A 56,383-nucleotide genomic window follows, 5' to 3' on the forward strand; every position below is an offset into this window, starting at 1 on the left:
ATCAAGACGGGCTCGGCCGCGTCGGCGTTCGGCTCCTACGATCCTTACGGCGATTTCAGCAATGACAAGACGGCCAGCATCGAGGAACTGTTCCTGCCTTGGGAAGACGTCGACCTGTCGACGCTGCCTCTGGCCGATGCCTACGCGCTGCAACGCGGCCGCTCGCTCTTGATCACCATCGAGCCTTGGACATGGTCGAAGGACTGGCGCATCACGCCGCCGGAGCTGAAGAACGGCATATTGAGCGGCAAGTATGACGCCAACATGCAGGCGATCTGCAACCTCGTCGGGCAGATGAAGAGCCCGGTCACCATCCGCTGGGCGCAGGAAATGGAAGACACCAACGGCCGCTTCACCTGGGCCAATTGGGCGCCGAAGGACTGGATCGCCGCCTACAAGCGCGAGGTGGATGTCTGCCGCAAGGCCGCGCCGGCGGCAAAATACATGTGGTCGCCCAAGGGTATGGACGGCCTGGAAAAATACTATCCCGGCGACAACTATGTCGACGTCGTCGGCCTGTCGGTGTTCGGCCTGCAGAAGAAGGACAATGACGAGGTCGGCCGCGACCGGACCTTCGAAGAGACGCTGAAGCCAGGTTATGACCGTGTCGCGAAATTCAACAAGCCGATCGTCATCGCCGAATTGGGCTATGTCGGAAAGCAGGACTACGTGTCCAAATGGTCCGACGATTCGCGCAAGTCCTATGCGGAGTTTCCGGCGCTGACTTCGGTCGTCTACTTCAACCAGAAGGAAGTCTGGCCATGGCTGGGCGGCTATGGCCTGCCCGACTGGCGAGTGACCCAGCACGTCCTGCCGTAAGAGACGTGATCATGCTCGTCCCGGCCAGACCGGGACGGGCTCCGGCTAAAGATGTTAAGTGGGGTTGCCGCGGGGCTGGCTCGAAGCTTTAGTCGCTGTGCGCAGGCAAAGCGGGCTTGGCGTGAACAGCGCAATTGCCTGGCACCGCGATTTCGCGCAACGGTTTTTCGCGACGGGAAAGACCGCGAATGACCGATGCCGAGGCCTGACAGATCCATCCTGATTACGGGAGCGCGCGCGCCGGTGGCGCTGCATCTGGCGCGTCTTCTCCACGGCGCCGGGCGCAGAGTGATCCTGGCCGACACTCCGGCGCGGCCGATCGCGGCAGCGAGCAAGGCCTGCGCGCGCTATCATCGCCTGCCGCCGCCGCGCTTCGAACCGCAAGCCTATGCCGAGGCGGTGGAAGCCCTGATCCGAAGGGAAGGCGTCGAACTGGTCATCCCGACTTGCGAGGAAGTCTTTCACCTTGCGCTGGCCTGGCGCGGCAGGACCATGCCGGCGAAAGTGTTCGCCCCCGACATCGGGTTGCTGGCAGAGGTTCACAACAAGCATAGTTTCATTCACCTTGCCGAACGGCTTGGCCTCGCGGTGCCGGAGACCATGCTTATCAATTCCCGAGATGATCTGGAGTCGGTGCGCAGCCACTCGCGCGACCTGGTATTGAAACCGGTCTGGTCGCGCTTCGCCAGCCATGTTCTGCTGCGACCGACACCGGATTTCCTCGATGCGATCGCGCCCTCGCCTGCCATGCCCTGGGTGGCGCAGCGTTTCGTCGACGGCGACGAGATCAGCGCCTTTGCGGTGGCGCGCGAAGGCAGACTCAAGGCGCTGGCGCTCTACCGTTCGCTCTATCGTGCCGGCAAGGGCGCCGGCATCTTCTTCGAGCGGGTCGAGGACGATGCGGCGCGCGCGCTGGTCGAGCGAATCGTTGCCGGCACTGCGTGGACCGGGCAGATCTCCTTCGACCTGATGCGCGAGCCGAGCGGCCGCGTGCTGCCGCTCGAATGCAATCCGCGTGCGGTCAGCGGTCTGCATTTCTTCCGCGATCCGGCGCGGTTCGCCTCTGCTGTGCTTGGCGACGGTCCGGAAGTCGGACCGGACGTCACAGTGCCGCAAACGGTGCGGCTCGCGATGTGGATCTACGGGCTGCCGGCGGCGCTGCGTTCGCGAGCGCTCGCCCGCTTTCGCGAGGCGATGCGCGAGGGCGAGGAACTGCTCGATTGGCCGGGCGATTCAGCCCCGGTGAGGGCGCAATGGCCTGCGCTGGCGGAGATTGCGCGCGTGGCATTGCGCGAACGCATCAGCCTGCAGGCGGCGTCGACGCGGGATATCGAGTGGAATGGGCCGGGTTCGGGCTAGGCAGACTGTAAAAGTCGGCGGGACAGCGCCCCCCTCTGTCCTGCCGGACATCTCCCCCACTTGGGGGGAGATCAGCAGCTCGTGCGCCTCGCTCCTTCTGCCACGCAGGCGATCGGCGAAAGCCGGCGTGACAGCCAATCTCCCCACCTGTGGGGGAGATGTCCGGCAGGACAGAGGGGGGCGCGAAGGAATGCGACATCGCCATTCTTAGCCTGTGGGGCGAAGCCGTCACTATCCGTTCAGCGATTGCTGATCTATCCGCTTCACCAAAAGCTGCAGGTCTAACGCCTTGAGCACAGCCAGCAGCATACTCAGCGGCGGATCCCCTTCGCTCAATACCTCAACAAATGTGTCCAAAGTCATCCCGGCCTTCTTCGCTACAACATTCATGCCGATGGACTGCGCTACACTGCTCATAGTGCGAGCGATAATCGTGGCCTCACCGTCTTCAAATGCGGCCTCGATAAAGGCTAATCGGTCCTCAGGGGTTTTAAGATAATCAAGAACGTCGAAACGCGTCGTATTAAGAGGCATCGCTCTAACTCCTTAAAATCGAGCTTACACCTAAAGCTCAATCTCATGCACTTTCGGCCCGCTCGCCGCCGGCGGCATCTTCCCCTCCATGATCGTCGCAATATCGCGGCGCAGAAAATCGAGCGGGCCGATAACCGGCGAGGCTTGTGGAGCGAAACGGGCATTGTCGCTTGCAGACTTCAGCACTCGGCGGTCCTGGTGCAGCGCGATGGTGAAGAGTGGCTTGAAGGCCAGCGCCTTCAGCTCGCCAAGCAGGCCCTGGCGCCGGCCGATCAGCCAGCCGACACCCTCGACGGTGCGCTCGTCGGCCTGGCGCAGATGAAAGGTGGTGGCCAAAACCAGCCCGTCCTTGCCCCAATATTCCAGCTCGGCGATGCCGGGATGGCGAAAGCGACCGATGGTTTTCGCGCGGTCGCCCTCCAGCAGCCGGCTGATCAGGCCCTGCTGGCGGTCCTCGCCGGTGTAGCTCGCCTCGACCCAGCCCTCGCCGCCCGTCACCTCGACCCGCACCAGATGGCGCTTGGAGGTCAGGCCGCGCAGCAGGCCCTTATGGGTGAAATGGGTATGGGTGGCGTCGAGGATGTTTTCCGCCGCGTCGATCACCGTCGACTGGGTCGATGAACGCACCCGCCGGACGATGACGTCCTTGCCCTGCATGCAGTGCAGGTAGGGCTCGCCCCTGGGCGTGCCGGACGAGATGAAGACGACGCCGTCGCGCTCGATCGCGGCGTAGCGGCGGACCCGGTAATGCGGCATGGCGCCGACATGGCCGGGGATCGCCGTGCAGCGTCCCTCGCCGTCATAGCGCCAGCCGTGATAGGGGCATTCGATCTCGCCGCCGACCACCTTGCCGGTCGACAGCTCGACCAGCCGGTGCGGGCAGCGATCAAACAACGCGGCGATGCCTTTCGCCGAACGGAACAGCACCACGGGCTCGCCGTCGAGCAGGATTCGCTTCGGCCGCCTGTCGATATCGGCGGACAGCGCCACCGCCTGCCAATAGGCTTCGCCACGGCGCTCGCTCACAGTTCGAACCTCCTGAGCAAGGGAATTCCGACCAGCGCCAGCACGGCCTCCATGACACGGATCGCCATGCGCCGGCGAAGCGGAAGATGTCCGGCATAGACGGCGTTGTATTCGATCGCGGCGACCGCGCCGCGCCGCCTTTTGAAACCGGCGGCGCCAGCGCTCATGTTGAAGAACAGGCCGCGCGCCGTGGCGTGATCTTGCGCCACCGCCATCATCATGCGGTAGAGCCCGTCGGCGACCGGCAGGCCAGTGTCGTAGCCGACGATGGGCTGGGTCAGCGTGCCGCCGTTTTCAAACAGGCCGGTGACGGCGACCAGCTCGCCGCCGGGCCGGCGCAATCCCGCCAGGCTGATGATGCCGCGCCGGTGCATCTCGGCGATATAGCGGGCCGTGTAGTGCGGATTGAGCGGCGTGTATTTATCGAGATAGAGCATATCGTAGAGCTGCTCGGCGCGGGCATAGTCGGCTTCGGTGAAATCGCCATTCCCGACCCGCTCGAACGGTGTTTCGCGGAGGCGAGCGCGATCGCGCTTCATGTCGCGCGTCATGGCGGGCGCGGCGCTGCGGTCGGCGAAGATGTAGATCTGACGCGCCGCCAGCATGCGGAACCCCTCCGCCTTCAAGGCGGCAATAGTTGCCGGATCGGCGATGTCGTTCAACGAGCGGATGACGATGGCGCGATTGGGGAAACGCGCGGTCAGGGCTGCCCGCAGCGACGCCACCGTCGGCCGGTCGAGCAGCGGCACCGGATTGGTCGAATAGAGCCAGTTGTTGACCTGCGCCTGACGGTCGAGGCCGCTTGCCCTGACCAAAGGCGCGCAGGCCAGGATCAGGGCGCTGAGCGCGCGCTTGAGCAGCGGATGGGCAGCGAAGTTGCGCGTCTCGTCCATCGCATAGTCGATATAGGCGCTGGTCGGGCAGCAGATGTAGCAATTGGGCGCATCATCGGCGTCGTTCAACGTCAGCGGAAAAACGCGGCCGGCAATTTCGAAGGCCCCGACCTTCGTCTTGAGGTTGGCGATGAGATCGCGCACCGACACCTCGTTGAAAAGACTTACGAAAGCCTCGACATTTGCCGGCTTGTTCTCGACGCGGTCGGCCTGCTGCACGGGTCTCTCCATCATCGCCGCGCCGCTCATCGCGCCGGCCCCAGGCGGCATTCGACGCGGCGCAGCTTGCGGCCTGTTTCCAACGGCAGCGGCGCTCGGACGAGTTTTACGGTGGCGACCGCCTTTCGCATTTCCAGGAGCGCACGCGCAGCTTGATGCGCAGCCACGGCCGCATCGTCCGGGAGCGTCGGCGCAAGGCTCAGCTCGATGCTCTCCGGCCCGGTCTGGACGAGGCGGAAATCGTCGATGCGGCGGTCTGCCTTGAGCACGGCGTTGCGCAGCACGTCCGGCGTGATGAGGATCTGGCCATCCTGGGACATGAGACGGAAAACATCGTCCATGCGGCCGACGATTTCGTCGACGCAGCGCATCGGCGAACCACAGCGGCAAGGTTCTTTGGACAAGCGCAACAGGTCGTTCATCCTGTAGCGCGCCATGATCTGGGTTTGGCGGCGAAAGGCGGTCACCAGCGGCGTCACCAGCCCATCGCCCGCCGGCTCGAATTCGAAGAAGACGGAGTCTTCGGCAAGATGCAGGCCGCCCTGCCGGCAGGTCACGGCAAACAGGCCCTCCGTCGCCATGTAGATCTGGTCGAGCGGCAATTGGAAGAAGTTCTCGATCACCGGGCGATCGACCGGGTCGAGCGTCTCGGCTGCGGAAAAAACGCGCGTCGGCCGGAGCCGGAAGTTCTCGGCCGCGAAATGCCGCAGGATCTTTGGCGGCGCGATGACGACCGTCGGGTCGAAGGCTTCCAATTCCTCGCGCCAGCTTTCCGGCCCCGCCGTCAGATCGAAGAAGGCAAGCTTGATCAGCCGAGATTTGCGGGCGCTGTCATAGAGCCCGGTGTTCTGCGGCAGGATGACGGCGACGCGCATGCCGCGCCAGAGAAGATCGGCCGCCGCCTTGGCGAGGATCGCTCCCAGCCATCGGTATTTCTCCGCTTCCGAAATCACGAACAGGCCGCGATTGCCGGAGGTGCCTGTGCTGGCGCCGACGGTGAGCGCGCCGGCGCGGCCGTCACGCGCCAGGGCCGCCCAGGCTTGCGTGGCGGTGAGACCGTGGATGTTGAACTCGTCGAAGCGCGCCATCAGCAGCGCCTTGTCGGTGACCGGCAAGTCGGTGAGGCGAGCCGGCGCGTGGCGATAGAAAGGCGCGCGCGGCAGGTCGCGGTCGAGGAAGCGCCGCAAGGCAGTCGCCTGCCAGCGCTCGAAGTCGACGCGGCTTTTGCGGGAGACCAAGCGCGTCAGGGCAAAGGAGCCGACCGCTTCCGTCAGGCCGTTCATCCGGCCTCCGGATCATCTGCAGCGAGATCGTAGGACGTCGGCGCGGGATCGTGGCAGAGCATCACCTGGCCGCCCGACCTGAGGAAGCGGCGCAGCATTGCGCTGGTCGGCTCGATCGCCGCCGCATCCTCTGCGATCAGCGTCGCCGGGAAGCCCGGCGTGCGGTCCTGGGTCAAGGCAGTGAGCAGCCATTGCGCATCGACGGCATAGAGCAGCGGGCGGTCGAGGCCATTGAACAGCAGGCCGAACTGGCCATCGGCATGTCCGGGAAGATCGACCGCGATCACGCTGCCGTCGCCGAAGAGATCGGCGCCGCCGGGCACGTCTTCGCGCGTCTCGACCCGCCGCTTTGCGGACAATCCCTCCAGCCGCGCCTCGAAATCCGGAGGAAACAGTTCGGTGAAGACGCCATGGCGCAGATTCTGGCGCGGCGTGCGCGCCTTGACCCGCGCCCATGCGGCGTCGCTGGCGATGAAGCGCGCCTTGCGGAACAGCGACAGGCCCGAAATGTGGTCGGCGTGGAAATGGGTGACGATGACGGCGCGGATGTCATCGGGCGACAGGCCGAAACGCCGCAGCACCGGCAGAACCTGCTCCGCCGCATTGAGATCGGGCCTCAGCAGCGCATCGTAGAGCCGCAGCATGCGGCCGCTCCGGTCGCCGCTCAGCGCTTCCGGCGTGTAGCCGGTATCGACCAGCACCGGTCCGGCGGCGGGGTGAAAGAACAGCCCATAGCGGACACGCAGCCTGACGCTCTGCCAGGTGCCGCCGCGCAGGATCAGCCGCTCGGCGGCGTTGACCCAGGCGCTGTTGGCGAAGACGATCCTCATGGCCTGGCCCCGCCGGAAAAGGCGCGGTCGAGCCCTTTTTCGAACGAGATCTTCGGCGCCCAGCCGAGAACGCGTTTCGCCTTGGAAAGATCGAGGCTTTGCGCATAGGCGAAGAGGCCGAGCCCATAGCGGGTGACCGGCGGCTCGGGCCGGCCGGGCAACCGCAGCGCCACCGCTTCCACCAGGCCCGCCACCAGCATCGCCGGCATGAGCGGCATCGGCCGCCAGCGCGCCTTGAGACCGGCGCGGATGCAGGCCTCGTCGGCGATGCGGCGGACCGGCAGCACCTCGCCACCGGATATATTGAATATCCGCTGCTCTGCCTCCTTGGGCGCCTCGAGCGCCGCCATCACCGCGTCGACGACATCGTCGACATAAGTGAGGTCGATGGCCCCCCGGCCGTCGCGAAACAGCGGCAGTGGCCGGCTTTTCGCCGCCTTGATCAGGCGCGGCAACAGCGCGCGATCGCCCTTGCCGTAGATGCCGCGCGGCCGCAGCACCACCGGATGGATATCGGGCCGGCCGAGCACGATCTTTTCCGCCTCGCGCTTGGTGCGGGCATAGTGATTGACCGGCTCCGGCAAGGCCGCATCCTCGGTAAGGCCGAGCTGGTCGCGGAAGGCGAAGCAGACGGACGGGCTGGAGATGTGAACGAAACGGCTGACGCCTTGCCGCCTGGCGAATCCGACAAGATTGCGAGTTGCCGTGACATTGGCCGCCTCGAAATCAGCGAGGCGTCCGAAGGGCGAGGAAAGCGCCGCGCAGTGGATGATCCGTTCGACCCTGCCCAGCCTGGGGTCAAGGGCGGCATCGAACGGCTGCGCGAGATCGTGACGGATGATGCGATGGCCGGCCGCTTCGAGCGCGGCGCAGCGCGTTTCATCGCGGCCGAGCCCGAGCGCCAGCGTGCCGGAGGCGGCCAGCCGCTCGAGCACATGGGCGCCGAGAAAGCCGCTTGCGCCGGTGACGAGGACGGCCATGCTCAGACCTCCAGCGCCATGCCGCCGAAGGAGACGCCGGCGGAAGTGCCGAGGAAGAGCAGCTTCATGCCGGACACCACGCGGCCCTCGCGGCGCGCAACGTCCAGCGCGAAGGGCATGGAGGCGGCGATCTGGTTGCCGAAGCGGGCGGAGATATCGACCAGCTTTTGCGGCGCAAAGCCGGTCTGGCGCGCCATATGCGCAAGCGCGAACGGGCTCGCCTGATGCGGCACGACGAGATCGACATCCTCCCGCCGCCAGCCGGCGCGCTCGAGCAGAATGTCGACGAAGCCATTGAAGTGGCGCGCGGTGAGCCGGAACAGTTCCCTGCCATCCATGTGGAACAGGCTGTGCGCGGCGAACGCCTCCGGTTCCTTGCGGAAATCGAAGCGCGTACCGCCCGAACCGATGCCGCAGGCTTCCCAGCTGGAAGGATAAGTGCGCATCAGGCTCGCCGCCACCTTGCCCTCGCCGGGCCTGGCCTTGCGCAGCACGGCCGCCGCCGCGCCATCGCCGAAAAGTGCTGCGATCTCCGGCGCGTCCTGCCACGGCAGCGCGCGCGAAGCGACTTCGGAGGAGAACACCAGGGCCGTCTCGCATTGCCCGGCTTCGATCATCCGGCCGGCGGTCTCGAAGGCGGTGAGGAAGCCGAGGCAGGTGCTGTTGACGTCGAAGGCGGCGGCCGAGCCGTCCGCCAGCCCGAGGCGCTGCATGACCAGCGGCGCGGTCGCCGGCAGCGGCTGGTAGGGCACTCCGCAGCCGCCGATGATCAGGTCGACAGCGCCGGGATGGAGGCCGGCATCGGCAAGCGCAAGTGTGGCCGCGGCGCAGGCGAGATCGATCTGCGATTCGGCATTGCAGATATAGCGCTCGACCACACCGGTTGCGGCTTCCAGCGCGCCTTGGCCAAGGCCGAGCCGCTCTTCCAGCGTCCGCGTGGTAACCCGCTCAGCCGGTACCGCCCTGCCGGTTCCGACGATCCTGATCCGCATTCCCCCCTCGCCGCATGAGCTTGCGTCTATCTAACCCAAAAAGCGGTTCGAGGCGACGACCATGACGGCGCCAGTGCGACCACGTTTGATCGCCGAGCATTCTGCGATAAGTATGCGACGTTGCAGGGGGTGAGGCATGGCTAATTCTTTTTCTCGCTTTATTTCTTCTGTCTTTGGGAATTCGGTTTCGAAGCCAAATGCGGACATTGTCAGAAGGCCATGGCCAGACAGTCTCCAGCATCTGTTTATCGAGCCGCCAAAGAAGGATGTCTGGGAAGCGCTGGACGGCTGGAAGTGGATTGGGCTTGATGGCTTGGAGCCCGCCGCAGTCTCCGCATTCGGCGACATTTTCTTCCGTGCTCCCGATGGTTCCGTCAAATTGCTGGATATGATCGGAGGCCGATTGACCCAGGTGTCGAAAACGTGGCTGGAGCTTACAACCCAGTTCAACGATCCTGATCGTTGCGACGAACTGTTGCTGGCTGGATTAGCGGCGGCGGCACGAAAGAAGGGATTGGTCTTGGCGGACGGCGAATGTTACGACTTCGAAACGCCACCAGTACTCGGTGGCGAAATGTCCGCTAAGCAAATCGACAAGACTCTCTTCGTGGTCAAAGTGCACATAGCCGGCCAGATTCACCGGCAAGTAAAAGACCTTCCGCACGGTACGAAGATCAACAAAGTGACGATCGGCGATCGCTGACGGCTCTAAGCCTTCCGTTCCCACCGCCGATCCGGCGTCTGCTGCCAGTAGGTCACGGCGTGGCCGGCTTCCTTCATCGTCTTCCAATGGCCGCGAGCGGCTTCGAGCTGTGCCGCGTCATGGCCGTCGAAGAGGAAGACGGCACGCTCATAGCCGGAAAGCTCGGGCGGGCTTGCGCCATCGACCAGGAAGCGGATCTGCGCGGCGTTCTGGTTGCCCTCGCCCGTGGTGAGCAGGACCGGCTGCTCGGCCGGATAGGCCTCGCGGTCGGTGGCATGAGCCAGGAAGGAATCGTCGCGGAAAATCCACAGATGCTGGTCGAGCGCGTCGCGGCGCTCTTCCGTGCCGGTCTGCACCACCGCGCGCCAGCCGCGCTCGACGCTGCGCTCGAGCAGGCCCGGCAGCGCCTCCTCGAGCGTCGATTCGGTCAAATGATAGAACAGGATGTCGGCCATCCCTTACCCTTCGTAGTGATCGCGCACCAGCCTATCGAGCAGGCGCACGCCAAAACCCGATCCCCAGGACTGGTTGATCTCGCTGGACGGCGCGCCCATCGCGGTGCCGGCGATGTCGAGATGCGCCCAGGGCGTGTCCTTGACGAAACGCTGCAGGAACTGCGCCGCGATGATGGCGCCGCCATAGCGGCCGCCGATGTTCTTCATGTCGGCATTCTTGGAATCGATCAGCTTGTCGTATTCGGCGCCGAGCGGCATGCGCCACAGCCGTTCCTGTGATGCCTGGCCGGCGCCGAAAAGGCGGCCGGCAAGCTCGTCATTGTTGGAGAACAGGCCGGCATAATGCTGGCCGAGCGCGACCATGATGGCGCCGGTCAGCGTCGCCAGGTTCACCATGAATTTCGGCTTGAAGCGGTCATTGGCGTACCAGAGCGCGTCGGCCAGCACGAGACGGCCTTCGGCGTCAGTGTTGAGCACCTCAATCGTCTGGCCCGACATCGAGGTGACGATGTCGCCGGGGCGCTGGGCGTGGCCGTCGACGGCGTTCTCGACAAGGCCGATGACACCGACCACATTGGCCTTTGCCTTGCGCGCGGCGAGCGCATGGATCAGCCCGGTGACGGCGGCCGCACCGCCCATGTCGCCCTTCATGTCTTCCATGCCGGAGGCCGGCTTCATCGAATTGCCGCCGGTGTCGAAGGTGACACCCTTGCCGATGAAGGCAAGCGGCGCGTCCTTGGCCTTGCCGCCGTTCCAGCGCATCACCACCAGGCGGGCGCCGCGCGGCGAGCCTTGCGCCACGCCGAGCAGCGAGCCCATGCCGAGCTTCTTCATCTCCTTTTCGGTGAGGATCTCGACCTCGACGCCGAGGGCTTCGAGCGCCTTGACGCGCTCGGCGAAGTCGACAGGCCCCAGCGCATTGGCCGGCTCGTTGACGAGGTCGCGCGCCAGCAGCACGCCGTCGACCACCGCCTCCTCGCCGGCAAACACCTTCTTCGCGGCGGCCGGATCGGCGCAGTAGATCGTGACCTTGGCGGGCTTCGCCGCCTTCGCGTCGGATTGGCCGTCGTCCTTGTCCTTCCTAGTCTTGTATTTATCGAAGGCGTAGCTGCGCAGCAGGATGCCGGCGGCAAGGCTCGCCGCCTGGCGGCCGTCAGCCTGCAGTTCCGGCAGATCGAGGATGACGGCCACCTCGGTCGCCTTGCGCAGCGATGCGGTGACAGCGCCGCCGAGCTTCAGCCAGGCGTTGTCGTCGAGAGCCGACACCTTGCCGGCGCCGATCGCCACCAGCCGGTCGACGGACGTTCCTTCCGGCGCCAGCACCTCGACCGAGCTTGCGAACTTGCCGGAGAAATCGGCGACCGGAAACGCGCGAGCCAGCGCGCCGGCCGGATCGCAGGCCTTCGCCGCCTCGCCGAGCCCGCCGCCGTCGGCCGCGAGCACGAAGACGCTGCCCTTTTTCGGCGTGGCGAATTTGGCGAAAGAAATGGTAGGTCTCGACGTCATCAGGTCCTGCTTTCGGGGATGGCCGTAAGGTGCCGGCAAAGTTAAATCTTGGCGAGCAAGGGGGTTGGCAAGCGTGCGCGACATTTGGTCGTTTTCAGCCATTTGGCAAGACTTTGGCCGAAATCGCTGCCTATATCAGCGCCACCATAGACAAAGGATTCGCCTCGGATTCGCCTCGGCGCAATCTTAACTTGCTGCCGTAACCTGCTGTTAACCATCGATGTTTTGCATTTCTTATCCATTGGCGCGGACACTCCGTCGTGCCGGGGCACGCGGCGTGGGGCGACAAACCGGAGCGAGCCGCCTATGACCCAGTTGTGCGGGCGATGCCGGATGACTACCTTGTCGGCGGGCATGATGCCGTTCGGCAAAATCGAGAAAAGCCTTTCATGAAGGTCGTTGAACGCTACATCATGCGCCGCGCGCTGACGATGTTCCTCGCCGCGCTGGTCTGGACGCTGGCGATCGTGTGGACGACGCAGGTGCTGGCCAAGATCGACCTCGTCACCGACAACGGCCAGTCGGCGCTGACCTTCTTCGAGGTCGCGGCACTGATCATTCCCTCGATCATCCCGATCGTGGTGCCTTTCGCCCTGGTGGTGGCGGTGGCGCAGACGCTGAGCGCCATGAACACCGATTCGGAGCTCGCCGTGCTCAGCGCCGCGGGCGCCTCGCGCTGGACCATCGCGCGGCCGATCCTGCTGCTGGCAATCGCGGCTTGCGCCTTTTCCTTCATCGTCGACAACGCCATCGACCCTTATGCCCGGCAGAAGAACCGCCAGCTGGTGGCGGCTTCGCGCGCCGACCTCGTGTCGCTGATCATCCAGGAAGGCACGTTCCGCAAGATCGACGAGGGCCTCTACCTGCAGGTCGGCGAGCGGCTTCCCGGCAACCGGCTCGGCGGCATCTTCGTCGCCGATTCACGCGAGGAAGGCGCCAGCCTCACCTATTATGCCAAGAGCGGCAGCATCGTCGAAAAAGGCGACGAGAAGGTGCTGATGATGAATGACGGCGTCATCAACCGCAAATCGGTCACCGGCGACCTCTCTGTCATCCGCTTCACCTCCTACGCCTTCGACATGTCCGCCTTCATGTCGGCGGCGAACGACATCACGCTTTTGCCCAAGGACCGCACGACGGCGTATCTGCTCAACCCGGATCCCAATGACAGGATGTTCCAGCGCGAACCGGGCAGCTACCGGGCGGAGCTCAACCAGCGCTTTGCCGAGTGGTCCTATTCGCTGGTGTTCGCGCTGATCGCGCTGGCCGTCGCGGGCGATGCGCGCTCGCATCGCGAAGCGCGCATCAACCCGTTGATCACGGCGATCGCGATAGCGCTTTTCGTGCGATGGCTGGGCTTCTTCGCCGCCGGCAAGGCGGACAGGGTCTCGTACTATATTTATCTGCTCTACGGCATTCCGCTGATTGCGTCCGCGATTTCGATCTGGTTCATCGTCTCGTCGCGCACCATGGAATTGCCGGTCAGCTGGGCGGACTGGCTGACCAACCTCGCCAAGCGCACCAGCGACAACTGGACGGCATTCAAGCTGTGGCTTGCCCGGCGCACTTCCGGCCAGGGAGCCTGACCATGGGCTGGACGCTGGGCCGCTATTTCTTCTTCCGCTACGTCTCGATCACCTTCTGGTTCTTCCTGGGCCTGCTGGCGCTGGTGTTCCTGATCGATTTCACCGAACTTTCCGGCCGCACGACCGGGCTGCCGGGCTTCACCTATGGCACGGCCTTCGCCATTTCGGCGCTCAGGATGCCGATGATCATGCTGCAGACGGTGCCGTTCGTCGGGCTGTTCTCGGCAATGGCGACGCTTGTGTCGCTCAACCGCCGCTACGAGCTGGTGATCGCGCGCTCGGCCGGCGTTTCGGCCTGGCAGTTCCTGTTTCCGTGCTGCGTCGGCGCGCTGATGTTCGGCGTGCTGTCGGTGGCCGTGATGAACCCCATCGCCGCGCATGGCTTTTCCTGGTCCGAGCAGATGGAGAACGACCTCAGGGCCGGCAAATCGAATGCGGTCACCACCAACGTCACGCCTTGGCTCAGGCAGAAAACCGAATCAGGCGACACCATCATCGGCGCCCGCGCCATCCTCAATCAGGGCATGGAGATGGCGGACGCGGTGTTTTTCATCCTCGACCCGCAGGGCAACATCGCCGAGCGCAAGGACGCGGCCAGGGCCATCCTGCGCGACGGTTACTGGGAATTGCAGGACGTCAAGGTCTTCAAGGCGGGCAACATCCAGACGCTGGCGACCGACAAGGTGCCGACCAACCTCAAGCCGGAATTCGTTCAGGAACGCCTGGCGCGCCCGGAAACCATCCCTTTCTACGAGCTGCCGCGCAAGATCGAGGTTGCCCGTTCCTTCGGGCTCAAGGCCAACGCCTTCGCCATGCAATTTGATTCGCTGGTGGCGCTGCCGTTCCTTCTCGTCGCCATGACGCTGATTGCTGCAACAGTTTCAATGCGATTTGCGCGAATGGGGCAGTCGGCAACGATGATTCTGGGTGGCGTCTTGGCCGGCTTTCTGCTTTATGTCGTTTCGGTACTGGTCAAGGCATTCGGTGTAGCCGGATTCGTGCCTACGGTGGTGGCTGCATGGGTTCCGGTTGTCGTGGCTATGTTCTTTGGGGTGACCTTTCTGCTATACAAGGAAGACGGCTAGTGAGGGAGGCTGGATTGCGCAGCCATAGGCAGGCCGGTTTGGCACGCCTCTATGGGGCGACAGCCTTGGCATGTCTGTTCGCTTTCGCGGTGCCGACGGCACCTGCGCTGGCGCAGACTATCGCTGCCAAGCCCGTCCCGTCCGACACGCAGATGCTGCTAGCCGCCGATACGCTTGTCTATGACAACGACAAGCATACGGTGACGGCCGTCGGCGGCGTGCAGATCGACTATGGCGGCAACAAGCTGGTCGCCCAGCGCGTGGTGTACAACCGCGACACCAAGCGCCTCGTCGCCAGCGGCGCCGTCGAGATCATCAACAGCGACGGCACCAAGATCAATTCCGACCATATCGACATTACCGACGACTTCGCCGACGGGTTCACCAACGCGTTGCGCGTCGAGACGATCGACAAGGCCTATTTCGCCGCCGAGAGCGCCGAGCGCATGGGCGGCGTGCTGACCACCTTCCACAATGGCGTCTACACCGCCTGCGAGCCTTGCGAGGACCAGCCGGACAAAGCGCCGACCTGGCGCGTCAAGGCGCGCAAGATCATCTGGAACGGCGAGAAGAAGACGGTCCGCTTCGAAAATTCGAATTTCGAATTCTTCGGCTTCCCGCTTGCCTATCTACCCGCCTTCGAGATCGCCGACCCGACCGTGAAGCACAAGAGCGGCTTCCTGATCCCCGGCATCGTCTACAACGACCATCTCGGCGTCGGCGTCAAAGTCCCCTATTATCTCGCCCTGTCCCCGACCTATGATCTCACCGTCACCGGCAGCGGCTTTACCAAGCAGGGTTTCCTCGGCGAGGCCGAGTGGCGCCAGCGCTTCAACAACGGCGAATACACGCTGAAGATCGCGGGCATCAACCAGCAGGACCCGAACGCGTTTATCGGCACGGGCAACCGCTATGTCGTCGATTCGGGCGAACCGGGCGATCCGAACAAATTCCGCGGCATGATGGGCACCAAGGGCCAATTCGCCATCAACGAGCGCTGGGATTTCGGCTGGGACGTGCTGCTGCAGACCGACAAGGACTTCTCGCGCACCTACAACATCGACGGTTTCAACGATCTCGCCCACCAGTCGTCGATCTATCTGACCGGCTTGAGCGACCGCAATTATTTCGACGTCCGCGCCATGCGCTTCGAGGTGCAGGAAGAAACGCTCTCCAGCGATCCGACGGCCCGCGCGGCCAAGCAGCCCTGGGTGCTGCCGTCGCTCGACTATGCCTATATCCCCGACACGCCGTTGGCCGGCGGCCAGCTGTCGCTCAACGTCAACGCACGCGTGATCAGCCGCAACCGGCTGGATGCGGTGCTGGCTGATCCGCTCGTCAGCACGTCCGTCAACAACGTGCGCGGCATCGAAGGCGAATCGAGCCGGCTCACCGCCGAGGCCGAATGGAAGCGCACCTTCACCACCGACGGCGGCCTGCAGCTGACGCCGTTGCTCGCCTTCCGCGGCGACGCCGGCTATGTCAACGCCAATCAGGCTTCGCTCGATGCGGTCAACCAGATGGGCGCGAATCTCGGCGAGGACGTCGACATGCGTTCCTCGCTTGCCCGCTATATGGCGACCCTCGGCCTCGAGGCGCGGTGGCCGCTGCTGTTCTCGATGACCAGTTCCAGCCATATCCTGGAACCGACTGCGCAAGTCTTCGTGCGTCCGAACGAACAATATGTCGGCGGCCTGGCCGTCCCCAATGAAGACGCGCAGAGCTTCGTCTTCGACGCCACCACGCTGTTCGAGCGCGACAAATTCTCGGGCTATGACCGCATAGAAGGCGGCACGCGCGCCAATGTCGGCTTCCGGTATTCAGGCGCCTATGACAATGGCTGGGGGACGAACGCCATCTTCGGCCAGTCCTACCAGCTCGCGGGCGAGAACTCCTTCGCCGCGCCCGATCTCGTCAATGCCGGGGCCGAGTCCGGCCTGGACCAGCGGACCTCGGATTATGTCGGCCTTGTCGGCTTCAACAGCCCGAGCGGTTTCTCCGGTTCGGTGAGCGGGCGTTTCGACGAGCAGACACTCGAGGTCCGGCGCGCCGAAGTGAAGGCTGCCTATTCCAGCCTGCCGATATCGCTCAGCGCCAAATATGCCTTCATCGAGGCGCAGCCGCTCTATGGCTTCACCACCGACCGCCATGAAGTCACGCTCGGCGCCTCGACGCATCTGGCGCAGAACTGGCGGCTGTTCGGCACCGGCACCTACGACATCCAGAGCAACGTGCTGGTCAAGGACGGAGTCGGTTTCGCCTACAACGATTCCTGCTTCACCTACATCATGACCTATTCGCAGACACGCGACACCATCACCAGGGAAGTGTCGCAGAATATCGGCTTCAACCTGTCGTTCCGCACGCTGGGCGATTTCGGGTCGTCGACAAGCGCTGTCGATACCATCCAGTAACCGAAGCCGGCGCGCGGCCTGCGAGCCGGGCGCCGATGGTGCTTCGGTGTTGATTTGAAGCGTGAACCCCCGAAAATGCGATGATTCTCGGGGCCATGCGCTGGCGACATCGTTTCGCCGCATAGGAGAGGCATGGGGTCGGCTGTATCGCGCAGGCGTTCGGAGGACGCGCGGCGCTGTCGCGCCGACAAATTGGGGCGGGGAAATTGGAAGGTAAGATGAGGAAATACCTGTTTTCGGCAGGATTGGCGCTTCTGGTGGCGGCGACCTCGATTTCGGTCACGGCTGTTGTACAGCCAGCTTTCGCCGCCGAGATCAAATATGTCGTCAACGGCATACCGATCACCACCGGCGACATCGCGCACCGCGCCGCCTTCTTCAAGCTCCAGCACAAGAAAGGCGATGCCGGGCAGGAGATGATCGACCAGACGCTGCGGCTGGCCGAGGCCAAGCGGCTCGGCATCCGCATCACCGATGAGCAGGTCGACGCCGCCTACCAGCGCTTCGCCTCAAGCAACAAGATGCCGCTGGCCAAGCTCGACGCGATCATGAGCCAGTCGGGCGTCACCAAGGAACACTTCAAGGAATTCATCCGCGCCCAGATGGCCTGGAACCAGGCGCTCAGCGCGCGCTACCGCTCCGGCGAGGGCGGCTCGGTGACCGAGCAGGACGCCGTGCGGCGCATGCTCGACAAGGGCGGCAGCAAGCCGACGGCGACGGAGTACATGCTCCAGCAGGTGATCTTCGTGGTGCCGGCATCGGAGCGTGCCGCCACGCTCGCCAAGCGCAAGCGCGAGGCCGACGCCATGCGTGCCCGCTTCAGCGGCTGCAACACCACGCGCGAATTCGCCAAGGGTCTGATCGACGTCACCGTGCGCGATCTCGGCCGGGTGCTGGCGCCGCAATTGCCGACCGACTGGGCCGAGCAGATCAAGGCCACCAAGGTCGGCGGCGCGACACCGACCCGCGAGACCGAACGCGGCGTGGAATTCATCGGCATCTGCTCCTCGCGCGAGGTTTCCGACGACAAGGCCGCGCAGATGGTGTTCCAGGCCGAGGGCGGCAACGACAAGGACGCCGACGAGCTCAGCAAGAAATATGTCGCCGAGTTGCGCCAAAAGGCCAAGATCGTCGAACGCTAGAGCCGGAGACAAGGCCGGACCGACCTGAATCCGTCTCCCAGATCCGAGAAATGGAGCATGATGTCGTCCGAAAACCGCAGCACACTTTTCGGCGTCATGCTCTGAGCGACAAGCATGCGATACCGCAGTCAGCCCACCCAATGAGCGCGCGCAAGACCGATGCGCCGCTGGCGCTCAGTGTCGGCGACCCTTCGGGTGTCGGACCCGAGATCGCCATCGCCGCCTGGCAGGCGGGCGACAGCGCCGGGGTGCCACCCTTCTATCTCATCGCCGACCCCGCCCTGATCGAAGCCCGCGCCCGCCTTGTCGGCGCAAATGTGACGGTTGCCGAGACGTTGCCCGGACAGGCCGCGCATCATTTCGCCCGCGTGCTCCCCGTCGTGCCGCTTCATGCGCGCCATGTCGACAGCCCCGGAGAGCCGGATCCGGCCAATGCCGCCGGCACCATCGAAGCCATCGATCGTGCCGTCGCCGACTGTCTCGCCGGCAGCGCCGCCGCGGTGGTCACCTGTCCGATCGCCAAGAAGCCGCTTTACGATGCGGGATTCGGCTTTCCCGGCCACACTGAATATCTGGCGCATCTGGCTTCGCGCCACACCGGCAAGGAGGTCACGCCGGTGATGCTGCTGGCCGGACCCGATCTGCGCACCGTTCCGGTGACCATCCATATCCCCCTGGCCGAAGTGCCGAAAGTGCTCACCACGGAGCTGATCGTCGCCGTCGCGCGCATCACCGCCGCCGATCTCAAGAGCCGCTTCGGCATCGCGCGGCCGAGGCTTGCCATCGCCGGGCTCAACCCGCATGCCGGCGAAGGCGGCGCCATGGGCCAGGAGGATGCGGCAATCGTCGCCCCGGCTGTCGAGATGCTAAAGGCGGAAGGCATCGACGCAGTCGGACCGCTGCCGGCCGACACGATGTTTCATCCACGCGCGCGCGCCTTCTATGACGCGGCGCTGTGCATGTATCACGACCAGGCGCTAATCCCGGCCAAGACCTTGGCCTTCGACGAGGCGGTCAATGTGACGCTGGGCCTGCCCTTCATCCGCACCTCGCCGGACCACGGCACCGCCTTCGATATCGCCGGCAGGGGCATTGCCCGCGCCGACAGCCTGATCGCGGCGCTCAGGCTGGCACGCCGGCTGGCCGACAGCGGCCGGCAGGCCGCAGCCGCGTGAGGACCCGTTGAACGGGCGAACCACGATCGACGGGTTGCCGCCGTTGCGTGCGGTGATCGAGCGCCACGGCCTGCAGGCCAAGAAGACGCTCGGGCAGAATTTCCTGCTCGACCTCAACCTGACAGGCAAGATCGCCCGCGCCGCCGGCGATCTCGGCGAGGCCACCGTGATCGAGGTCGGCCCAGGCCCGGGCGGGCTGACGCGGGCGCTGCTGTTCAACGGCGCGCGACGCGTGATCGCCATCGAGCGCGACGAGCGCTGCCTCGAAGCGCTGGCCGAGGTTTCCAGCCACTATCCCGGTCGCCTGGAGGTCATTCCCGGCGATGCGCTGAAAACGGATTTTGCCGCGCTTGCCGGCACGGCGAATGGCGGGCCGGTGAAGATCGCGGCCAACCTGCCCTACAATATCGGCACCGAGCTTCTAATCCGCTGGCTGACAGTGGCCGAGTGGCCGCCGTTCTACCAGTCGATGACGCTGATGTTCCAGCGCGAGGTGGCGGAGCGCATCACGGCGGGTCCGGGCAGCGACGCCTATGGCCGGCTCGGCGTGCTGGCCGGCTGGCGCACCGAGGCGAAAATCGCCTTCGACGTGCCGCCGCAGGCTTTCACACCGCCGCCCAAGGTCACCTCCTCCGTCGTGCATCTGGTGCCGCGCTCGTCGCCCCTGCCCGTCGACGGCAAAAAGCTCGGCCGCGTCACCGAGGCGGCCTTCGGCCAGCGCCGCAAGATGCTCAGGCAAAGCGTGAAAAGCCTGGGCGGCGAGGCGCTCCTCACCCGCGCCGGCATCGACCCGACGCGGCGGGCGGAAACGCTCAGCGTGGAAGAGTTTGTACGGCTGACCATCGCGGTGTAGCCGTTAGCGCGCAAGCGGGAGGAAAGGCTGGGAGGCCCTCGCGCCCGCGCTTCAGCTTCTGCATCAAGCCCACTGATCCGATATAGCAGCTGGCATTTGTCATTCAAATGCATTACATTGACGACCAAGGAGATTGCCAATGCCAGCGAATGCACTCGTTCAGACGCGGATCGATTCCGATATCCGGGATCGGGCTTCGGCGGTGCTCGAAAGTATGGGACTTACGGTTTCAGATGCTGTCCGGATACTTCTTACCCGAACCGCCAACGAGGGTGTGCTGCCCATCGATCTGCTCGCAAACAGCGAGGCGTACGATGCGTGGTTTCGTACCAAAGTGCGCGAGGCGCTGGACGACACCAGACCCGACATCCCTGACGAACAAGTCGAGGCGCATTTCTCTGAACGACGCGCTGCAGCGCGTCGCAAGCTCAATGAGCCTAAATCTTGAAGATCGTCTGGTCGGCATTCGCTCTTTCTGATCGCGACGGGATATTCACGCATATTGAGACTGACAACCCTGCCGCCGCGATCACGATCGATGAGCGGATTGTAACCGCGACAGGTCGTCTCCGTGACTTTCCCGAGAGCGGCAGGACCGGCAGGCTTGCAGGAACAAGGGAGCTTGTCATCGTCGGCACGCCATATGTCGCGGTCTACCAGGTAGCCGAGGGCAGGATTCGAATCCTGCGTGTGCTTCACGGGGCGCAGAGTTGGCCGGACGATCCCACAGACAGTTGACGCTATTCCGCTTGTCCGGCCTGCCTCACCCCGTCTTCTCGTCCAGCAATCCTGAAATGAAGTCGAACAGGCCAGGCCGCCTGTCGCGCCGAAGTCGCTCCGCCGCGACGATGGCGCGGACCTCGGCGAAGGCACGGTCGAGATCGTCGTTGACGATGACGAAGTCGTATTCCTTCCAATGCTCGATCTCGAGGCGAGCGTTCTTCAGCCGGGTCTCGATGACGGATTCCTGGTCCTCGGCGCGGCGCTTCAGGCGCGCCTTCAATTCCTTCATCGACGGCGGCAGGATGAAGATCGAGACGATGTCGGCGCGCATCTTTTCCTTGAGCTGCTGGGCGCCTTGCCAGTCGATGTCGAACAGCATGTCGCGGCCTTCGGCCAGCGCGATTTCCGCCGGCTCGCGCGGCGTCGCATAGCAATTGCCGTGCACCTCCGCCCATTCGAGCAGCGCGTCGGAATCGCGCAGCCGCTCGAACTCGCGCATGGAGCGGAAATGATAGTGGACGCCTTCGATCTCCGAACCGCGGCGCGGCCTTGTCGTGACGGAGACCGAAAGCTCAAGGCTTGGATCGCTCTCCAGAAGGTTGCGCGCGATCGTCGACTTGCCGGCGCCCGACGGCGACGACAGCACCAGCATCAGTCCGCGGCGGCGGATGCGGGACCCCAGATCCCTGGCGGCCGTCGGCTCCTTGGCAACCATTCCCGTCACTCCAGATTCTGGACCTGTTCGCGAAACTGGTCGACCACCGCCTTGAGCTCCAGACCGATCGCGGTGACTGCGGCGGCGTTCGACTTGGAGCACAAGGTATTCGATTCGCGATTGAATTCCTGCGCCAGAAAATCGAGCTTGCGACCAATGGCGCCGCCGCCCTTGAGCAGCGTCCGCGCCGAAGCGACATGCGTCGTCAGCCGGTCGATCTCCTCGCGGATGTCGGCCTTGGTGGCGAGGAAGGCTGCCTCCTGGTGCAGCCGGACGGCATCGAGATTGGCCGAGGCATCCATCAACAGGCGTACCTGCTCCGTGATGCGCTCGCGGATGGCCGCCGGCTCGCGCGACGGGTCGGCTTCGGCCTTCAACGTCAGCGCCTCGATCGCGTCGATATGGCCGGAAAGCAGCGCGCCAAGTGCTGCGCCCTCGCCTTGCCGCGCCTGCTCCAGCCCGGCGAGCGCTGCCTCGAGCGCCGACAGGATCGCGGCATCAAGAGCCGCGCGCTCCTCCTCGGTCTCCATCGTCTCGGGAATGTCGAGCACGCCGCGAAGCGAGAGCAGCCCGTCGGCGGTGGCGGGCTCGGTGCCGAACTGCTCCTGCAAGCGCTTCGCCAGCCCCGCCAGGTCCTTGAGGAACGCCTCGTTGACCACCGGCTGGGCCTGCCTGGCCGCGGCGCGGCCGACAGTCAATGTCGCCTGGAAATTGCCGCGCGCGAAACGCTTCTGAACGGTCTGCCGGACGGCGGTCTCCAGCCGGTCGAAACCCTGCGGCAACCTCAGCCGAACCTCGGCGCTCTTGCCGTTCACCGATTTCACCTCCCAGGCGATCGACGTGCCATCGCTTTCGGCGGCGGATCGCGCGAAACCGGTCATGCTTTGCAGGTTCATTGTGCCTGTCATCCCCTGTCGCAGGCCAACGCACGCGGCCCGGCGCTACACGCCCCAAAAAATCGCCGGACGATCGGCCGGCGCTCCCTCAAAACATGAATATGGCGTCGCGTCAAAGGACGCGTGCGGCACGCTTATTGAGCCGCGTCGCCGCCCGCATCGCCGTTTTCGCCGCTGGCGCCATTGTCGCCGGCGTCGCCACTGTCGGTATTGCCGTCGGGAGCGGCCGGGGCCGTCGTCTGGCCGGAAGCCTTGGCGGCGTCATCCGCCTGCTTCTTCTGCAGCGCCCGATAGCGGGCGACATTCTGGTTGTGCTCTTCCAGCGTCGCGGCAAAGACGTGGCCGCCATTGCCGTCGGCGACGAAATAAAGATCGTCGGTCTTCGACGGATTGGCGACCGCTTCGAGCGCCGCGCGGCCCGGATTGGCGATCGGCGTCGGCGGCAGGCCCTTGATCAGATAGGTGTTGTAAGGCGTCTGCTTGTCGATGTCGGACTGATAGATCGGCCGGTCGGTGGGTTTGCCCTTGCCGCCGAACAGGCCGTAGATGATGGTTGGATCGGATTGCAGCCGCATGCCCTTGGCCAGCCGGTTGAGGAAGACAGCGGCAACGCGCGAGCGTTCGTCGCTCCTGCCCGTTTCCTTCTCCACGATCGAGGCCAGCGTGACGAAATCATCGATGTTGGCGATCGGCAGGTCGGGCGCGCGATGCGACCAGACATCCTCGACCAGCTTCTTCTGATCGGCGACAAGCTTGTCGATCATCTGCTGGCGGGTGGCGCCGCGGGTGAAGCGCATCGTGTCGGTCGCGATGCTTCCCTCGGGCGGCAAGGTCGCCGGCATGTCGCCGGTGAGCGCTTCCTGATCGGCCACGCGCTGCAACGCCTGCTCGACCGTCAGCCCCTCGGGGATGGTGAGCGAGTACATCACCGACTTGCCGCTCTTGAAGAGCTCCATGATGTCGCGCATCGAGGCGCGCGGCTTGATGGCGTATTCACCGGCCTTCAGGGCCGATTCATTGCCGGTGGCGCGCACGCCGAGGCGGAAGATGCGGGCATCGCTGATCAGGCTGCGGCGTTCCAGCTGATCGGCGATCTCCTGCACACCGGTGTTCGGCTTGATCATGAAGGTGTCGCCATTGGCGGACGGACCGGGCTCGACAAATGCCTGCATGCCGAAATAAAGCGCGGCCCCCGAGGCGAGCACGAGAAGGATCGCCACGGACAGGAAGAAATTCAGGAACACCACGACCTGGCTGCGCGAGGCGCGCGAGCGCTTCGACGGCGGCGGCGTGCCTGCTTCCGGGCGCAATGCCTCGGCCGCCGTCTTGGGCACGATCGGGCCCTTCGTGCCTTGCCGTCCGAATTCCCCGTCGCTCGGATTAGTGTTCATGACGCCCTGCCGTCTGATCTTGCAACGAATCCCTCGCCGAAAAGCTAGGGGCGAATTTGGCAAAAATGACGGCAGTTGGCGGACTGCCGATTAGTCTGTCTCTGAGCAAACCGTGAGGGGAAGCCACGCACTCCGCGTGGGACTGCTCCGGTTGCTACTCAGCCATTGTAGCGCTGGAACACGAGCGAGGCGTTGGTGCCGCCGAAACCGAAGGAATTCGACAGCGCGACATCGATCTGGCGCTGGCGCGGCTTGTTCGGCACGAGATCGATCGCCGTCTCGCGTTCCGGATTGTCGAGGTTGATCGTGGCGGGGGCGATGTTATCGCGGATGGCGAGGATCGAGAAGATCGCTTCCGCGGCACCTGCGGCGCCCAGCAGATGGCCGACTGACGACTTTGTCGACGACATCGAGATCTTCGAGGCGGCATTGCCGACCAGGCGCTCGACCGCGCCAAGCTCGATCGTGTCGGCCATGGTCGAGGTGCCATGGGCATTGATGTAATCGACATCGGCCGGCGAAAGCTTCGCCCGGTTCAGCGCCGCCGTCATGCAGCGGAAAGCGCCGTCGCCGTCCTCGGCGGGAGCGGTAATGTGGTAGGCGTCGCCCGTCAGCCCGTAGCCGGTGACTTCGGCGTAGATCTTGGCGCCGCGCGCCTTGGCGTGCTCGAGCTCTTCCAGCACGACGACTCCGGCGCCCTCGCCCATGACGAAGCCGTCGCGGTCGCGATCATAGGGACGCGAAGCGGTCTCCGGCGCATCGTTGCGGTCGGTGGAGAGCGCGCGACAGGCGGCGAAACCGGCAATCGACAGCCGGGTGACCGGCGCCTCGGCGCCGCCCGCCACCATGACGTCGGCATCGCCCCACATGATCAGCCGGGCCGCGTCGCCAATGGCGTGCGCGCCGGTCGAGCAGGCGGTGACGACCGCGTGGTTCGGGCCTTTCAGGCCGTGACGGATAGAGACCTGGCCCGAGACCAGGTTGATGATCTGCCCGGGGATGAAGAAGGGGCTGATGCGGCGCGGGCCGCGATCCTTGAGGATCATCGCGTTTTCGGCGATGCCGTCGATGCCGCCGATGCCGGAGCCGATCAGCACGCCGGTGGCGCACTGATCCACATGCGTCTCAGGCTTCCAGCCGGAATCGGCCAGCGCCTCGTCGGCGGCCGCGATGCCGTAAAGGATGAAGTCGCCGATCTTGCGCAGTTCCTTCGGCTCGAGCACGGCCTCCGGATTGAAGGTGCCGTTCGAGCCGTCGCCGCGCGGGATGATGTGGGCGATCTTGCAGGCAAGATCGTCCACCTCGAACTCGGTGACGCGCCGGCAGGCGCTGCGGCCGGAAAGCAATTCCCGCCAGCTGTGCTCGACGCCCATGCCGAAAGGCGAAAGCAGGCCAAGGCCCGTGACGACGACACGCCTCATCGCAGGTCCTCCCCGGTTATGCCTGCGAAAGAGCTCAGGCCGAGGCCTTGTCGATATACTTCACGGCGTCGCCGACGGTGAGGATGGTCTCGGCGGCATCATCGGGAATCTCGACGCCGAACTCTTCTTCGAACGCCATGACGAGTTCGACCGTGTCGAGGCTGTCCGCGCCCAGGTCGTCGATGAAGCTCGCCTGCTCCGTCACCTTGTCGGCATCGACGCCGAGATGCTCGATGACGATCTTCTTGACGCGCTCTGCGGTGTCACTCATTTGGGCAATCCTCGTCTTATGTTGTCTATCTTCGTTAGCGGGCGGAATGCCGCTAATCAAGCTGAAAGATGGTCTTGCGGGCAACGCAACGCCACAGGACCGGTTTTTGCCCGAACCGCCGGGATGCGGGCCGCATTACACGAAAAATGACGGGCGTCCAAGCCGAAATGGCTGTTTTCACAGGCGTCCGGGGCTTGGCCGCCGGGGTGTGTCGAGATTCAGGTCAGGCCGAGCCGAAAATGGTGGCTTTCGAGAACCGGAGCGGAGCGGACATCGAGTCCGTGAGCACCGGAAGCGCAGAAAGCCACCGTTTGCAGGCCGGCATCACCTGAATATCGACATGCCCTAGATCATCGCCATGCCGCCATTCACATGAATGGTCTGGCCGGTGACGTAAGCCGCCTCGTTGGAAGCAAGGTAGGCGACGGCGGACGCGACCTCGGCGCTGGTGCCCATGCGCCTTGTCGGGATGGCGGCCATGATCGTCTCTTTCTGCTTGTCGTTGAGCTTGTCGGTCATGGCCGATTCGATGAAGCCCGGGGCGACGCAGTTGACGGTGATGTTGCGGGTGGCGATCTCCTGCGCCAGCGACTTGGAAAAGCCGATCATGCCGGCCTTGGAGGCGCAGTAATTGGTCTGGCCGGGATTGCCGGTGACGCCGACCACCGAGGTGATGTTGATGATGCGGCCATGGCGGCGGCGCATCATCGGATGGGTCAACTCGCGTGTCAGCCGGAACACGGCGGTCAGGTTGACCTCGATCACGCTGTCCCAATCGGCATCCGACATGCGCACGAAGAGACCGTCCTTGGTGATGCCGGCATTGTTGACCAGGATATCGACGCCTTCGAGATCCGCCTCCGCCTTCTGTCCCAGCGCCTTGACCGCGTCGCGGTCGGTCAAATCAGCCGGAAACAGCTTTACGCGGTCGCCAAGCTCGCCTGCCAACGCTTCCAGCTTCTCCACGCGCGTGCCATGCAGGCCGACGATGGCGCCCTGGCTGTGCAGCACCCTGGCGATCGCCTCGCCGATGCCTCCCGATGCGCCGGTGACGAGCGCCTTGCGGCCGGTCAGTTCGAACATTTTTCTCTCCTGATCTCAGAGAGGCACCCTTGGCACAGGTGCCGTCAAATCGCCAGCCTGTCAGGCAAACGCCGCCAGCGCCGCCTCGACGTCCGCCGCCGTGCCGAGGGCACCGGTGGCGATGTCGCGGTTGATGCGGCGGGCGAGGCCCGACAGCACCTTGCCGGCGCCGACCTCGTAGAGCGTGGTGACACCATTGGCGCCGAACCACTCCACCGTCTCGCGCCAGCGCACGCGGGCGACCACCTGCTCGACCAGGCGGCGGGCGATCTCGTCCGGGTCGCTGGTCGGGGTCACGGTGACGTTGGAGACGATCGGAACCACCGGCGCGGATTTCGCGACACCGGCGAGCGCTTCGCGCATGATGTCGGCCGCCGGCGTCATCAGCGCCGAGTGGAAGGGAGCGGACACCTGCAGCATCAGCGCCCGCTTGGCGCCCTTGTCGATGCACAGCTTCGCCGCCAGCTCGACCGCCGCCTTGGCGCCGGAAATCACCAGCTGGCCGCCGCCATTGTCATTGGCGACCTGGCAGACCGATCCCTTGGCGGCTTCGGCGCAGGCGGCTTCCACATCGGCCTGCTCCAGCCCGATGATCGCGGCCATGGCGCCCTCTCCGGCGGGTACCGCCGCCTGCATGGCGTTGCCACGGGTGCGCAGCAGCTTCGCAGCATCGCCGATCGAAACGAAGCCGGCCGCGGCAAGCGCGGAATATTCGCCCAGCGAATGGCCGGCCACATAGGCCACCTTGTCCTTCAGTGAGAAGCCCCGCGCTTCGAGCGCCCGCATCGCCGCCAGCGACACCGCCATCAGCGCCGGCTGGGCGTTGGAGGTCAGCGTCAGCGTCTCTTCCGGGCCTTCCCAGATCAGCTTCGACAGGTTTTCGCCGAGCGCGGCGTCCACTTCCTCGAAGACGCGGCGCGCTTCCGGGAATTGATCCGCGAGGTCCTTGCCCATGCCGACGGCTTGGCTGCCCTGTCCCGGAAAGGTGAATGCGACGGCCATTTTTGGTCTCTCCAGAGCCTGGTTTTTCCCTGCCTCTGGCGCAAGGCGCACAGCCAAGTCAAGCCCGTGGGTATCCCTTTAAGCCCTATTTCGGCCGGAAAACCGGGCTGACTCCCTGTTCCGAAAGGCTTTTTGGCGATCACACCTGATGAAAACCGCTCACGTTTACTTTGCTAGCTCTTCTTATTTCCGCCACAGGCGCTAGCTTTGCGTGACATTTTGATGACAGAGCCGTGACGTGCGTGGAAGGCGTGTTGCGTGGGCCGGGGGAAGTAGAGTGGCAAGGATCAGGAAAGGCGCGGCCAAGCCCGTGCCTCAATTTTTGGAAGACGATCCGTCCACCGGCTACCTGCCGGGACGACCCTGGCCGACCGTACGCTACGGCCTTGCGACGCTTCTCGTCTCCGCCCTGCTCGTCTTCGCGATCGAGTGGATCGTGCGGGGCGATTTCTTCGGCACGGTCGATTTCTTCCTGCAGCCCTTCAAGCCCGGTTGGACGACCATCATCGTCTTCGCGCTGGTGCTGGTCGGGCTGGACGCCGTGATCGGCCGCAGCCACCAGAGCCTGATGATCGTGGCGCCGCTGACACTGGCGCTCGCCTTTGTCGGACACCAGAAATCGCACTATCTCGGCGACCCGCTCTATCCGACCGATTTCCTCTATGCCCGCCAGATCATGGCGCTGATGCCGCTTCTGGTGCGCGAACGCCCATGGACAGCCCTCATGCTGGCCGCGGCAATCGTCGGCAGCCTGGCGCTGCTGGTCTATGGCTGGCGGACCTGGCGCCGGCGGGTGCCGATCCTCAGCCGCAAGGGCCGCCTGGCGCGGCTGGCGCTTGCCGTGCCGCTGCTGGCCTTCTTCGTCTCTATCATGGACTACGCCACCTTCTCGTGGACGCGCGACCGGCTGCAGATCATCCCGATCATGTGGGACCAGAAGGAAAACTACGCCTCGAACGGTTTTGCGCTGGCCTTCGCGATGAACGTGCCGATGGCGCATGTCTCGGCGCCGCCCGGCTATTCCGAAAAGGCGATGGCCGCGATCCAGCGCTCCGACGTCGCCGCTTCAGTGCCGGATGAGAAGCCGGATATCGTGGTGGTGATGAGCGAATCCTTCTGGGATTCGACCCAACTCCCCGGCGTCACCATCAAGCCAGACCCGATCCCGACCGTGCGCGCCTTGCGCTCCGGCTCCATGTTCTCACCTGAGTTCGGCGGCATGACCGCCAATATCGAGTTCGAGGCGCTGACCGGCTTCTCCAACGCCTTCCTGCCGGCCGGATCGATCCCCTATCAGCAATATGTGCGCACCCCAACGCCATCGCTGGCGACCTTCCTGAAGAGCGAGGGCTACCGGGCGCGCGCCATCCATCCCGGCACGAACTGGTTCTGGAACCGGGGCGCCGTCTATGCCGATTTCGGCTTCAACGACTTCCGCTCCGAAGAGACGCTGCCGCCGATGGAAAAGCGCGGGCCGCTGGCTTCGGACGCGGCGATGACCGACGAGATCATCCGCGAGGCCGACGCCAGCGACGATCCGGTTTTCCTGTTCGCCGTCAGTCTGCAGAACCATGGCCCTTACGAGCCCTATCGCTATTACAATCCGACGCATTCGGTCGATGCGCCGATCAGTTCCTGGGCGCGGGAATCGCTGCTTTCCTATGCCGAGGGCTCGGGCGACGCCGACCACGGCCTGCAGCGGCTGATCGACTGGGCGAAAAAGCGTGAGCGGCCGACCATCATCGCCTTCTTCGGCGACCACCTGCCGCCGCTCGGACCCGTCTATGTCGAGACCGGCTTCCTCAAGGATAATGTCGCGCCACGCAAGGAGCCGAATTCGGAAGCCGCGCTCGAACACCACGACACGCCGCTGGTCATCTGGTCGAACCGTTCCGGCCCGGTGCAGAACCTGGGCGCCGTGAGCCCGGCCTTCCTGCCCTATCACATTCTCACCACAGCCGGCATCACACATCCTTATTACACTGGCTTCCTCGGCGCGCTGCGCGAGCATTACCGGGTGGTCGACCGCAACCTGCTCCTGACGCCCGCCGGCGAAGCGACGCCGGACTGGGCGAGGCAGAAGCAGATCGACCCGAAGATCAACGACTTCCGCCTCATCCAGTACGATATGATGTTCGGCAAGCGCCACTCGGCGCCCGACTTCTTCCCCGAGACGGTGAACAAGCTCGTCGCGCATACGAGCTGAGGCCACCATTCCGCAAGAGAAGTCAGGCTCTGCGGCATCGTGGAATCCTCAATCCTGGCTGCCGCCCTTGCCTTCCCGCGAATTTGCTGTATAGACGCGCCCAATCTGCCGGTCCTTGCTGGGGGCTGAACGGAGGGCCGTGGCTTTTCGAAGCCGCGACACGAAGCCAGATGCGCTTCCAGCCTCCCGTGTCTCCGCTCTCGACCGTCTCGTGATGCTCCTTTCTTCCCCGCGCCCTGGCGGCCGGGTCAGACAAGTTGCAGAGGCTTAGCCGCGAGGGCCGGACAGAGAAACGAAGAAAGGCAGAAAGACATAATGGCTCTTTACGAACATGTGTTTCTTGCCCGGCAGGACCTGTCGCAGCAGCAGGTTGATGCGCTTGTCGAACAGTACAAGGGCGTCATCTCCGCGAATGGCGGCTCGATCGGCCGGATCGAGAACTGGGGACTGAAGTCCCTCACCTACCGGGTCAAGAAGAACCGGAAGGCTTACTACACGCTGATGGACATCACCTGCCCGCCGGCCGCGCTCAACGAAATGGAGCGCCAGATGGGCCTGTCGGAAGACGTCCTTCGCTTCCTCACCATTAAGGTCGAGGCGCATGAGGAAGGCGTTTCGGCGATGATGCAGAAGCGCGAAGAGCGCTCCGAGCGCGGCGGCTTCGGCGACCGCGACCGTGGCGATCGTGGCCCGCGTTCCTTCGGCGACCGCGACCGCGGCGACCGTGGTCCGCGTTCGTTCGGCGACCGCGAAGGCGGCGACCGTGGTCCGCGCCGTCCGCGCGAAAGCTCTGAAGGGGGTGCAGAATAATGGTCGACATCAACCAGATCCCGACCCGGCGCCCGTTCCATCGCCGCCGCAAGACCTGCCCGTTCTCCGGCGCCAATGCGCCCAAGATCGACTACAAGGACGTGCGTCTGCTGCAGCGCTACATTTCCGAGCGCGGCAAGATCGTGCCCTCGCGCATCACCGCCGTCAGCCAGAAGAAGCAGCGCGAACTCGCCAAGGCGATCAAGCGCGCCCGCTTCCTCGGCCTGCTGCCCTACGTGGTTCGCTGATATGTTCGACCGGGCGGCTTGCCGCCCGGTCTTTTCACCGGCGCGGCGGGCGCGTCGGGTTGACCCTCAAATCCCGAGTTGGGGCGATTGCCTCTAACTGCCCAGACAGGCAGGACAGCGACAAAAGCGGCGAGGCCGCGCCAAGCTTTCCTGACCTGTTCCTATTCATTCAGCGTTGATCGACGATCGACGGCACAGACGAAGGAACGAAACCATGGAAGTCATTCTCCTCGAGCGCATTTCCCGCCTCGGCCAGATGGGCGAGACCGTGAAGGTCAAGGACGGGTTCGCCCGCAATTTCCTTTTGCCGCAGGGCAAGGCGCTGCGCGCCAACGAAGCCAACAAGAAGAAGTTCGAGGGCCAGCGCGCCCAGCTCGAAGCCCGCAACCTGGAGCGCAAGTCTGAAGCCTCCAAGATCGCCGAGACGCTCGACGGCAAGAGCTTCATCGTCGTGCGCTCGGCCGGCGAGACCGGCCAGCTCTACGGCTCGGTGTCGACCCGCGACATCGCCGAGCTGCTCACCGCCGAAGGCTTCACCGTCAGCCGCAACCAGATCGAGCTCAACCAGCCGATCAAGACCATCGGCCTCTCCAATGTGGCGATCGCGCTGCATCCGGAGGTCCAGGTCACCGTGACGCTCAACATCGCCCGTTCGGCCGACGAGGCGGAGCGCCAGGCCAAGGGCGAGACCCTGACCACCGCCGAAGCCATCTATGGCGAGGACATCAACGACAATGCCCGGCCGGAGAACTTCTTCGACCCGAACGCCGAGTTCGAGGGCGGCGAAGAGAACGCCTGATCACTGCATTTCCGGAGCATCGCTTCGGCTCGCAGACGTCCAGTATTTCTGGACCAACGCCCGGGTCTTCGACCCGGGCTTTTTTGTGCCAAAAGGAACTTTTCGACACCCCATATCTTGTGCACATTACAGCGTAGCGCGTCGATTGGACGCGGGCGATGCCCTGTGGCATCTTCGCTCTGGCATTCCAGTCTGATTACCGGGTGATCCGACTGAGGGGACATTTGGTCATGAACATCCTGTTGAAACACGTTTTCGAGCGCCTGGTGCGGGTCGGCGACCTCAAGGTGACCGGACCGAAGGGCACGACGCACAAGTTCGGCGACGGCAGCGGCGAGCCGGTGCATATCCACATCAAGACCATGCATGCCGAGCGCGCGATCAGCTTCGACCCGATGCTGGCGGTTCCCGAAGCCTATATGGACGGCGAGCTGGACGTTCCCGAGGGCGGCGTTCTGGGACTGATGCGCATCGCGTTCCAGAATATGGGCTCGAGCGGCATCGACGTGTCCTGGTCGAAGGCGATCGAAGGTCTGCGCCATGCCTTCCGCCGGCTGCAGCAGATCAACACCGCCGCGCGCTCGCGCCGCAATGTGCAGCGCCACTACGACCTGTCGGGCGAGCTCTACAAGCTCTTCCTCGACGAGGACATGCAGTATTCTTGCGCCTATTTCGAGCAGCCCGACATGACGCTGGACGAGGCGCAGCTGGCCAAGAAGCGCCACATCGCCGCGAAGCTGCGGCTCAAGGCCGGCCAAACCGTGCTCGACATCGGCTCCGGCTGGGGCGGGCTCGGCCTCTATCTCGCCAAGGCCTTCGACGTCGACGTGCAGGGCGTGACGCTCTCCACCGAACAGCATGGCGTCGCCACCGACCGCGCGCATGCGCAGGGGCTGCAGGACCGAGTGCATTTCGAGCTCAAGGACTATCGCCACATCAACGAGCGCTTCGACCGCATCGTCTCGGTCGGCATGTTCGAGCATGTCGGCGTCAACCACTACCGCACCTTCTTCGACAAGGCCGCGACGCTGCTCAAGCCCGACGGCGTGATGCTGCTCCACACGATCGGCCGTTCCGGCGTGCCGTGGGCGACCAGCGCCTTCGTCCGCAAATATATCTTCCCGGGCGGCTACATCCCGGCGATGTCGGAGGTGATGCCCGCGATCGAGAAGTCGGGTCTCGTGGTGACGGACATCGAAATCCTGCGGCTGCATTATGCCGATACGCTCAAGCACTGGGGCGCCCGCTTCGCCGCCAACCGCGACAAGGCCAAGGCGATCTATGACGAGCGCTTCTGCAGGATGTGGGAGTTCTATCTCGCCGCCTCGGAAGCCGCCTTCCGCTGGCAGGACCTGGTGATCTTCCAGTTCCAGATCGCCAAGAAGAACGACACGCTGCCGGTGACTCGCGACTACATCGCCAAGTGCGAGAAAGCTCTGGAGCTGCGCGACCACGACCATCCGGAACCCGAAGCGCCCGCCGCCCAGCCGGCCAAGCCGACGCGCAGGCGCAAGGCGGTGGAATAGACACGCATTGCCGCTTGCCATTGCGGCCTAAGCCCATGAAAAAGGTCTCGTTCGCGAGACCTTTTTCATGACCTACCTCACCTATGTCGCAGCATCCCTTGCCGAGATCGCCGGCTGCTTCTCGTTCTGGGCGTGGTGGCGGCTGGACAAGTCGGCGCTCTGGCTTCTCCCCGGCCTCGTCTCGCTGGCGCTGTTCGCCTTCCTGCTGTCGCTGGTCGGCACGAACGCGGCCGGCCGCGCCTACGCCGCCTATGGCGGCATCTACATTGCGGCTTCGCTCGGCTGGCTGTGGCTGGTCGAAGGGGTGCGCCCCGACCGCTGGGACCTGGCGGGGGCAGCGCTCTGTGTCGTCGGCGCCTCCGTCATCTTGCTGGCGCCGCGCGGGGCTTGAGGGATGGAACTTCCCGCTCCCTTGCGCCAAGGCGTCGACAGCCTGCTGGAGAAGGTGCCGCTGCCGGCGCTGAAGCAGGCGGCAAGGACGCTTTCCGAGCGCTACCGTGCCGAGTTGCGCGACGGCCGCTTGCATATGGGCGAGGACATGGCGGTCAAGGCCTATCTGGCGACGCGGCTGCCAGCGACCTATGCCGCCGTGCGCGCCAGCCTCAATGCACTGGCCGATGCGCGACCGGATTTCCAGCCGAGGACCCTGCTCGACATCGGCGCCGGGCCTGGCACGATGCTTTGGGCCACGCTCGATGCCTGGCCGGAGCTGGAACAGGCGGTTCTGGTCGAGGCAAGTGCTGCGGTACGCAAGGTCGGGCAGTCGCTCGCAGCCGCAACGATCGGCGCCCGCACTGACTGGGTCGCCGGCGACGCCACCATCGATCTCGATAACCTGAGGCCCGCCGATCTCGTCAGCATCGCCTATGTGCTCGACGAAGTCGCGCCGGCCTCGCTGCCGAAGCTCGTCGGCCGGCTCTGGCAGCTGACCGCCGACACGCTGCTCATCGTCGAGCCCGGCACGCCTGCCGGCTGGCAGCGCATGCTTGCCGCGCGGCGGCAACTGATCGAAGCCGGGGCGCATCTCCTGGCGCCCTGCCCGCACGCGGCGCCCTGCCCGCTCGCGCCGCCCGACTGGTGCCATTTTTCGCGCCGCGTCGCCCGCTCGCGCCTACATCGGCTGGTCAAGGAAGCGGACGTGCCGTGGGAGGACGAGAAGTTCATCTATCTCGCCGCCTCCCGGCAACCGGCGCCGGCGCGCTTGCCACGGGTGATCGCGCCGGCGAAAGGCGGCTCGGGCAAAGTAGTGCTGAAACTCTGCCAGCCCGACGGCAGCGCGGGAGAGCGCCTGTTCAGCAAGCGCGACGGGGAGACCTTTAAGGCAGCTCGGCGGGCGGACTGGGGCGATACGTTGGGCTGAGCAGCGCAGGCGACGACATCGGGAGAACCGCGATGTCGATGCCTTGGTAGAATCGCTGCTCCGGCGATTAGCCGAAGCGCCCGAACTTCGTCATCCACGGGTGGAGCGACGCGAAGCGGCGCGCAGACCCGAGGATCCATTCCGTAACCTCGCGCAACGAATGAAGACGGTGCAGAACAGGGGCCGTTCTGGACCGCCGCAACGCTCACAGGTAACGGAATGGATCCTCGGATCTGCGCGCGTCGCTTCGCTCCTTGCTCCGCCCGTGGATGACGAAAGGAGGGGCGTTCCAGCCAATCTCCAACGCCGTGCCGCTCGGCCCAAGCAGCATGAACGGGCCTGCCATGAGCGACCGTAAGAGCAATTTGCCGTCAAGATTGTTCTTGCTTCGTTCCATTCTTGCCCGTAAGAATCGCGACTTGCCGAGTCAAACGGAATCGGGCCACCGGAATACTGTCCTGTGGATGGTTTGCCGATCCTGTGAACATTGGGCATCAAGGCGGTTGGACCGAGGAGTGTTGCAGAAAGGTCAGCACCGAATCTTCCCGTTCTGGTATCGAGGAAAGCGGGATCGAAATCGGGGATATCATGGCAGAGGCGGCACTGAAATTCGGCGCGGCGGAGACGCCGCTTTATCGCGAGGCACCGAACAACATCGAGGCCGAGCAGGCGCTGCTTGGCGCCATTCTCGTCAACAACGACGCCTTCTACCGGGTCTCGGATTTCCTCAAGCCGGCGCATTTCTACGAGCCGCTGCACCGGCGGATATTCGAAGTCGCGTCCGAACTCATCCGCATGGGCAAGATCGCGACGCCGATCACGCTGAAGACCTTCCTGCCCGCCGACGAGAAGGTCGGCGACATGACAGTGGCGCAATATATCGTGCGGCTTGCCGTCGAAGCCGTCACCGTCGTCAACGCCACCGACTATGGCCGCGCCATCTACGACCTCGCGACGCGCCGCGCGCTGATCACGGTCGGCGAGGACATGGTCAACATCGCCTATGACGCGCCGGTCGACATGTCGCCCTCCGACCAGATCGAGGACGCTGAGCGGCGGCTGTTCGAGCTTGCCGAAACCGGCCGCTATGACGGCGGCTTCGAGAGCTTCAACGACGCGGTCAAGACCGCCGTCGAAATGGCCAACGCCGCCTATATGCGCGACGGCCATCTGTCCGGCATCTCGACCGGCCTGCGCGACCTCGACCGCCGCATGGGCGGCCTGCAGCCCTCCGACCTGATCGTGCTCGCCGGACGCCCGGGCATGGGCAAGACCTCCTTGGCCACCAACATCGCCTTCAACATCGCCGAGGCCTATGTCCCGGCACAGCAGGCCGACGGCACATTCAAGGCCGCCAATGGCGGCGTCGTCGGCTTCTTCTCGCTCGAAATGTCGTCGGAGCAGCTCGCCACCCGCATCATCTCCGAGCAGACCGAGATTTCTTCGTCGAAAATCCGCCGCGGCGAGATCACCGAGATGGATTTCGAAAAACTCGTCGCCTGCTCGCAGACAATGCAGAAGATCCCGCTGTTCATCGACCAGACCGGCGGCATCTCGATCGCGCAGCTTTCCGCCCGGGCGCGCCGCCTGAAGCGCCAGCGCGGCCTCGACCTCATCGTCATCGACTATATCCAGCTGATGCAGGGATCGAGCGCGCGGGCCTCGCAGAACCGCGTGCAGGAAATCACCGAAATCACCACGGGCCTGAAAGCCTTAGCCAAGGAGCTCGGCGTGCCGATCATCGCGCTGTCGCAGCTGTCGCGCCAGGTCGAAAGCCGCGACGACAAGCGCCCGCAACTCTCTGACCTTCGTGAGTCCGGCTCGATCGAGCAGGACGCCGACGTGGTGCTGTTCGTCTATCGCGAGGAGTACTACCTCAAGAACCGCGAGCCGAAGCTCGGCACCGAGGAATACGTCAAGTGGGAAAACGAGATGAACGAGGCGCGCGGCAAGGCCGAGTGCATCGTGGCCAAACAGCGTCACGGACCGACCGGCACCGTCAGCCTCGCCTTCCACGGCGAGTTCACGCGGTTTTCGGATCTGGCGGAAGAGCATCATCTGCCGGAGAGGTTTGAGTGATCTCTTGAGAAAGGCCTCGTTCCTTCACACCCCCCTCTGTCCTGCCGGACATCTCCCCCGCAAGGGGGGAGATTGGCTGTCGCGTTGGCTTTCGCCAATCGCGGACGTCGCAAGATGGGTACCGTCGCCAAAGCTGCTGATCTCCCCCCTTGCGGGGGAGATGGCCGGCAGGCCAGAGGGGGGTGCTGTCCCGCCGACCTCCGGCAATTGGCGACCGGCACAGCCCTGATGGCCAAATCGCGCGTTCAGTTCATCTGCCAGAATTGCGGTTCGGTGCATCAGCGCTGGGCCGGCAAATGCGATGCCTGCGGCGAGTGGAACACGCTGGTCGAGGAAGGCACTGCCGGCGGCATTGGCTCGGGACCGGCCAACACGCGCAACGCGCGAAAAGGCCGCGCCGTGGTGCTGACCAGCCTCGCCGGCGACATCGAGGACGCGCCGCGCATTGTTTCGGGCATCGGCGAGCTCGACCGCGCCACCGGCGGCGGCTTCGTGCGCGGTTCGGCGCTTCTGGTCGGCGGTGACCCGGGCATCGGCAAGTCGACGCTCTTGACGCAGGCGGCGGCGGCACTCGCCTCCAAGGGCCATCGCATCGTCTATGTCTCGGGCGAAGAAGCGGTGGCGCAGATCAGGCTGCGGGCGCAGCGCCTCGGCGTCGCCTCGACGCCGGTCGAGCTCGCAGCCGAAACCAATGTCGAGGATATTCTCGCCACCATCGCCGACGGCAAGCGGCCGGACCTCGTCATCCTCGATTCGATCCAGACGCTGTGGACCGACCTCGCCGATTCGGCGCCGGGCACCGTCACCCAGGTGCGCGCCGCCGCTCAGGCGATGATCCGCTACGCGAAATCCACGGGTGCTGCGATCGTGCTTGTCGGCCATGTCACCAAGGAGGGCCAGATCGCCGGCCCTCGCGTCGTCGAGCACATGGTCGACGGCGTGCTCTACTTCGAGGGCGAAGGCAACCATCACTTCCGCATCCTGCGCACCGTGAAGAACCGTTTCGGGCCGACCGACGAGATCGGCGTGTTCGAGATGTCGGACAAGGGCCTGCGCGAGGTCTCCAATCCGTCCGAGCTTTTCCTTGGCGAACGCCACGCGAAATCGCCGGGCGCGGCGGTTTTCGCGGGCATGGAAGGCACGCGGCCGGTGCTGGTCGAGATCCAGGCGCTGGTCGCGCCCTCCTCGCTCGGCACGCCGCGCCGCGCCGTGGTCGGCTGGGACGGGGCGCGGCTGTCGATGGTGCTCGCAGTGCTCGAGGCGCATTGCGGCGTGCGCTTCGGCCAGCACGACGTCTATCTCAACGTCGCCGGCGGCTACCGGATCTCGGAGCCGGCGGCCGATCTGGCGGTCGCCGCCGCGCTGGTTTCGTCGCTCACCGGTCTTGCCCTTCCCGCCGATTGCGTCTATTTCGGCGAAATCAGCCTATCGGGCGCCGTCAGGCCGGTTGCGCATGCGCAGCAGCGCCTCAAGGAAGCCGAAAAGCTGGGCTTTGGAAGCGCGGTGCTGCCACTCGGCAGCGAGGAAGTTGCCGGGGGGATCGGGGCCGGCGCGTTCCAGCCCACCGAGCTTGCCGACCTTGTGGCGCGCATAGCCGGCTCGCGGCGCGGCCGTGCCGACGTCGAGGAGTGATGCGGCTCATCAAGCCGCAAGACAGGAAGTGGGGCGAGAACCATGCCGATTACGCTGCTTGACGGAATCCTCGTCGGCTTCACCCTGGTCTCAGCCATGCTCGCCATGGTGCGCGGCTTCTCCCGCGAAGTGCTGTCGGTGGTCTCCTGGGCTGCGGCGGCGGCGGCGGCGTTCTTCTTCTACAAGCCGGTGCTGCCCTATGTGCAGCCCTATATCGACAACGACAAGATCGCGATGGCGGCTTCCGCCGGCATCGTCTTCCTGATCGCGCTGATCGTCGTCTCCGTCATCACGATGAAGCTTGCCGACTGGATAATCGATTCGCGCATCGGCGCGCTCGACCGCACGCTCGGCTTCCTCTATGGGGCGGCGCGCGGCATCCTGGTGGTCGCGGTGGCGCTCTTGTTCTTCAACTGGCTGGCCGGCGCCAAGGCGCCCGCCTGGATCGTCAACGCCAAGTCGCGGCCGTTGCTCGAGACGATCGGCGCCAAGCTCGAAAGCGTGCTGCCGGAAAACACCGAGGAACTGGTCAACAAATACACGCATAAGGGCACGCCGCAGGCCGGCGCGCCGGCCACCACCGACCAGCCCGCGGCCGAGCCGCCGGCCGGCGACGACAACGCGCCGGCGCCAGACGACAGCGAGGGCGAGGCGCCTGCCGACAACGAGCCGGCTCCGGCGCCCGCCCCGGCTCCCGCTCCAGCGCCGGCAAACTGAAATCCAGGCCGGCCACAGCGCTGGCCTGAGGCAATTTGTTAATGCCTGACGAGGTGCGTTGCGTTCCGCGAGAGATCGCCCTATATGGCGGCTTTAGCGGAGCTTGAGCACCAGATGGCAGACTCAACGGCAGATGCAGGCAAAGTCCTTTCCGCCGAGGCCGACGATCATTTCCACGACGAATGCGGCGTGTTCGGCATCTTCGGCCGACAGGACGCTGCGGCCATCGTCACGCTCGGCCTGCATGCCCTGCAGCATCGCGGCCAGGAAGCGGCCGGCATCGTCTCCTATGACGGCACCCAGTTCCATGTCGAACGCCATGTCGGCCTGATCGGCGACACCTTCACCAAGCAGCGCGTCATCGACAGCCTGCAGGGCAATCGCGCCATCGGCCATACGCGCTACGCCACGACCGGCGGCGCCGGCCTGCGCAACATCCAGCCTTTCTTTGCCGAGCTCGCCGAAGGCGGTCTTGCCGTCGCCCACAACGGCAACCTCACCAACGCGCTCACCGTGCAGCGCGCGCTGCAGAAGCAGGGCTCGATCTTTTCCTCGACGTCCGACACCGAGACGCTGCTGCACCTGGTCGCGACCAGCAAGGAGCGCGACCTGAATTCCCGCTTCATTGAGGCGGTGCGCCAGGTTGAAGGCGCCTTCTCGCTGGTGGCGATGACCGCCAAGAAGATGATCGGCTGCCGCGACCCGCTTGGCATCCGGCCTCTGGTGCTCGGCGACCTCGACGGCGCCTGGATCCTCGCTTCGGAAACTTGCGCGCTCGACATCATCGGCGCTCGCTTCGTGCGCGACATCAAGCCGGGCGAGATGGTGGTCGTCACCTCGAAGGGGATTGAGAGCATCTTCCCGTTCGAGCCGCAGAAGACGCGCTTCTGCATCTTCGAATATGTCTATTTCGCGCGGCCGGATTCCTCGGTCGAAGGCCGCAACGTCTACGAGGTGCGCAAGCGCATCGGCGCGGAGCTGGCGCAGGAAAACCCGGTCGAGGCCGACATCGTCGTGCCGGTGCCGGATTCCGGCACGCCGGCCGCGATCGGCTTCAGCCAAGCCGCCGGCATCCCCTTCGAGCTCGGCATCATCCGCAACCACTATGTTGGCCGCACCTTCATCCAGCCCGGCGATTCGATCCGCCACATGGGCGTGAAGCTCAAGCACAACGCCAACCGCCGCATGATCGAGGGCAAGCGCGTGGTGCTGGTCGACGATTCGATCGTGCGCGGCACCACCAGCCAGAAGATCGTGCAGATGGTGCGCGACGCCGGCGCCAAGGAAGTGCATATGCGCATCGCCTCGCCGCCGACCAGCGCGTCCTGTTTCTACGGCGTCGATACGCCGGAGAAGTCGAAGCTGCTGGCATCGCGCATGTCGGTCGAGGAGATGGCGGAGTTCATCCGCGTCGATTCGCTCGGCTTCCTGTCGATCGACGGGCTCTATCGCGCTGTCGGCGAAGCGGGCCGCGACAACGACCAGCCGCAATTCTGTGATGCCTGCTTCACGGGACAGTACCCCACCCGCCTGCTCGACTTCGAAGGCCACGACAATGTGCGCACGCTGTCGCTGCTGGCGTCGAGCGGGTCGTGATCCGCAATATTTGTTTTGACGCAATTCCGGACGGAAAACCGCTAGACACTTTTCCTGGAATTGCTCCGGCTCACGGAAACTCGGCATGACCCTCGATCTTTCCGGCCGCGTGGCGGTCGTAACCGGCGCCTCGCGCGGCATCGGCTATTTCATCGCCAGGGAACTGGCGGCCGCCGGCGCGCATGTGATCGCGGTGGCGCGCACGGTGGGCGGGCTGGAAGAGCTCGACGACCAGATCAAGGCGGATGGCCGCGGACAGGCGACGCTGGTGCCGCTCGACCTGACCGACATGGCGGGCATCGATCGTCTCGGCGGCGCGATCCATGAACGCTGGGGCAAGCTCGACATACTGGTCGCCAATGCCGCCGTCCTCGGCGTCATCTCGCCGATCGGCCATGTCGAGGCCAAGACCTTCGACAAGGTGATGACCGTCAACGTCACCTCGACCTGGCGGCTGATCCGTTCGGTCGATCCGCTGCTGCGGCTCTCCGATGCCGGCCGCGCCATCATCATGACCTCCAACGCGGCGCATTCGGCGCGCGCCTTCTGGGCGCCCTACGCGGCTTCCAAGGCCGCGGTCGAAACGATGATGCGCTCGTGGGCGCATGAAACCGAGAGCCTGCCGCTGAGGGTGAACGCCGCGGATCCGGGCGCCACCCGCACGGCGATGCGCGCGCAGGCCATGCCCGGCGAGGATCCGGAGACGCTGCCGCATCCCTCCGAGATCGCCAGGCGCATCGTGCCGCTGGCCAGCCCGGAGCTGAAGGAAACAGGCCTGATCTTCCAGGCCAAGCACAACCGCTTCGTCGCCTACCGGCAGCCGGAATAATTCGAGTTCAAAAAACGCGTCGCGGCCGACTGAGCCCGCCTGGCGAAAGCCCTCTTCACGGGTCTGTGAACGGTGCGGCGGAAGCGTGTTCCGCCGCCCTGCTTTCGCCGCTCCAAGGGAGTTGCTAGGATCGGTCCGACTCTGACATCCAAGCAAAGCGAGGAATTCCCATGGCTGCTGCTCCCAGCGTAGCGTTGGTCTGGTATCTGGTGATCGCCGGCCCGCAAGGCGGCATGGTGGTGCTGCCCAGCACCTTCGACACCCGTGAACAATGCACCAACGCCATCACCGAATATCAGAAGCAGCCGACGCCGCAGGGCTGGGCCGTGCAATGCGTGCCGAGCGCCTCGCCGTTCACCGACGAAGGGGATGCGGAGACGCCGTCGGCGCAGTAGCGTGGGCACTCCCCCTCACCCAGCCTCCGCTTCGCTCGGCTGACCTCTCCCCGCTGGGGAGAGGAGGCGGTCAGCGCCGGCGCAAACCTCTTCTCCCCGCCGGGGAGAAGGTGGCCGCGTAGCGGCCGGATGAGGGGGCGTAGCGCTTCAGCGCCCCGCGCTCACGCTCAGCGCTGGCTTGTTGTTGATCGTCTGGAACACCACGCAGTAGCGCTCGGTGAGCTTCAAAAGCGCATCGATGCGCTCCTGCGGCTCGTCGGTGTCGAGGTCGAATTTCAGCCTTATCTCGCGAAAGCCGACCGGCGCCTCCCGGGCGACGCCGAGCGTGCCGCGAAAATCGAGGTCGCCCTCGGCCTCGACGGTGGCATTGCCGAGCTTGAACTCCAGCGCCGTCGCCACCGCCTTCAGCGTCACGCCCGCGCAAGCGACCAGCGCTTCCAGCAGCATATCGCCCGAACATAGCTCGAGGCCCGAGCCACCGGTGGCCGGATGAAGGCCGGCAATGGCGAGCGCCCTGCCCGTCTCCACCTTGCAGGCGATCGACTGGTCATCGAGCGTTCCGCGGGCTCTCAGCGTGATCAGCGCTCGTGCCGCATCGTCGCGATAGGCTTCCTTCAACGGCGCCTGCATGGCCTTGAGTGCGGTGGCGTCCATTGCAAATCCTTTTCGCCTGCGCACTGCAGTCGAGCGATTGTCGTGCGGATCGTGGCCGCTAAAGCAGCTTAAGCGCTTCTTTACGCCACTTTCAGGAATTGGATTCCTGCCACAACTGGCGGTTAAAGTCGCCGTCTCAACTTTTCCGGGAGGCGGCCTTGTTTGGCAAATGGGTATCGCAGGGCTGGCATCGGCTCTGGCCGCCTTGGCAATCTTTGCTGGAACAAATGACGCTGCGCCCTTCGTCATCATATCGTGCTCGCCCGGGCGGTTCGCGGGCGAGCACGCCGACACCAATGGCCTCGCAACCACTTGCGGTGGCAAATTCAACCTCTGCGGTTATGCCGACAAGGCCGGAAAGCAGGTTATCGCCCAGCAATTCGAAGTAGCGCTGCCGTTTTCCAGCGGATTGGCCGGCGTCAGAATCGACGGAAAATTCGGCTTCGTCGACCTCACCGGGACGCTCGTCATTCCAGCCAGATTCGATCTCGTCGGGTATTTTTCAAACGGTCTTGCGGAAGTCATCCTCGCGGGCAGGGCGGGTGTGATTGACCGCCAGGGCGAGACCTTGATCGAGCCGAACTATGCACGCGCGATACCATTCGGGGATGATACGGTCCTTGTCAGAGACGGCGCCTGGAATTCGATGCGCCCTGATGGTTGCGAAAGTCTGGACGACAGCAAATCGGCATTGCAGTTCGGCTCTGCCGACTCCCCTTCGTCGCAATACCGCCTATGGCACGCGAAGACGCGTTCCTTCAGTCCGGGCGTCTACGCCTTGCGCTATTTCGACGATCCGGAACGCCGGTTGCTGTGGGCAAGGATCAAAGGCAGCGGGGCGCGCGGCAAATTCGGCCTGCTGCGATCGGATGGAACCTGGCAAACCGCCCCCGAATATGACGACGTCTCGCCGTTGACGTACGGGTACGCCACCGTATGCGATCTGAAGCCGGCTCCGTTCGACCCGCGAAACTGGAGGAGCTGCGGTGCCGTCGATGCGAAGGGCAAGCTTATCGTGCCTTTCAAGTTCGACGGCACATTCTACTGGCAAAACGGCCTCAAGCTGGTTCAGAAAGGCAACGCCAAAGGCATTGTCGACACAAGCGGTGCGCTGCTAGGCGGCCGTTACTTCGACGACGCCCAGGTGGCCGAGAAGGGCGATGTCAGCCTCGTCCGGATCGGCGATGAATGGATGGGGCTTGACCGGCGCGGGCGAATTGTCGCCAACCCGGAAGACGGCCAAGCGCTCGCGCAATGCCCTTCGGGCCTGAGAGCGGAAAAGCGGTCGGGAAAGGTGCGCTTCCTCGATGCGGCGGGCAAGGCGACCGAACCTTATCTGTTCGAATCCGTTTCCCTGCCGCTCGATTGCGACCGGCCAACTCCGGTCCAGCTCGACGGCAAATGGGGATTTGTCGACACAGCCGGCCATCTTCTGGGGTCGCCGCCACGCTACGACGGTGTTTACAGTTTCCAAGGCGGATATGCGGCTGTCAAAGAGGCGGGAAAGTGGGGCATCGTAGAAACCAAGGGCCAATATTCGGTGACGCCGCGTTTCGACAAGCTCAGCCCGGACAACGGTGTCTTCGCGGCAGAGATCGAGGGGCGCAAATCATGGGTGGATGCCCATGGCAAGGAGGTGCCCGAACCACCCCGCGAAAGCGACCGCGCGCAAGTCCTCGCGTGTGGCAAGGACGGTGGTCGGTTCGTCAGCGACGACAGCACGGGCAAAACCTTGTGGGGGCTCGCAACCGCCGACGGAACGGCTTTTGTCCAACCGAAATACCGGGCGCTGCGGTGCTACGTCAACGGCCTTGCCTGGGTCGCCGACGACCGACGCCGCATGTGGTGTCAGATCGACGCCAAGGGCGTCATTCGGGATCCAGCCAGGTGCGATCCAAATTTCAACGGCCGGATGATCTTCGACGCCAATTTCGAAAAGTTTGCCGACGATCCTTATGAAAGCAGCGTGCTTTGGGAGAGAGCCCTTCTGGATTACGGGCGCGGGACCACGTGAGATGCCGCCGAAGATCTCAAGTTCCTGGAGCAGGTACTGACGTCAGTTGCAGACGGCCGAAGGATCGCCACCTTTGCGATTGTTGCTTTGACTTCTCACGCCCAGCCCATACCTATTCGAGACCATCAGCGGAGCCCTCATGCGGTCCAAACTTATCCCCCTCGCCTTCCTGGCGCTCGCCGCCTTCGCTCAGCCGGGCTTCGCCGCGGAAGCACCCGAGCGCCCCGCGCCCCAGGGCGGCGTGCTGTCGCTGTTGCCGCCGCCGCAGGTGACCGAGCATTCGATCACGCTTGGCGGACGCAAGCTCGATTACCAGGCCAAGGCCGGCACTCTGTCGCTCCTGTCGGGCAAGGGCGAGGTCACGGCCGAGATCTTCTACGTCGCCTACACGCAGCAGTCGCCGGCGCCGGCGAAAGAGCGGCCGATCACCTTCGTCTTCAATGGCGGGCCGGGGGCGGCGTCGGCCTATCTGCATCTCGGAGCGATCGGGCCGCGCATCGTCGAGACAGCCGCCGACGGCGAGTTCCGGCGGCCGCCGCAAAAGCTCGTCGACAATCCCGACAGCTGGCTCGACATGAGCGACCTCGTCTTCGTCGATCCGGTCGGCACCGGCTACAGCCGGGAGGCGCCGGGGCATGAGGGCAAGGAGTTCTGGAGCGTCGATGCCGACGCCAGCTCGGTGGGCGCTTTCATCCGCCTCTATCTGGCGCAGAACGGCCGCACCGGATCGCCGCTGTTCCTCGCCGGCGAAAGCTATGGCGGCTTCCGCGCGGCGCTGCTTGCCCGCACGCTGCAGGAGGATGTGGGCCTGAGCCCCAGCGGCATCGTGCTGATCTCGCCGGCGCTTGAGTTCATGCTGGTGCGGCCCGACCAATTCGACCAGTTGCACTGGGCGCTGGAGCTGCCCTCGCTGGCGGCGACCCGGCTGAAGGGCGACGGCGTGAGCGGCGACGCGCTGCGCGACAGGCTGGCCGAGGTCGAGCATTACGCGCTCGGCGATTACCTGACGGCGTTGAACAGCGGACTGGAACAAGGCGGAAAGCTCGCCAGCGGGCGCGTTTCGGAGCTCACCGGCCTGCCGCTCGAGCTCGTCCAGCGCAATTTCGCCCGCATCCCGACAGGCCTTTTCGCCAAGGAATTCCAACGCGCCACCGGCAAGGTGCTCAGCCCCTATGACGCCACCATCGGCACCGCCGACATCGCCCCGCAGAGCCCGCGCGACGCCGGCGCCGATCCGGTGCTCGACCGCAGCGTTCCGGCTCTGACCTCCGCCTTCGTCGCCTATGCCCGCGACGAGCTCAACTACCGCACCGATGTCAGTTACCGGCTGCTCAATGGCGAGGTCACCCGCAACTGGGACTACGGCACCTCGGGCCAGGGCTATGCCGGCGTGATGAACGACCTGCAGCGGGCGCGTTCGCTCAACCCGGCGCTCGGCGTCGTCGTCGTCAACGGCTACACCGATCTCGTCACGCCCTATCTCGCCTCGCGCTATCTGGTGAACCAGCTTCCTACTCTATCCGACGCCAAGCCGATCCGGCTCGACGTCGTCGAGGGCGGCCACATGATGTATCTGCGGCCGGACGGGCGCCGTGCGTTGAAGGACGCGGCATCGGAGCTTTATCAGGCGACGCAGTGAGCGCTACCGGCGGTCCCTGCCGCGGCGCGATGGTGAGGTCAGGAATCGGTACTGCCGCTGGCCGTTGGCGGACGGCGCCCCGACAGGGCTTCAACGGCGTCTTCGATGCCGGCAGGCTGCCGCTCGACGTCCTCCGGATATAGCCGCCCGGCCACAATCTGACCGTCGACAATTTCGAACAGCGCGACCCCGCGCACCTCGAAGGGCTGCCCGTCGGAGCGAGTACCCGACCAATGCCATTCGATCCAGGTCGTGTCGCCGTCCTGGACCGAGCGCGTGACCGCCGCGTTGAAGTCAGGTATTCCCGCGAACATGGCCTCCCAGTTGGCCCGCATCTGGTCCCGGCCGACGAAGGCTCTGCCGGGGTGCGCCGGCTGTGTGCTCCGATAGTTCTCGTGGATGAGAGCGGTAACAGCGTCGAGATCATGCGCGTTCATCGCGGTGACCAGTCGATCGATCACATCCGTCATCGCGCTTCCGGACTTGTGCAACGCAGGCATTGGCGCTCTCCGTGGTCTATCTGCCGGTGCGAGCCACGCCGATCAATTCGCGCGCCTCAAAATTTACCTGATCGGGCTATGGCCGTCCAGCATTGCAAGGCTCCGAACATGCTCGTCCGCCTCCCTGCGCGATATCGTCAACGACTACTTCTGAGTGGCTTTGTCCGCGCAAGCCCGCCTGTAAGCATCGGGAGAATGCAGGTCGCTCGCCGCTGCGCCAATGCAAGCGCCCTGCTGGAGCAGCGCAGCTCTTGCGTTCACTCGTATAGCTGCCACCTCCAGGCAAGCAGATCGATACCATGGCCGAAGTCGTCGTCCTCGAAAGCCGCGAAAGGGTGCTGGCCGGCATCCTGTTCACGGCTGCCGCCTATTTCCTGTTTTCGGCGCAGGACGCGTCGATCAAGCTGTTGGTCGCCGGCATGACGGTCTGGCAGATCATGTTCGTGCGTTCCATCACCGTGCTCCTCGCCTGCGGCGCCATCGGCGGGAAGCGGCTGTTTGCCGATACGATCGACTCGCCGATCGTCAAGCCGATGCTGGTGCGCAGCGCCTTCACGCTCGCCGCCTGGCTTTGCTACTACAACGCCGCGCGCTCGCTGCAACTCGCCGAACTCACCACCATCTATTACGCCGCGCCGATCATCGTAACCGTGCTATCGGTGCTGATCCTGGGCGAGACGGTGCCGCTCTTGCGCTGGATCGCGGTGTTCATCGGTTTCGTCGGCGTCTTCATCGCCTGCGATCCGGCGCGGCTCGGCCTTTCCGTGCCGGTGCTTCTGGTGCTGGCGGCGGCAGTCCTTTGGGGCATCGCCGTGGTGCTCTTACGCAAGACAGCGCTGCAGGAGCGAACGACGATCCAGCTCGTGCTCAACAATTTCTATTTCCTGCTCTTTTCGGCCGTGCCGGCGCTGCTGTGGTGGCGCATGCCCGATTGGCGGCAACTGCTTTTGCTCATCAGCGTCGGGGCACTCGGCGGGGTGGCGCAGTATGTGCTGTTCGAGGGCATGAAGCGCGCGCCGGTATCGATCGTGGCGCCGTTCGAATACACTTCTCTGGTCTGGGCTTTCGCGCTGGGCTACGCCATCTGGGGCGACGTGCCGCGCATGGAGGTGTTCATGGGCGCGGCGCTGATCATCGGCGCCGGCCTGCTCATCGTCGGCAACGAGGGTTTCCGCAAGCGGGAGCAGGCCTGATGACAGAGGGCTGTCAGGAGCAACCGGGTAGGCTGGCACTATGACGGACACGCTCGATATGCCGGAGAAGTGCACGCCTGGCGGCGCCGACGCAGCGGCCGAGCGCACGCTCGGCATCGTCCTGGTGTCGGCATCGGCCCTTGCCTTCGCGCTCACGGGCGTGCTGACCAAGTCGATCCATGCCGATCCGCTGACCATAACCTGCTGGCGCGGTTTTTTCGGCTCGATCCTGATCACGCTCTATGTGCTGTGGCGCCGGCGCCGCTCGGGCGGGCGCGAGAGCCTGAGATTGGGCTGGCGGGGCTGGCTGCTGGCGATCGAGGGTGCCGCCGTCAGCATCGCCTTCATCTCGGCGTTCAAATACACCTATGTCGCCAATGTCGCGGTCATCTACGCGACCTCGCCCTTCATCGCCGCACTTCTTGCCTTCCTTCTGGTGCGGGAGAAATTCAGGCTGCAGACGATGCTGGCAGCGGCCGCGTCGCTGTGCGGCGTCGCCATCATGGTTGGCGGCGGCCTCGGCAGAGGCCATCTGTTCGGCGACAGCCTGGCGCTTTTGATGACAACCGGCAGCGCGCTCTACATGATCATGGTGCGCGCCTTCCGCGACTCGCCGGTTGTGTGGGCGGGCGCGGTCTCGGCCTTCCTGCTCTTCGTGCTCGGCTGGTTCGTCACCGATCCGCTGGCCGTCTCGACGCGCGACGTGGCGCTGCTTGCCACCTTCGGCTGTTCCTTTGCGCTGGCCTCGATCCTGTGGACGGAAGGCTCGCGGCTCATTCCGGCCGCCGAATCCGGTCTGCTGGGCTCGGCCGAAGTGCCGTTCGCCATCCTGTTTGCCTTGGTCTTCCTCGGCGAAGCCCCGCCCATGGCCAGCGTCATCGGCGGCGCCATCGTGCTTTGCGCGGTCTTTGCCCATGCCGGACGCGACTGGTTAAAGGCGAAATCGGCAGCCTCGTAAAAATATTTTGCCAATCACGGAACCATCATCCGGCTCAGGCATTGTTAGATCGACGGGTCACCCCCCAAGTCCCCCCAAACCCCTCGACCCGTCCGACTAGAAGCCGACCCGCAAAAAGGTCGGCTTTTTCTTTGGGAAATTGTTTGCGCGGCGAATTCCCGGGAATGGCGCCGCGGTTAGTTCAGGACGACGGGGCGAGGCCATCGCCGAGCAGTTCCGCCAGATCCCGCGCCGGGCGCGGAGCTTCGCGACCCAGCCGGATGGCAAAATCGGCCATAGGCAGCGGCGGCAAGTCGAGCTCGTATGGCGCCTCCACGATGCCGGAATGGGCAAAACGCCGGGTGCGCGGTGTCAGCGCAATGCCGGCATTGACCGCTGCGCGCAGGCCGGCAAGGCTGGCGCTGCCTGCGGCGATACGGTAGCGGCGGCCGGCAGCGTCGAGCGCATTGAGCGCCGCCTCGCGGAAGCCGCAATAAGGATCGAGCAGCGCCAGCGGCACGGCTTCGGGCCGAGCCGCCAAGCCTTTTTCCGAGCAGAGCCATAGCATTGGCTCGCTGATCACCGCCGTCTCATCCGGCGACGGGGCATGGCGCATGGTGATCGCGAGGTCGAGTTGGCCCGCCTGTAGTGCCGAGCCAAGCTCCAGGGAGCGGCCGACACGCAGCTCGATCCGGACGCGGGGATGGCTGACGGCGAAGGCTCTCAGAAGGTCCGGCAGCCCTTGGTCGGCGAAATCCTGTGTCATCCCGATGGCGATGCGGCCGCCGGCGCGCGCGCCTTTCAGCGCCAGCCACGCCTCGGTGTGCACGGCAAGGATGCGCCGGGCGTGGCCGACAAGATCCTCGCCGGCCAGTGTCAGCCCGCGCCCCCTGCCCTGGGGGGTGAGCAGTGGCTCGCCGACGATCTCTTCGAGCCGCTGCATTTGCGCGGTCACCGCCGATGGCGTGCGGCCGACGGCGGAGGCGGCCTTGGCCAGCGAGCCGCCATCGACGAAGGCGAGGAAGGTTTTCAGAAGGTCGGGATCGAGCGTTTCCATACTTCGACAATATCGAAGCGTTTATCAAAAACAATTCGATTTTATTGAATACATGCTGGTGACATGATCCTCTCATCGAAGGCGAGGCGCCCCAACCCAAGGAGAGAAAAATGCCGATCATCAATATCAGCGTCACCGGCAAGCCCGACGCCAAGCTGTCCGCCGCCATCGCCAGCGAAGCCATCGACATCACGGCGAAGCTGCTGCGCAAGGACCCGACGATCACCGCGGTCGCGGTCAACTACATCGATCCGCAGCACTGGTTCGCCGGCGGCAAGTCGCTGGCCGAGCACGGCACCAACACGTTCTGGCTGGACATCAAGGTCGTCGACGGCACCAACACCAAGCTCGAGCTCGAAGCCTATCTGAAGGCGATCTTCGAGGCTTTCGGCCGGCTGCTCGGCGGCGTGCATGAGGAAAGCTATGCCTCCGTGCATGAGGTACCGGCGGCCGCCTATGGCTATGGCGGCAAGAGCCAGGAATTCCGCTTCATCAGCGGCAGATTGAAGGCGGCGTAGGCACCGTCTTCTCCTTCTCCCCTTGTGGGAGAAGGTGGATCGGCGCGCAGCGCCGAGACGGATGAGGGGTGCTGGAAGGAACACGGCCTCGAAAAACTTAATGCTTTGAGGAGCTTACTCTCCCGCGCAGCGATCCTTCCAGCACCCCTCATCCGTCCGAGCTTCGCTCGGCCACCTTCTCCCACAAGGGGAGAAGGAGACGCCGTGCATCACCCCACATTGACGTTGCCCGCGCTTCCGCTACCCTCTGCCACCAAAGCGGCCGCTCAAGAGCCGCGTCCTGGAGGAGACTGGGAGAGAGCTGCATGATCCTGACCCTGGCGCTGCTAGCGGGCCTTGTCTTTGCCTGGCTGCTGATCGCCGTGATCGAAAGGTTCCGGCTCGACCTGCGATTCACCCAGGCGCTGCTCTATGTGCCGTTCAAGCTCGCCTACCGGATCGCCGACAATCGCATCCGGATCGCCCGCAGCGCCAAGACACCGATCATCTACCTGGTCTCGCACCAGTCGCGCATCGAGCCGGCGCTGATGCTGTCACTGCTTCCCGACGACACGCTGCATATCCTGGACGAGGCCTCGGCGCGCTCGCCCTGGCTGGAGCCGTGGCGCGAGCTTGGCCGCACCATCGCCTTCAATGCGGAGCATGTCTTCGTCAGCCGCCGGCTGGTGCGCGTGCTGAAGGGCAAGGGCCGACTTGCCGTCTACCTGCCGGACAATGTCGAGCCGGACGTCAAATCCTTCCGGTTGTTTCGCGCCATCACGCGCATCGCCATGCAGGCCGATGCCCGCATCGTGCCGATCTTTGTTGCCGGCACGCGCGACCTGCCTGTGTCGCTGACACCGAAGGAGAAAGCGCCCCGCCACTGGTTCCCGCGGCTTTCGGTGAGCGTGCTGGAACCGATGACCATCGCCGAGCTGGTGGCGCGCAACCCCGACATGGCCTCCAACACCAACGCGCTGTTCGACCGTTTCGCCGAGGCGCGACTCTACGGCACCAATCTCGACCGCGGCCTGTTCTTCGCCATGCGCGACGCCGCCGATCGTATCGGCCCTTCGTGTCCGATCATCGAGGACGTGATTTCCGGTTCGCTCAGCTACCGCAAGCTGTTCATTGGCGCGCGCGTGCTCGGCCGCCGTTTCGAGGCAGTGACGGCGCCCGGCGAAGCGGTCGGCGTGCTCCTGCCCAACGCCAATGGCGTGGTGCTCACCTTCGTCGGCCTGATATCGGCGGCCAGGGTTGCGGCGATGATCAACTACACCGCCGGCCCGGCCAGCGTGACCGCGGCGGTCCGTACCGCCGTCATCCGCACCGTGGTGTCCTCCCGCGCCTTCGTCGAAAAAGCGGGCATCGACGACATCATTGCCGCGGTCGAGGCAGGCGGCGCCAAGATGCTGTGGCTGGAAGACGTGCGCGCCGGCGTGACGGCGCTGGACAAGGTCGCGGCCGCGCTTTTGTGGCGCCTGCCTTTGCAGCGACAGCAAGCCTCGAAGCCCGCAGTCATCCTGTTCACCTCCGGCTCGGAAGGCACGCCGAAGGCAGTGGTGCTGTCGAACCGCAGCCTGCTTGCCAATGTCATGCAGGCCGAGGCGCGCGTTTCCGTCTCGCCGGCCGACATCCTGCTCAACGTGCTGCCGGCTTTCCATTCCTTCGGGCTCACCGGCGGCACCATCCTGCCGCTGGTGCTGGGCGTAAAGCTGTTCCTCTACCCCTCGCCGCTGCACTACAAGATCATCCCGGAGATCGCCCGCAAGGTGAAGCCGACCGTCATGTTCGGCACCGACACGTTCCTCGCCAATTATGCCCGCACCGCCAAGGACGGCGACTTCTCCAGCCTGCGCTTCGTCGTGGCCGGCGCCGAGGCGGTGCAGCCGGAGACGCGGCGCACCTACCGCGACCGCTTCCAGGCCTCGATCGTCGAAGGCTTCGGGCTGACGGAGGCCGCGCCGGTGGTGGCGGTGAACACCGCCATCCACAGCCGCGACGGCACGGTCGGCCGGCCGCTGCCGGCCATCCGCCTGAAGCTGGAGCCTGTCGAAGGCATCACCGAGGGCGGCCGGCTGTGGCTCGACGGGCCGAACATGATGATGGGCTACATGAGCGCCGACCGGCCGGGCGAATTGCAGCCGCTGGAAGGCTGGCACGACACCGGCGACATCGTCTCGATCGACCGCGAGGGCTTCATCACCATCCGCGGCCGGGCAAAGCGCTTCGCCAAGATCGCCGGCGAGATGGTTTCGCTGGGTGCCGTCGAGATGCTGGTGCAGTCGCGGTGGCCGGAAGAGCGCCACGCGGCGGTGGCGGTGCCCGACAAGAGGCGCGGCGAGCGTATCGTGCTGGTCACCACCGCCGACGATGCGAATGCCGAGGAACTGCGTCAGTTCGGCAAGAAGGCCGGCGCCGCGGAGCTGATGGTGCCCAACGACATCATCAAGGTGGAAGAGATCCCGGTACTGGGGTCGGGCAAGACGGATTACGTCTCGGCCCGCAAGCTGGCGATCGACCGGTTGGGGTTGGGCGTGGCTGCCTGATCTCCCCCCTTGAGGGGAAGATGGCCGCGATGCGGCCAGAGGGGGTCCTAGCGCGTAGAACGCCGACTCCATTGCGCGTCGCGAGCGGCGTCGGCGCTCCACGCGCAGCGACCCCCTCTGTCGCCTTCGGCGACATCTCCCCCTCAAGGGGGGAGATTACCAATTAGCCAATATCCGAAGGCGGCACCTTCTCGCCTTCACGCATGGCCCGCTTCGAATAAGCGCGCACCGAGAACGGCAGGAAGAGCAGATAGCCGGCGACGGAAGCCGTAAGCGTGTACCAGGGATAGGTCATCAGCAGCAGGATATAGAGCACGACGGCTAGGATGACCGGCAGCACCCTGTCGCCCGGCACCTTGACGCTCTTGCCCGAATAGACCGGCAGGCGGCTGACCAGAAGGAAAGCGACGAGCACGGTGAAGCCGGTGGCGATGAAGGCGGCCGGCCGGGACGGCTCCAGCCCGAGCCGCAGGAAATAGAGATAGAGTGGCAGCATGACCAGCACCGCGCCCGCGGGGGCCGGCACGCCGACGAAATATTCGGTCTGCCATGCCGGTTGGTCGGTGTCGTCAGCAAGCACGTTGAAGCGGGCGAGCCGCATGCCGCAGGCGATGGTGAACAGAAGCGCAGCGATCCAGCCTGGCGAGCCGGCGCGGTCGAGCAGAAAGGCATAGAGCACCAGCGCCGGCGCCACGCCGAAATTGACGATGTCGGCCAGCGAATCCATCTGCGCGCCGAATTTCGAGGTGGCCTTCAGCATGCGCGCCAGCCGCCCGTCGATGCCGTCGAGGAAGGCGGCAAGCAGGACCATGACCACAGCGATCTCGAAACGGTTCTCGAAGGCGAAGCGGATGCCGGAAAGGCCGGCGCAGATGGCAAGCACCGTGACCAGATTGGGCAGCACCATGCGCATCGGGATCTCGCGGATGCGCGGGCCGCCGCTGGCATGGGCTTCGAATTTTTTGAAGGGCGCGCCCAACGCTCAGGACACCCTGACCAGGGGCGTGACCGCCGTGCCGCCGAATTCGGCGAGCACGGTCTCGCCGCCAACCGCTGTCTGGCCGACCGCGACGCGCGGCACAGCGTTCGACGGCAGGAAGACATCGACGCGCGAGCCGAAGCGGATCAGGCCGAAACGCTCGCCGATGGCGATCGAGCCGCCGGGCTCGGCCCAGCAGACGATGCGGCGCGCCACCAGCCCGGCGATCTGCACGGCGGCAATCGTGCCGTTGGGGCTGTCGATAACCAGCCCGTTGCGCTCGTTCTCGGAGCTTGCCTTGTCGAGCTCGGCATTGAGGAATTTGCCGGGCTTATGCTCGATGCGGATGATCCGGCCACGCACCGGAGCGCGGTTGATGTGGCAGGAAAACACGTTCATGAACACCGAAATGCGGGTCATTTCGCCCGGGCCCAGGCCAAGCTCGCCCGGCGGCACGGCGGGGCCCACCGCCGAGATCACGCCGTCGGCCGGGCTCACCACCAGCCGGTCGTCCACCGGCGTGACGCGCTCGGGGTCGCGGTAGAAATAGATGCACCAGGCGGTGAGGATCAGCCCGATCCAGAACAGGACCGAGGAGAAATAGCCGAGAAACAGCGTCGCCGCGGCGAAGGCGGCGATGAAGGGATAACCTTCGCGGTGGATCGGAACGAACGTATTCTTGACCGAGTCGAGAAGCGTCATAGGGCTCAAGGGCAAGTCCCTGTTTCAGGTTGCGCCTCAATAGCCGAAAGCCCCCCTCCCCGCAACGCAACAATGGGAAGAGTCGGAGGGGCGGGCACGGCGATGATAGCCGCGACTTTCAACAAGGCTGTAGGAACCCGGCCATCTCATCCGTCCTAAGGTTGGATAACCCGGCCACGGAGCCTGCCAATGTCGTCGTCGAACAGCATCAGGAAAGCCAATCTCATCACCGAGGGCCTTGCCTTCGGCGAGTCACCGCGCTGGCATGATGGCCGGCTCTGGCTCTGCAACTGGGGCACTGGCGAGGTCGTCGCCGTGGACGAGGACGGCACAAGCGAGGTCATGCTCACGGTGCCGGCCGTCCTGCCCTATTCGATCGACTGGCTGCCGGATGGACGATTGCTTGTCGTATCCGGGCGGGAGGGGCTTCTGCTCAGGCAGGAAGCGGATGGAACGCTTGCCACTCATGCCGATCTCCGAGGGCTGTCGAAAAACCCCTGGAATGAAATCGTCGTCGACGGGCGCGGCAACATCTACGTCAATGGCGGCGGGCCTGCGGCGGCGCCGGGCGAGCATTTCGGACCGGGCACGATCGTGCTGATCAAGCCGGACGGCTCGGTTCGGCAGGTCGCCGAGGATATCGCCTTCGCCAACGGCATGGCGGTAACGCCGGACAACCGGACGCTGATCGTTGCCGAATCCCACGCCAGGCGGCTGACCGCTTTCGATATTGGCGAACACGGCGGCCTTTCCAAGCGGCGCGTCTGGGCCGACCTCGGCAACGACTATCCCGACGGCATCTGCATCGATGCCGAAGGTTGCGTCTGGTATGCCGATGTGCCGAACCGGCACTGTATCAGGCTGCGCCAAGGCGGCGAGAAGATCGACCAGGTCGAGGTCGATCGCGGTTGCTTTGCCTGCATGCTGGGTGGAGCCGACGGCAGGACGCTGTTCGTCCTCGCCGCCGAATGGCGCGGTTTCGAAAACATGGTGAGCGATGCCCGCACCGGTCAGGTGCTGAGCATCGCCGTATCCGCGCCGGGAGCCGGATGGCCTTCTTACACCTCCGGCACGCGCTGATAGTTCGCGATGTCGGCCTTGACGCCGAGCCGCGCGATGGTTTCCTGCGCGCTGAAGGCGATGTGCTCATGCGCTGCCTTGACGATCGGCACCACTCTGTCGATGGCCTCCTGGCTTTCCCACTCGACCATGGTGACGATGTTGAACTCGCCGGGGCCGGAGAATTGTTCGAGCAGGAAATCCTGCACGAAGCCTTCCTGCCGGCGCAGCAATTCATGCGTCATGAAGACTCTGCTCAGGATTTCGTCGCGCGCCTCGGCCGGCACGACGAATTTGTCGACCCGGAACACGCTGCCGGTGTGGTGATTGTTGATGCTCATTTCGATCTGTCTCCGATTTGGAAGGTTGCCTCGCAGGTGGCTCGGAGACGGTTTGCAAGCTCAAGATAGGTTGAGGTCAAGGGGGATTTTCATCTTCCCTTCTCCCCTTGTGGGAGAAGGTGGATCGGCGCGTCAGCGCCGAGACGGATGAGGGGTGCTCCAGGGAATGCCAGCGTCTCACTCCGCTGGAGCACCCCTCATCCGTCGCCTTCGGCGACACCTTCTCCCACAAGGGGAGAAGGAGAAGTCGGCGCTAGCTCACCTCCGCTGTTCTTCTGCGCACAATGACCCCCAGCTCGTCGCTCTCGCGCGCGATGCGCAGGCGCTCTTCGGCTTCGGTCGCCTCGCGCTGGCGGTCCCACATTGAGGCGTAGAGGCCGTGCCTGGCGAGGAGCGCGGCATGGGTGCCGCGCTCGGCGATCTGGCCGTCCTTCAGCACGATGATCTCGTCGGCCGAGATCACCGTCGACAGCCGGTGGGCGATAACGATGGTGGTGCGCCCCTTGCTGACAAGGTCGAGCGCGGCCTGGATTTCCTGCTCGGTCTGGGTATCCAGCGCCGAGGTCGCCTCGTCGAGCATGAGGATCGGCGGCGCCTTGAGGATGGTGCGGGCGATCGCCACGCGCTGCTTCTCGCCGCCGGAGAGCTTCAGCCCGCGTTCGCCAACCATCGAGCGGTAGCCATCGGGCAGCTTGTCGATGAACGGGCC

At 64.9% G+C, this 56,383-nt stretch carries 54 protein-coding genes (2 of these 54 running past the window's edge); 31 read left to right on the plus strand and 23 right to left on the minus strand.

The features are described from left to right. Positions 1–819 carry the 3' portion of a glycoside hydrolase family 26 protein gene (locus CK230_RS04840; protein WP_095816052.1) on the plus strand. It extends 93 nt beyond the left edge of the window, so only the last 819 of its 912 coding nucleotides appear in the window; its start codon lies beyond the left edge, outside the window; the stop codon is at positions 817–819. Positions 820–1,014: 195 nt separating this feature from the next. Then, entirely contained in the window at positions 1,015–2,178 is a 1,164-nt protein-coding gene (locus CK230_RS04845; RefSeq protein WP_095816053.1) for a hypothetical protein, read from the plus strand. A 231-nt stretch (positions 2,179–2,409) separates the two neighbouring features. On the opposite strand, the gene CK230_RS04850 is transcribed toward CK230_RS04845, so the two are convergent. The 7 genes from CK230_RS04850 to CK230_RS04880 are packed head-to-tail and all read right to left on the minus strand — an operon-like array spanning position 2,410 to position 8,935. Continuing rightward, a complete protein-coding gene (locus CK230_RS04850; RefSeq protein WP_095816054.1) occupies positions 2,410–2,712 on the minus strand; it encodes an addiction module antidote protein in 303 nt (100 codons plus the stop codon). Between the two features lie 30 nt (positions 2,713–2,742). Continuing rightward, complete coding sequence (locus CK230_RS04855; RefSeq protein WP_095816055.1) at positions 2,743–3,738, minus strand: Rieske 2Fe-2S domain-containing protein; 996 nt, start codon at positions 3,736–3,738, stop codon at positions 2,743–2,745. Then, positions 3,735–4,865, minus strand: coding sequence for a GNAT family N-acetyltransferase (locus CK230_RS04860; protein WP_245429826.1), 1,131 nt, complete (start codon positions 4,863–4,865; stop codon positions 3,735–3,737). The genes CK230_RS04855 and CK230_RS04860 overlap by 4 nt, the downstream gene beginning before the upstream one ends. 11 nt (positions 4,866–4,876) lie before the next feature. Then, positions 4,877–6,133, minus strand: coding sequence for a F390 synthetase-related protein (locus CK230_RS04865; protein WP_095816057.1), 1,257 nt, complete (start codon positions 6,131–6,133; stop codon positions 4,877–4,879). Next, positions 6,130–6,963: an MBL fold metallo-hydrolase gene (locus CK230_RS04870; RefSeq protein WP_095816058.1), complete on the minus strand. Its 834-nt coding sequence runs from the start codon at positions 6,961–6,963 to the stop codon at positions 6,130–6,132. Before CK230_RS04870 ends, CK230_RS04865 begins: the two co-directional genes overlap by 4 nt. After that, a complete protein-coding gene (locus CK230_RS04875) occupies positions 6,960–7,943 on the minus strand; it encodes an NAD(P)-dependent oxidoreductase (protein WP_095816059.1) in 984 nt (327 codons plus the stop codon). The genes CK230_RS04870 and CK230_RS04875 overlap by 4 nt, the downstream gene beginning before the upstream one ends. A 2-nt stretch (positions 7,944–7,945) precedes the next feature. Beyond that, the gene (locus CK230_RS04880) at positions 7,946–8,935 is read right to left on the minus strand and encodes a 3-oxoacyl-[acyl-carrier-protein] synthase III C-terminal domain-containing protein (protein WP_095816060.1); all 990 of its coding nucleotides are present in this window, start codon (positions 8,933–8,935) and stop codon (positions 7,946–7,948) included. A 136-nt stretch (positions 8,936–9,071) separates the two neighbouring features. Here CK230_RS04880 and CK230_RS04885 point away from each other — a divergent pair, with 136 nt between their 5' ends. Then, a complete protein-coding gene (locus tag CK230_RS04885) occupies positions 9,072–9,638 on the plus strand; it encodes a T6SS immunity protein Tdi1 domain-containing protein (RefSeq protein ID WP_095816061.1) in 567 nt (188 codons plus the stop codon). Positions 9,639–9,643: 5 nt separating this feature from the next. On the opposite strand, the gene CK230_RS04890 is transcribed toward CK230_RS04885, so the two are convergent. Together CK230_RS04890 and CK230_RS04895 are read right to left on the minus strand one after the other, a co-directional pair. After that, entirely contained in the window at positions 9,644–10,093 is a 450-nt protein-coding gene (locus tag CK230_RS04890) for a DNA polymerase III subunit chi (RefSeq protein WP_095816062.1), read from the minus strand. A gap of 3 nt (positions 10,094–10,096) precedes the next feature. Next, positions 10,097–11,599 (minus strand): leucyl aminopeptidase, encoded by a 1,503-nt coding sequence (locus CK230_RS04895; protein WP_095816063.1) that lies wholly within the window; start codon positions 11,597–11,599, stop codon positions 10,097–10,099. Between the two features lie 389 nt (positions 11,600–11,988). Here CK230_RS04895 and lptF point away from each other — a divergent pair, with 389 nt between their 5' ends. From lptF to CK230_RS04935, 8 genes are all read left to right on the plus strand, one after another. Further along, on the plus strand, positions 11,989–13,185 hold the full coding sequence (gene lptF, locus CK230_RS04900; RefSeq protein WP_095816430.1) for an LPS export ABC transporter permease LptF: 1,197 nt from the start codon (positions 11,989–11,991) through the stop codon (positions 13,183–13,185). Between the two features lie 2 nt (positions 13,186–13,187). Next, positions 13,188–14,270, plus strand: coding sequence for an LPS export ABC transporter permease LptG (gene lptG, locus CK230_RS04905; protein ID WP_095816064.1), 1,083 nt, complete (start codon positions 13,188–13,190; stop codon positions 14,268–14,270). Next, positions 14,270–16,684, plus strand: a complete 2,415-nt coding sequence (locus tag CK230_RS04910; protein ID WP_176480015.1) for an LPS-assembly protein LptD — start codon at positions 14,270–14,272, stop codon at positions 16,682–16,684. The genes lptG and CK230_RS04910 overlap by 1 nt, the downstream gene beginning before the upstream one ends. Positions 16,685–16,902: 218 nt before the next feature. Next, positions 16,903–17,826: a peptidylprolyl isomerase gene (locus CK230_RS04915; RefSeq protein WP_095816065.1), complete on the plus strand. Its 924-nt coding sequence runs from the start codon at positions 16,903–16,905 to the stop codon at positions 17,824–17,826. A gap of 140 nt (positions 17,827–17,966) precedes the next feature. Next, positions 17,967–19,001, plus strand: coding sequence for a 4-hydroxythreonine-4-phosphate dehydrogenase PdxA (gene pdxA, locus CK230_RS04920; protein ID WP_095816066.1), 1,035 nt, complete (start codon positions 17,967–17,969; stop codon positions 18,999–19,001). A 7-nt stretch (positions 19,002–19,008) separates the two neighbouring features. Continuing rightward, on the plus strand, positions 19,009–19,854 hold the full coding sequence (rsmA, locus tag CK230_RS04925; RefSeq protein ID WP_095816067.1) for a 16S rRNA (adenine(1518)-N(6)/adenine(1519)-N(6))-dimethyltransferase RsmA: 846 nt from the start codon (positions 19,009–19,011) through the stop codon (positions 19,852–19,854). A gap of 139 nt (positions 19,855–19,993) precedes the next feature. Continuing rightward, complete coding sequence (locus CK230_RS04930) at positions 19,994–20,302, plus strand: type II toxin-antitoxin system RelB/DinJ family antitoxin (RefSeq protein WP_095816068.1); 309 nt, start codon at positions 19,994–19,996, stop codon at positions 20,300–20,302. Beyond that, a complete protein-coding gene (locus CK230_RS04935) occupies positions 20,299–20,592 on the plus strand; it encodes a type II toxin-antitoxin system RelE/ParE family toxin (protein WP_095816069.1) in 294 nt (97 codons plus the stop codon). The genes CK230_RS04930 and CK230_RS04935 overlap by 4 nt, the downstream gene beginning before the upstream one ends. A 25-nt stretch (positions 20,593–20,617) precedes the next feature. Here CK230_RS04935 and gmk read toward each other — a convergent pair whose 3' ends face one another. The 7 genes from gmk to fabD form a co-directional block, all read right to left on the minus strand. Then, the gene (gmk, locus tag CK230_RS04940; RefSeq protein WP_095816070.1) at positions 20,618–21,292 is read right to left on the minus strand and encodes a guanylate kinase; all 675 of its coding nucleotides are present in this window, start codon (positions 21,290–21,292) and stop codon (positions 20,618–20,620) included. A 5-nt stretch (positions 21,293–21,297) separates the two neighbouring features. After that, positions 21,298–22,188: a YicC/YloC family endoribonuclease gene (locus CK230_RS04945; RefSeq protein WP_095816071.1), complete on the minus strand. Its 891-nt coding sequence runs from the start codon at positions 22,186–22,188 to the stop codon at positions 21,298–21,300. Positions 22,189–22,322: 134 nt separating this feature from the next. Further along, positions 22,323–23,579 (minus strand): endolytic transglycosylase MltG, encoded by a 1,257-nt coding sequence (gene mltG / locus CK230_RS04950; protein WP_095816072.1) that lies wholly within the window; start codon positions 23,577–23,579, stop codon positions 22,323–22,325. A gap of 158 nt (positions 23,580–23,737) precedes the next feature. Beyond that, positions 23,738–25,000 carry a beta-ketoacyl-ACP synthase II gene (gene fabF, locus CK230_RS04955; protein WP_095816073.1) on the minus strand — a complete coding sequence of 421 codons (1,263 nt, stop codon included), beginning with the start codon at positions 24,998–25,000 and terminating at the stop codon, positions 23,738–23,740. Between the two features lie 34 nt (positions 25,001–25,034). Next, complete coding sequence (locus tag CK230_RS04960; RefSeq protein ID WP_006203723.1) at positions 25,035–25,271, minus strand: acyl carrier protein; 237 nt, start codon at positions 25,269–25,271, stop codon at positions 25,035–25,037. 345 nt (positions 25,272–25,616) lie between these two features. After that, positions 25,617–26,354, minus strand: a complete 738-nt coding sequence (fabG, locus tag CK230_RS04970) for a 3-oxoacyl-[acyl-carrier-protein] reductase (protein WP_042637932.1) — start codon at positions 26,352–26,354, stop codon at positions 25,617–25,619. 60 nt (positions 26,355–26,414) lie between these two features. Continuing rightward, positions 26,415–27,356 carry an ACP S-malonyltransferase gene (gene fabD, locus CK230_RS04975; RefSeq protein WP_095816075.1) on the minus strand — a complete coding sequence of 314 codons (942 nt, stop codon included), beginning with the start codon at positions 27,354–27,356 and terminating at the stop codon, positions 26,415–26,417. A 277-nt stretch (positions 27,357–27,633) separates the two neighbouring features. Between fabD and CK230_RS04980 the strand changes: the two genes are divergently transcribed. From CK230_RS04980 to CK230_RS05050, 13 genes are all read left to right on the plus strand, one after another. Beyond that, the gene (locus tag CK230_RS04980) at positions 27,634–29,562 is read left to right on the plus strand and encodes an LTA synthase family protein (RefSeq protein WP_095816076.1); all 1,929 of its coding nucleotides are present in this window, start codon (positions 27,634–27,636) and stop codon (positions 29,560–29,562) included. Between the two features lie 315 nt (positions 29,563–29,877). Continuing rightward, on the plus strand, positions 29,878–30,372 hold the full coding sequence (gene rpsF, locus CK230_RS04985) for a 30S ribosomal protein S6 (protein ID WP_095816077.1): 495 nt from the start codon (positions 29,878–29,880) through the stop codon (positions 30,370–30,372). Beyond that, on the plus strand, positions 30,372–30,620 hold the full coding sequence (gene rpsR / locus CK230_RS04990) for a 30S ribosomal protein S18 (protein WP_006203718.1): 249 nt from the start codon (positions 30,372–30,374) through the stop codon (positions 30,618–30,620). Before rpsF ends, rpsR begins: the two co-directional genes overlap by 1 nt. A 214-nt stretch (positions 30,621–30,834) precedes the next feature. Further along, the gene (gene rplI, locus CK230_RS04995) at positions 30,835–31,419 is read left to right on the plus strand and encodes a 50S ribosomal protein L9 (RefSeq protein ID WP_095816078.1); all 585 of its coding nucleotides are present in this window, start codon (positions 30,835–30,837) and stop codon (positions 31,417–31,419) included. Positions 31,420–31,649: 230 nt separating this feature from the next. Further along, positions 31,650–32,945 carry a cyclopropane-fatty-acyl-phospholipid synthase family protein gene (locus tag CK230_RS05000; protein WP_095816079.1) on the plus strand — a complete coding sequence of 432 codons (1,296 nt, stop codon included), beginning with the start codon at positions 31,650–31,652 and terminating at the stop codon, positions 32,943–32,945. Positions 32,946–33,012: 67 nt separating this feature from the next. Then, entirely contained in the window at positions 33,013–33,336 is a 324-nt protein-coding gene (locus CK230_RS05005) for a YnfA family protein (protein WP_095816080.1), read from the plus strand. A gap of 3 nt (positions 33,337–33,339) precedes the next feature. After that, the gene (locus CK230_RS05010; protein WP_095816081.1) at positions 33,340–34,305 is read left to right on the plus strand and encodes a small ribosomal subunit Rsm22 family protein; all 966 of its coding nucleotides are present in this window, start codon (positions 33,340–33,342) and stop codon (positions 34,303–34,305) included. A 588-nt stretch (positions 34,306–34,893) separates the two neighbouring features. Beyond that, positions 34,894–36,384: a replicative DNA helicase gene (locus CK230_RS05020; protein WP_095816083.1), complete on the plus strand. Its 1,491-nt coding sequence runs from the start codon at positions 34,894–34,896 to the stop codon at positions 36,382–36,384. A gap of 228 nt (positions 36,385–36,612) precedes the next feature. Then, positions 36,613–38,016 carry a DNA repair protein RadA gene (gene radA, locus CK230_RS05030; protein ID WP_095816085.1) on the plus strand — a complete coding sequence of 468 codons (1,404 nt, stop codon included), beginning with the start codon at positions 36,613–36,615 and terminating at the stop codon, positions 38,014–38,016. Between the two features lie 42 nt (positions 38,017–38,058). Further along, positions 38,059–38,733: a CvpA family protein gene (locus CK230_RS05035; protein ID WP_095816086.1), complete on the plus strand. Its 675-nt coding sequence runs from the start codon at positions 38,059–38,061 to the stop codon at positions 38,731–38,733. 114 nt (positions 38,734–38,847) lie between these two features. Next, a complete protein-coding gene (purF, locus tag CK230_RS05040; RefSeq protein WP_095816087.1) occupies positions 38,848–40,329 on the plus strand; it encodes an amidophosphoribosyltransferase in 1,482 nt (493 codons plus the stop codon). A gap of 85 nt (positions 40,330–40,414) precedes the next feature. Further along, the gene (locus tag CK230_RS05045; RefSeq protein ID WP_095816088.1) at positions 40,415–41,158 is read left to right on the plus strand and encodes an SDR family NAD(P)-dependent oxidoreductase; all 744 of its coding nucleotides are present in this window, start codon (positions 40,415–40,417) and stop codon (positions 41,156–41,158) included. Positions 41,159–41,328: 170 nt separating this feature from the next. Next, on the plus strand, positions 41,329–41,553 hold the full coding sequence (locus CK230_RS05050; RefSeq protein ID WP_095816089.1) for a hypothetical protein: 225 nt from the start codon (positions 41,329–41,331) through the stop codon (positions 41,551–41,553). A gap of 147 nt (positions 41,554–41,700) precedes the next feature. Here CK230_RS05050 and CK230_RS05055 read toward each other — a convergent pair whose 3' ends face one another. Continuing rightward, positions 41,701–42,207, minus strand: a complete 507-nt coding sequence (locus CK230_RS05055; protein WP_095816432.1) for an OsmC family protein — start codon at positions 42,205–42,207, stop codon at positions 41,701–41,703. On the opposite strand from CK230_RS05055, the gene CK230_RS05060 reads away from it, so the two are divergent. After that, positions 42,182–44,221, plus strand: a complete 2,040-nt coding sequence (locus CK230_RS05060; RefSeq protein ID WP_095816090.1) for a WG repeat-containing protein — start codon at positions 42,182–42,184, stop codon at positions 44,219–44,221. The genes CK230_RS05055 and CK230_RS05060 overlap by 26 nt on opposite strands. 139 nt (positions 44,222–44,360) lie before the next feature. Continuing rightward, a complete protein-coding gene (locus CK230_RS05065; RefSeq protein WP_095816091.1) occupies positions 44,361–45,860 on the plus strand; it encodes a peptidase S10 in 1,500 nt (499 codons plus the stop codon). Between the two features lie 38 nt (positions 45,861–45,898). On the opposite strand, the gene CK230_RS05070 is transcribed toward CK230_RS05065, so the two are convergent. Then, the gene (locus tag CK230_RS05070; RefSeq protein WP_176480016.1) at positions 45,899–46,330 is read right to left on the minus strand and encodes a nuclear transport factor 2 family protein; all 432 of its coding nucleotides are present in this window, start codon (positions 46,328–46,330) and stop codon (positions 45,899–45,901) included. A gap of 329 nt (positions 46,331–46,659) precedes the next feature. Here CK230_RS05070 and CK230_RS05075 point away from each other — a divergent pair, with 329 nt between their 5' ends. Continuing rightward, positions 46,660–47,553 carry a DMT family transporter gene (locus CK230_RS05075; protein WP_095816093.1) on the plus strand — a complete coding sequence of 298 codons (894 nt, stop codon included), beginning with the start codon at positions 46,660–46,662 and terminating at the stop codon, positions 47,551–47,553. A 40-nt stretch (positions 47,554–47,593) separates the two neighbouring features. Continuing rightward, entirely contained in the window at positions 47,594–48,511 is a 918-nt protein-coding gene (locus tag CK230_RS05080) for a DMT family transporter (protein WP_245429827.1), read from the plus strand. Between the two features lie 181 nt (positions 48,512–48,692). Here the strand turns inward: CK230_RS05080 and CK230_RS05085 are convergent, their stop codons facing one another. Further along, entirely contained in the window at positions 48,693–49,547 is an 855-nt protein-coding gene (locus tag CK230_RS05085) for a LysR substrate-binding domain-containing protein (RefSeq protein ID WP_095816094.1), read from the minus strand. A 110-nt stretch (positions 49,548–49,657) separates the two neighbouring features. Between CK230_RS05085 and CK230_RS05090 the strand changes: the two genes are divergently transcribed. Both CK230_RS05090 and CK230_RS05095 read left to right on the plus strand, forming a co-directional pair. Continuing rightward, positions 49,658–50,065, plus strand: a complete 408-nt coding sequence (locus tag CK230_RS05090) for a 4-oxalocrotonate tautomerase family protein (RefSeq protein WP_095816095.1) — start codon at positions 49,658–49,660, stop codon at positions 50,063–50,065. A 305-nt stretch (positions 50,066–50,370) separates the two neighbouring features. Continuing rightward, positions 50,371–52,593 (plus strand): AMP-binding protein, encoded by a 2,223-nt coding sequence (locus tag CK230_RS05095; protein ID WP_095816096.1) that lies wholly within the window; start codon positions 50,371–50,373, stop codon positions 52,591–52,593. Positions 52,594–52,756: 163 nt separating this feature from the next. Here CK230_RS05095 and CK230_RS05100 read toward each other — a convergent pair whose 3' ends face one another. Further along, on the minus strand, positions 52,757–53,500 hold the full coding sequence (locus tag CK230_RS05100; protein WP_245429845.1) for a phosphatidylcholine/phosphatidylserine synthase: 744 nt from the start codon (positions 53,498–53,500) through the stop codon (positions 52,757–52,759). A 75-nt stretch (positions 53,501–53,575) separates the two neighbouring features. Beyond that, complete coding sequence (locus tag CK230_RS05105) at positions 53,576–54,274, minus strand: phosphatidylserine decarboxylase (protein ID WP_095816098.1); 699 nt, start codon at positions 54,272–54,274, stop codon at positions 53,576–53,578. 189 nt (positions 54,275–54,463) lie between these two features. Here CK230_RS05105 and CK230_RS05110 point away from each other — a divergent pair, with 189 nt between their 5' ends. After that, a complete protein-coding gene (locus CK230_RS05110; RefSeq protein WP_095816099.1) occupies positions 54,464–55,354 on the plus strand; it encodes an SMP-30/gluconolactonase/LRE family protein in 891 nt (296 codons plus the stop codon). On the opposite strand, the gene CK230_RS05115 is transcribed toward CK230_RS05110, so the two are convergent. Then, positions 55,333–55,674, minus strand: coding sequence for an antibiotic biosynthesis monooxygenase (locus CK230_RS05115; RefSeq protein WP_095816100.1), 342 nt, complete (start codon positions 55,672–55,674; stop codon positions 55,333–55,335). The genes CK230_RS05110 and CK230_RS05115 overlap by 22 nt on opposite strands. 253 nt (positions 55,675–55,927) lie before the next feature. Continuing rightward, positions 55,928–56,383: the 3' end of an ABC transporter ATP-binding protein/permease gene (locus CK230_RS05120; protein ID WP_095816101.1), read on the minus strand. 1,428 nt of this gene lie beyond the right edge of the window; the window shows 456 of its 1,884 coding nt (coding positions 1,429–1,884); its start codon lies beyond the right edge, outside the window; its stop codon occupies positions 55,928–55,930.

Source organism: Mesorhizobium sp. WSM3859, from assembly GCF_002295065.1.
In the GTDB taxonomy this organism is placed as follows: domain Bacteria; phylum Pseudomonadota; class Alphaproteobacteria; order Rhizobiales; family Rhizobiaceae; genus Mesorhizobium.

What these genes read in the sequence shown, in the direction of transcription:
- lptG (WP_095816064.1), top strand. Translation starts at nt 13,188, where the DNA reads ATGGGCTGGACGCTGGGCCGCTATTTCTTCTTCCGCTACGTCTCGATC.
- CK230_RS04895 (WP_095816063.1), bottom strand. Translation starts at nt 11,599, where the DNA reads ATGACGTCGAGACCTACCATTTCTTTCGCCAAATTCGCCACGCCGAAA.
- CK230_RS05095 (WP_095816096.1), top strand. Translation starts at nt 50,371, where the DNA reads ATGATCCTGACCCTGGCGCTGCTAGCGGGCCTTGTCTTTGCCTGGCTG.
- CK230_RS05105 (WP_095816098.1), bottom strand. Translation starts at nt 54,274, where the DNA reads ATGACGCTTCTCGACTCGGTCAAGAATACGTTCGTTCCGATCCACCGC.
- CK230_RS05035 (WP_095816086.1), top strand. Translation starts at nt 38,059, where the DNA reads ATGCCGATTACGCTGCTTGACGGAATCCTCGTCGGCTTCACCCTGGTC.
- CK230_RS04945 (WP_095816071.1), bottom strand. Translation starts at nt 22,188, where the DNA reads ATGAACCTGCAAAGCATGACCGGTTTCGCGCGATCCGCCGCCGAAAGC.
- fabF (WP_095816073.1), bottom strand. Translation starts at nt 25,000, where the DNA reads ATGAGGCGTGTCGTCGTCACGGGCCTTGGCCTGCTTTCGCCTTTCGGC.
- CK230_RS04845 (WP_095816053.1), top strand. Translation starts at nt 1,015, where the DNA reads ATGCCGAGGCCTGACAGATCCATCCTGATTACGGGAGCGCGCGCGCCG.
- pdxA (WP_095816066.1), top strand. Translation starts at nt 17,967, where the DNA reads ATGAGCGCGCGCAAGACCGATGCGCCGCTGGCGCTCAGTGTCGGCGAC.
- CK230_RS05110 (WP_095816099.1), top strand. Translation starts at nt 54,464, where the DNA reads ATGTCGTCGTCGAACAGCATCAGGAAAGCCAATCTCATCACCGAGGGC.
- CK230_RS05005 (WP_095816080.1), top strand. Translation starts at nt 33,013, where the DNA reads ATGACCTACCTCACCTATGTCGCAGCATCCCTTGCCGAGATCGCCGGC.
- purF (WP_095816087.1), top strand. Translation starts at nt 38,848, where the DNA reads ATGGCAGACTCAACGGCAGATGCAGGCAAAGTCCTTTCCGCCGAGGCC.
- CK230_RS04930 (WP_095816068.1), top strand. Translation starts at nt 19,994, where the DNA reads ATGCCAGCGAATGCACTCGTTCAGACGCGGATCGATTCCGATATCCGG.
- lptF (WP_095816430.1), top strand. Translation starts at nt 11,989, where the DNA reads ATGAAGGTCGTTGAACGCTACATCATGCGCCGCGCGCTGACGATGTTC.
- CK230_RS04870 (WP_095816058.1), bottom strand. Translation starts at nt 6,963, where the DNA reads ATGAGGATCGTCTTCGCCAACAGCGCCTGGGTCAACGCCGCCGAGCGG.
- CK230_RS05090 (WP_095816095.1), top strand. Translation starts at nt 49,658, where the DNA reads ATGCCGATCATCAATATCAGCGTCACCGGCAAGCCCGACGCCAAGCTG.
- CK230_RS05060 (WP_095816090.1), top strand. Translation starts at nt 42,182, where the DNA reads ATGGCCTTGAGTGCGGTGGCGTCCATTGCAAATCCTTTTCGCCTGCGC.
- CK230_RS05080 (WP_245429827.1), top strand. Translation starts at nt 47,594, where the DNA reads ATGACGGACACGCTCGATATGCCGGAGAAGTGCACGCCTGGCGGCGCC.
- rplI (WP_095816078.1), top strand. Translation starts at nt 30,835, where the DNA reads ATGGAAGTCATTCTCCTCGAGCGCATTTCCCGCCTCGGCCAGATGGGC.
- CK230_RS04875 (WP_095816059.1), bottom strand. Translation starts at nt 7,943, where the DNA reads ATGGCCGTCCTCGTCACCGGCGCAAGCGGCTTTCTCGGCGCCCATGTG.
- gmk (WP_095816070.1), bottom strand. Translation starts at nt 21,292, where the DNA reads ATGGTTGCCAAGGAGCCGACGGCCGCCAGGGATCTGGGGTCCCGCATC.
- fabD (WP_095816075.1), bottom strand. Translation starts at nt 27,356, where the DNA reads ATGGCCGTCGCATTCACCTTTCCGGGACAGGGCAGCCAAGCCGTCGGC.
- CK230_RS05050 (WP_095816089.1), top strand. Translation starts at nt 41,329, where the DNA reads ATGGCTGCTGCTCCCAGCGTAGCGTTGGTCTGGTATCTGGTGATCGCC.
- CK230_RS05045 (WP_095816088.1), top strand. Translation starts at nt 40,415, where the DNA reads ATGACCCTCGATCTTTCCGGCCGCGTGGCGGTCGTAACCGGCGCCTCG.
- CK230_RS05115 (WP_095816100.1), bottom strand. Translation starts at nt 55,674, where the DNA reads ATGAGCATCAACAATCACCACACCGGCAGCGTGTTCCGGGTCGACAAA.
- CK230_RS05085 (WP_095816094.1), bottom strand. Translation starts at nt 49,547, where the DNA reads ATGGAAACGCTCGATCCCGACCTTCTGAAAACCTTCCTCGCCTTCGTC.
- CK230_RS05055 (WP_095816432.1), bottom strand. Translation starts at nt 42,207, where the DNA reads ATGGACGCCACCGCACTCAAGGCCATGCAGGCGCCGTTGAAGGAAGCC.
- CK230_RS04890 (WP_095816062.1), bottom strand. Translation starts at nt 10,093, where the DNA reads ATGGCCGACATCCTGTTCTATCATTTGACCGAATCGACGCTCGAGGAG.
- CK230_RS05000 (WP_095816079.1), top strand. Translation starts at nt 31,650, where the DNA reads ATGAACATCCTGTTGAAACACGTTTTCGAGCGCCTGGTGCGGGTCGGC.
- radA (WP_095816085.1), top strand. Translation starts at nt 36,613, where the DNA reads ATGGCCAAATCGCGCGTTCAGTTCATCTGCCAGAATTGCGGTTCGGTG.
- CK230_RS04960 (WP_006203723.1), bottom strand. Translation starts at nt 25,271, where the DNA reads ATGAGTGACACCGCAGAGCGCGTCAAGAAGATCGTCATCGAGCATCTC.
- CK230_RS05070 (WP_176480016.1), bottom strand. Translation starts at nt 46,330, where the DNA reads ATGACGGATGTGATCGATCGACTGGTCACCGCGATGAACGCGCATGAT.
- CK230_RS04860 (WP_245429826.1), bottom strand. Translation starts at nt 4,865, where the DNA reads ATGATGGAGAGACCCGTGCAGCAGGCCGACCGCGTCGAGAACAAGCCG.
- CK230_RS05065 (WP_095816091.1), top strand. Translation starts at nt 44,361, where the DNA reads ATGCGGTCCAAACTTATCCCCCTCGCCTTCCTGGCGCTCGCCGCCTTC.
- CK230_RS05075 (WP_095816093.1), top strand. Translation starts at nt 46,660, where the DNA reads ATGGCCGAAGTCGTCGTCCTCGAAAGCCGCGAAAGGGTGCTGGCCGGC.
- CK230_RS04850 (WP_095816054.1), bottom strand. Translation starts at nt 2,712, where the DNA reads ATGCCTCTTAATACGACGCGTTTCGACGTTCTTGATTATCTTAAAACC.
- CK230_RS04885 (WP_095816061.1), top strand. Translation starts at nt 9,072, where the DNA reads ATGGCTAATTCTTTTTCTCGCTTTATTTCTTCTGTCTTTGGGAATTCG.
- CK230_RS04865 (WP_095816057.1), bottom strand. Translation starts at nt 6,133, where the DNA reads ATGAACGGCCTGACGGAAGCGGTCGGCTCCTTTGCCCTGACGCGCTTG.
- CK230_RS05100 (WP_245429845.1), bottom strand. Translation starts at nt 53,500, where the DNA reads ATGGTGCTGCCCAATCTGGTCACGGTGCTTGCCATCTGCGCCGGCCTT.
- rpsF (WP_095816077.1), top strand. Translation starts at nt 29,878, where the DNA reads ATGGCTCTTTACGAACATGTGTTTCTTGCCCGGCAGGACCTGTCGCAG.
- fabG (WP_042637932.1), bottom strand. Translation starts at nt 26,354, where the DNA reads ATGTTCGAACTGACCGGCCGCAAGGCGCTCGTCACCGGCGCATCGGGA.
- rpsR (WP_006203718.1), top strand. Translation starts at nt 30,372, where the DNA reads ATGGTCGACATCAACCAGATCCCGACCCGGCGCCCGTTCCATCGCCGC.
- mltG (WP_095816072.1), bottom strand. Translation starts at nt 23,579, where the DNA reads ATGAACACTAATCCGAGCGACGGGGAATTCGGACGGCAAGGCACGAAG.
- CK230_RS04915 (WP_095816065.1), top strand. Translation starts at nt 16,903, where the DNA reads ATGAGGAAATACCTGTTTTCGGCAGGATTGGCGCTTCTGGTGGCGGCG.
- CK230_RS05020 (WP_095816083.1), top strand. Translation starts at nt 34,894, where the DNA reads ATGGCAGAGGCGGCACTGAAATTCGGCGCGGCGGAGACGCCGCTTTAT.
- CK230_RS04880 (WP_095816060.1), bottom strand. Translation starts at nt 8,935, where the DNA reads ATGCGGATCAGGATCGTCGGAACCGGCAGGGCGGTACCGGCTGAGCGG.
- CK230_RS05010 (WP_095816081.1), top strand. Translation starts at nt 33,340, where the DNA reads ATGGAACTTCCCGCTCCCTTGCGCCAAGGCGTCGACAGCCTGCTGGAG.